We start from the raw sequence: 55,709 nt of genomic DNA on the forward strand, positions 1-55,709 counted from the left end.
TCCTCCCCGCCGGTGCGGATCGCGGGATGCGCCCCCGCGTCCACATCGGGAATCACCCGGATGAGGATCTTCTGCCGCCGCCCGAAGGGAACCAGCGCCGCCAGGTGGCCGATCTCGGCGAGGGTGTCCACCACGATCCGACCCACCCCCGCGTCGAGCGCGGCGGACAGCTCCCGCGGCGTCTTGGCGTTGCCGTGGAAGACGATCCGCTCGGCCGGAAAACCGACGGACAGGGCCACGGCGAGCTCACCCCCGGACGCGACGTCCAGCCCGAGACCCTCCTCCCTGATCCAGCTCGCCATGGCCCGGCACAGGAACGCCTTGGCCGCGTACACCACCTCGGCCCCCGGCAGGGCCGCCCGGTACGCGCGGCACCGCTCGCGCAGGTCGGTCTCGTCGATGACGTACGCGGGAGTGCCGAACCGGGCCGCGATCTCCGTCATGGCCACGCCGCCGACCGTCGCGCCGCCGCCGGGCTCGAACCGGGTGCCCGCCGACCAGGGGCCGGTCCCGGGCGTGGCCAGGGCGCCAGACGCCTGATCCTGCTCGAGAACGCACATCACGCCACCCGCTGAACGGGAGTGACGGTGGGGTCGACCACGACGCCGACGACGCCCAGGTCCTGGAGCAGGCCGCGCAGCCCCGGCTCGCTGATCCGCGTCCACGGCTGCTCGGCGCCCAGCACCTCGGCCAGGCGCGCCGACGACGAGAAGGCGACCGCGGTCCTCGTGCCCGAAGGGGTCCGGAACAGGCGCAGCGACAGGAACGACGCGCCTATCCGGATCGGGACGAATAGCGGGATGTCCGACATGACTTCCTCCAGCTGAGAACTCGTACACCAGCGACGTTAGGCCCGCCATCGGCACATCGACGCGATCACTACGGGAAGCAGACGGCGTACCCGCGCATATTGACGCGACATTGACACGAGCTACCTAACGTCACCAAACGCGTGCGTAACGTTGCTCGGTTACGTTCCGGTCATTCGGGGATGGAGTCAGTACGGCCGTGTGCGGCCAGAGGCGCCTTCGCGCGCCCGGACGGGGGAGCGAGCGGCCGCACATCGCAAGGAGGCATCATGCACGCCGCAATCGGTGACAAGTTGATCGTCGAAGGCACCTACCACGGCGAACACCAGAAGATCGGCATCGTGACGGAGGTCCGTCACGCGGACGGCACGCCGCCCTACATGGTCCGCTGGACGGATTCCAACGAGGAGACCCTGGTGTTCCCCGGGCCGGACGCGCGAGTGGTCGCGAAGGAGGGCTGACCCCAACCGACGTCGAGGCCCTCGGTTCCCCTTGGCCATCCGGCTATACACGCGTATAGTATTCTCCACGGCGGGATAAGAGACTATACGCATGGATAGGAGCCTGGATGGATCCTGAGGACCTCACCGCTCGCGCCCGGATCCGAGACGCCGCGATGTGGCACTTCGGCGACCACGGCTACGAGCGGGCGACGATCCGCGGGATCGCCGAGACCGCCGGAGTGTCCCCCGGGCTCGTGCGCCATCACTTCGGCTCCAAGGAAGGGCTGCGCGAAGCGTGCGACGAGTACCTGATCAAGACCGTGCGCCGCCTCAACGACGAGGCACGGGAATTCCGCAGGCCAGGTAACGCGAGCATTCTGGCCGGCCGGGCGGAGGCGCGCCCGTACATGACGTATCTGGCCCGGGCGCTGGTCGAGGGATCGGCCGCGCCGCTGTTCGACGAGATGGTGCGGCTGAGCGAGGAGTGGCTCGCCGAAGGCGACCGCGCCCGCCCCGACCCGCCCGCCTCCGATCTCCGGACCCGGGCGGCGGTGGGCACCGCGATGGCGCTGTCCATCTCGATCCTGCACCAGCACGTCTCCCGCGCCATCGGCGTGGACGTGTTCAGCCCGGAGGGAGACCTGCTGCTCGCCCGGGCACTGATCGACATCTACTCCCATCCCGTGATGAGCCTGGAGGACGCCGCCCTGGCCAGGGCCGCCCTCGGCATCACCGACGACAAGTCAGGAGAATCACGATGAACGACGCCATATCGGCGGCCGGGCTGGTCAAACGGTTTGGCCGGACCCGGGCGCTGGACGGCTTGAATCTCGCCGTGGCGGCTGGCGAGGTGCACGGTTTCCTGGGTCCCAACGGCGCGGGCAAGCCGAACGATGGATTGTGACGCTACTGCAACGCGTCGAACCCCTTCCCGGAGTGTCCCCGGCTCAAGATCGCTCGCTCAGGGCTTCCTGTGGAGATCGTTTAGCCATTTTGAAACCAGCGAGATACATAGCTCACCATGGCAAGATCGCGCGAAATCCGGCGCGCTGTAGGCCATGCTGACGGCCAATCTCGGACGTCCTAGATAGCAAGTACCGGAGAAGCCCCCAAGGCCGTCAGATTGGCTCTCAGGGCCGTCTAGCCCTTCTGGGGCGTCTACGGCATCCCCGGAAAGACGAAGCCCCTCCGGGGTCCGGAGGGGCTTGCCTGCCCGCCGCACAGTGGGCACGGAGGGCAACGGGGGCTCGCACGGTTCCACGCGTGCAACCCCGAGCCCCCGAGCTGTCAGCGGGGGCTCGGTTTCCCTGGCACGGTTCCACCCGTGCAACCCCGAGCCCCCGAGTCCAGACTAGGCAGTCGTCGGGACGTCCAGCATCCGGAACGCCTGAGGCACCGGCGCGTCACTGCCCGTCCGGAACGTCATGAACATGTGATGCTGAGCGGTCGGCCGTCCGTTCGTGCCGTAGTCCGGAAGGAACTCGACCGTGGTTCCGATCCGGTCCACGATCACGAACTGACCGAAGTCCCCATAGATCATCACGTAGTTGTTCGCCGTGGTGTTCGTCGCGGACAGGACGCCGTCCATGTTCGAGTTCTCGAACCAGGGCTTGCCGAGCAGCATGGGCGGGCTCTGGCGAAGCTCGGGGAACTTGAGCGCGCCGTTCGTGGTCTCCAGTTGGGCATAGCCGTTCTTGATCGCGATGTGCGACGTGAACGACGCGCCAGCGGAGAACCGCGCTGGTAGCGCGTTTTGGAGCTGGAAGGGGTTGGCCGCGTCAAGAACGCCTTCCGCTCCGGTGCTGTTGATCTCGGACGACGTGCCCGCGAGCGCGGTCACGATGCCCCGGGGGGCGGTCGAACCGTTGCCCGTGGTGTAGGCCGTCGCCATCAGGTTGTCCGCCGCGTCCTGAGAGACCCGCTTCAGCTCGTTCGTCAGGTCGATCGCGTCCATCCCGAGTTCGTAGCTGTACAGAACATCGACGTCACCCAGGAACACGGGGATCGGTTCGGGCGCGAGCGCGGGAGTGCCGTCCGCCGCTTCCGCGTGCTCGGTCTTCCACTCGGCGGTTGCCCCCGCCGACGAGACCCCGTTCCACGAGTCGGACACGGTCCGAACCACGCGCGAGATCTGGCGAAGCGGGTTGTTGCTGCCGTCGCCCGTCAGCATGATGGCCGGATCGATCACGAGCGGGATCATGGCCGCGCCGCCGGTCAGACCGAGCGCGGTCCGGACTTCGTCGGCCGCCCGGTAGGCCGCGCTCTCGTCGGCCGTCCACAGCAGGTGACCCCGGACAGGGTCGGCCGCGAGCTTGGCGAAAGCTCGGGTGTAGGCGTCGCTACCGGCCGTCTGGACCCATCGCGCGGCGAGTCTGCGGTCATTGGTCGGCCCGTAGTCGAGAAGCCCCTGAGCGGCTTCCGCCGCACGGGCGGGAAGGGCGCTCTCTCGCACCAGGTCGTCGAGACGCCAGAGCGCGAGGTCTCGTGACTTGCTCGCGGTCCCCCGGGGCCCGCCGGACTGCGGGCGGTCGCCCCTCCCGGGGCGCATGGCGTCCCGCGCGAGCAACTCGCGGCGGCTCTCGGTGCGCATCTCCCGGAGCAAGGCGGACATCCGATCATCCCGCTCTTGCCATTCGGCGTACTCCGGAGTGCCTTCCCGGACGTTCGGGTGATCAGCGTTGAATGCGTCCTGTTCGCGCAAGAGCTCTTCGAGCTCGGCTCGGATCTGGGCGCGTGTCCTCTCGGACATGACGAAACCTCCGTAGAAATGGATCATCTACAGGAGGTGAGTGCGTGAGCCCGGCTTCCCGCTTGGGGAGGTGAGCGACTCGGCGTCCTGATCTTCCGGGTTCAGGGAACAGAGGTGGGGTGGCCTGCCCCGGCTTCCGTCCCCCGATGGACCCACAGAAGGAGCGATCTCAGACTACTCGGGAACGCCGTCCGGCGCGTCCGGCCTGGGGCTGGCGAAGCTGCCCATTCCGCGTTCGGTGTAGATCAGCCCATCTTCGCGAAGCGCGACCAGGACCTTGTGCGCGGTCGTGCCAGCGATCCCGAACTCTTGCTGAAGGTCACGCTCACCCGGCACGCGTTGCCCTGGCTTGTACCGGCCTGAGGAGATCCGCGCCGCGATGATGTCCCGGACCTGCCGCCATCGGGGTTGATCATCCCTGAGTTCCGCCATGTGGATCACGGTAGAAGCCCGTCGTGCAGGGTCCGGCAATGGCGAGAACTGTGGTGCACCACCGTGCACTCATGCTTGACTGTCCGTCATGGAGGTACCCATGAGCGAACCGGACCGGGGTTTGTTCGGCCTACCCGAGTGCACCAGGCCGACGCGAGACGCCGAACGCGGCGTGTGGACCTCGACCCACATCCCCTCAGGCAGAGAGATCGAAGCGACTTCGCTTGAGCGGTTGGAGATCCGGGCGACCGTGGCGCGGATCTCTCACTCACTCAAATCCGCGTGGGGTCGCGGCGTCTGAGGCGTAATTACGGTCACCGGCTCTGAGCTGTGACTATGTGTCAAGCTGAGTACATCTCGCCCTTGATCGTTTCTCGCCCGCGCACGTAGGATCAGGGATGGGCCCTTGCCCTTGCCCTTGCCCTTGAGGTTTCGGTCTGTCCCGCTCTCGGACAAGATCTTGCCGAAAAGCCCGCCGAGATCCCGCGCAGTCGTCACGGCTGATCATGGCTCTGAACTGCGGTTTGCCGTTGATCGTTTCTCGCCCGCGCACGTAGGATCAGGGGCGCGTCATTGCCGTTGCCGTTGCCGCTGACGAGCCGTCACGAGTGCCGACCCCCGTTTGGGCTGCACTCGTGACGGCTCAGGGCTCAGAGGTAGAGACCCGTTCCGGGGTCGCTCTCGGGGCGCGGATCATCAGCGGGCACGGCCGCGAGGCCCGAGCGCGTCACCAGGAAGACGACTTCACCGCGCATCCATTGATCGGCAACCGCCATTGCGTCCGGCCGCTCGAACAACTCGCGGAAGAGATCGCTCACGAAGCCGGTGATCGTGTTCGCGACGTCTTCGCGCGTGATCGGGGCCTGGTTGGTCGAGCTGGTCATGATTCCTCCGTTGCGTCGTGCTCCCTGAGCAGCCGGGCGCGACGTTCCGCGCGCTTCGCCCTCAGGTCGTCAAGGGGTGTTTCGTCGTCGGCCTCTCCCAGATGGGACATGACCGCTTGAAGCTCGCGGACGTTGGACGCAAGCCCTGATTGATGCCCGTCGATCGCGGTGGCCAGAGCGATAGCCGCGCGGGCGAGCACCATCTGTGGTCCCGCGTCGGTCCCCACGGGCAACGTGTCGATGTAGTCGAGCACGGCCGCGAGCACGCCCCCGCTCTCGGGAATCTCGAACACGCGGAACCCCCCGGGAGCGTCCGGGCATCGGTCCGGGCTGCACATCGAGTGATCCCCGCGCCTGTGCGCGTGGTACCGGCGCTGACGGGTCTTGCCGTCATCGGCCATCTGGTGATCCTTTCTGTGATGTCACTGCATCGGCTGACGGTGACAGCGAGGCATGAAGAAGACTGCCGGGGTCCGGGAGCAGGAGGCCAAGACGACGATCCCGACCCCCACCCCCCGGGCCGCGAGAACCGATCTCGAAGCGGTACCGGCCTTGAGATCCCAGGCCGTACCGGGTACGTGAAACCGGAGACGTACCTGATGTACTGCGGTACGTACATCCGGTACTGGCCAGGCGACCAGTACCGGCGCGGTACGCAGTACCGAAAGCGGCCATGTCCCAGTACGCGGTCATCGGTTGGCCGCGACCAGGATCAGGCTCGCGACGCTGACGGCCACGATCAGGAAGACGTGCCACTTCTCGGTGATCACGAGAAACGCGATCGCCAGGAAGCGGAACGGCCACATGATCGCGGACCACCAGAGTTGGATCTTGTAGCCGAACCGGACATCGGTCGATCTCACCTCAGACCACGTCGGCCGCTCGGTGATCATGACGGGCATGCCGTCGTACCCGTGATCTTCCAGCCGGGTCCTGCTAGCCCGCGCTACCTCCTTGCTCATCGTGCCCCTCCCTTCGTCGGCACGGCCCCCGTGAGCGGAGCCCCCGCCTGAACGGGGCACCCCGCTTCATGGGCCAGCTCGAACCGGCCCCCGTCGATGACGACGGCCGGTAGGCACCCCTCACAATGGGGGTGCCGGTCCGGGGCGGTTAGAGTCCGCCCCGGGCTGGTCTTGAACATCTCGGTTCTCCTAACCGATCTTGGTGAAGAAGGACGTGGCCGTGTCCCGGACGGAGACCACGGCGTTGGCCGCGAGGTCGCCCACGGTCCCCGGGAAGCGCACCACCAGGTACGCGAGGATCCCGAAGAACACGAACTTGATCAGGGTCTTGATCATCTGTTGCTCACCTCCTCTCAGTTCGAGCCCGTGAACGGACCACGGCCGGTGATGGTCCACGGGCAGGCATCACGGGGAGCGAAATCACGCGCGGCATGACCAGACGCCACGACCGGGCGAAGGTATGTCGAGTGCCCACAGGAGGTAGGCCGCTCGACCCATCCGATGATCGGAACGAACACCTCGTACACGTCGCCGTCGTGGTCATGGGCCACGCGGACCCACAGCGGGTAGTGCTGAGGGACGATCTTGTCTAGCTCGGACATGTTGATCTCCTTCATCCCGCCCTTGTCAGGGCTCGGGGGGTTGGAAAAGTCAAGGGGGGTTGGAAGGTTGGAAATTTCCAACCCCCCGCCCGATGATCTGTGCTTACGCGAAAGATCCATTTCACTTTTTGTTACTTTCTGCATGTTCATGATCTTCACTTCTCACGCTCCGTAACTCGATCATGAGAATTCAGGGGCGGGGGGTTGGAAACTTCCAACCCCCTTTCCAACCCCCTCATGACTCCTCCAAGATCCGGAACTTGACCGTGTTGTCAGACTCCTGCGACTCGACTTCGCCTTGATCGATCAGCCGGTCAAGAGCCGTCTTCAAGTGCTCCCGGTACGCGCTCCCGGCTTCCGCCGCGAGCTTTCCGGCCGCGAACCACCCCCCGCGCTTGCGGAGCACGGTCAGGGCGCGCTTCTCCGCTTTCTCGATCTTCAGTTCCTCTGTCGCGGTCTCGACTTCCACGGCCGTCTGTACGGCTTCCTTGCGCTTCGCGGCCGACTGCTGGGCGGTCTCGCTCCGCAGTGCGGCCACGATGCCCTTACGGGTCCGTGTGGACGCGTCCATGACCGCGCTAGCAAGCTCCCAGTCCTCTTCATTGACCTCCAAACGGCCCTCAAGCAGGCCAAACGCGGCAGCGATCTTCAAGCGGGTGAACATCGCGTGCGCGTCGAGGTCATCGGAATCGTCCGCGTCCTGACGCGCGAGAAAATCCGCGTCGATCTCCAGGCGGGCCACCTCGCACACGTCGATCACGACGCGATCCCCCGGCAGATCAGGAAGACGCCAGGTCCACGGCTCAGGGCATGCCGGGGGCGCGTCCGGCCGGTCGGGGTCGCGTACCGGGAACCACAGGAACCGTTGCGGTGTCCCGCCGGTCGCGTCGTCGAACAGCGCCTTCGCCTTAACCGGCTGAACACCGACGATCAGGCAGAGCCGGTAAGCGTGCCCGGGAACCTGAACGTTCTTGTCGTTGGCCGCGTAGAGCTGTCCGAGCATCTCGCCACTGAACGCGGATCGAAGCTCAGACATCAGGGTGGCGGCCGTCTGGTTGGCGTGCGCCGTGATGTTGTCGATCTCGCTGTTCGTGAAGAGTGCGCGGTCCCTGACCTGAGTCCACCGCTTCGGACCGCTGGGCTTCTCGGGGTCCACGGGGGTCAACTCCATGAACGCGCGAGTGATCCCCTGACCGGTCCCCAGCTTCGTCATGAACACGTCCGGTCGGCTGTCGTCGTCGCTGAACACGTCCGGCTCAATGATCCGGACCGCGTCACGAGCAACCCCGATCGCGGCACCCTTCCCGGCACCGGAAGGACCGGTCAAGGCCGTGAAGATGTTCAGCGAGCCCACGGAGCCCGTCAGGGGCGGGAGCACGACCGTAGGCGGGACGGCCGCCACCGCGTGAGCCAGCACGGCCCCCAGGACCGCCCACGGGGCGGCGCGCCGCGCCCTGGCGAACTGGTGAACGTGCGCCAGCACCGGCCGCGCACTCCAGAACTCCGGAGCGTCCGGCGCGTCGGGCGTGCAGCACGACCGTTCGACAAGCACAGGGTCTTGCTTGCTCACGGCACCGATCAGAATGCGCTTCCACTCGTCTTCGCGATCTTCACCGGCCGTCGCGTCCTTGAAGCGCGCGTTCAACTCGGCAAGGGCCGTCCGGCCGCCGACGTGCCCGAAGTTGGCCAGGTTCATGATGCTCATGGAGCCCTTGAGCACGGCGTCATGACGGCTTCCGCCCGAACGGAGATCTTCAAGCGCGTCATCAAGCACGCGGCGGATCCTCCGGCAGGGCTCACCCTCCGGGAGTTCGTTCACGAACGCCTCAGCCTGGCTCACGGACACGTCCTGAGCTTCGGTCCGGTCCCGGGACTCCGCGCGAAGCCTCTCGACCCACGCGGCCGGAAGCTCGGGAAGCTCGCTGACCTTGGGCACGCTTCCGCACGACCAGCGGTAGATCCCGCCGGACGGATGCACGGACGGCCAGACCACGGCGTAACGGTGGTGAGGCTGAATGATCTCGATTCCGGGCTCACTGCCGATGAACTCGGTTCCGGCAGGCACGCGGAAGAACCGGATGCCGCTCACGCTGTCGTCACGAGACGTGCTCACGGCCGTCCCGGGGAGTTCCCCCAGCTCTGCCACGAGATCCGCGAGCGTCTGAGCACCCGGCTTGCCGTCGTAGGCGTCCACGTCCAGCCCGATCACGCCGGACGGCATGCGGACCCCGATGTTCCAACCGGCATGCGCGCTCCGCTCCGATTCGAGCGCGTCACGGTCGGGCTCATTGCCGAGACTCGGACGGCCGGTCCGCCCCCAGGGCGGGGGGTTCTTTTCCCCCGCCGGAAGCGGGAGCGGGAACCAACCGGCGTCGAAGTAGTCGAGCGCGTGAGCGCCGTAGGGCTGACTTGCGGTCACGGAACGTCCAGACGTACCCTGAACGTGGACGTTGTTCCGGGAGCCGCCCTTCTTGGCCGTGGGGCGGCTTTCGTTTTCGATCACCTGTCGGCCCCCCGAAGGATCTCGGCGACGGCCTGGATCTGGTCTTCGGTCGGGCGGGGGAACTTCGCGACGATCTCCCGGGCCTTCTTCGCGACGTGGGAGATTCCCAGCTCGCGGTAAAGCTCGGTGGTGTCGGCGTCGGGGGTGTAGCGCTTGACGCGCCCGATGGTTGCGGCGACGGCCGAAGGGGTCGGCATTTTGGCCATGACGGGTGCTCCTGTTGGAGCCTCGCGTTCGTGGGCTCTTACTCCCACCTGGGGCGCGCTACACCCCTCGCCGATGCCCCTTCGGAGCGTGATGTGATGTCGCGCACATCCCCGCCTGCACGAATCCTTCGTGCCGCACTCGGTAAAGCCACGGTATGTGTGCGCTTTGGAAAGCGCAAGTTGAAGGCCGGTGGCTGTCTTCCCAGCTCACCGGCCCTCTTGTATCCCGCCAGATTCACGCCTTGGGCGTGACCGGCTCGATGCTCACGCGCTGATCGATCGTCCCCCGCCAGCCGCGCCCGGTCGGCTTGAGCGTCACAGTCATGATCTTCTTCACGAGTTCCCGCTGACGGGTGATCCCGAGCCCCTTCCACACGCGCCATGCGTCCTCTTCGGTCGCCACGTCCGCGAACTCCGCGAACTCGGACTGTTCGGCCATGTCGGCAAGCTGGCCGTCAAGGTCTTCGATCTGAACGTTGATCCGCTTGACCCGATCGACGTATTCGGCCCGATCGATCAACCGGTCATCGCGGTCACGGCCCACTTCGGCGCGCTGTGCCTTGAGAGTCGAGATCTTCGCCCGGATCGCGCCGACGTCCACCCCGGGGCGGGGGGTGATGTAGTCGCTCGCGTAGGTGGCCAGCCAGACCACGGCCACGCCTTCCACGAGCGCGTCAAGGTCGGCTTGCGGGCAATTCGCGTGCGTCCCTTCGCCCCTGGTCCCGCACGTGTAGACCGGCCGGTCCCGCTTCCCACTCGACCCCGAGACGCGGACCACAGCGCCGCATGGGCACCCGTAGACGCCGGAACCGAGCCACTTCGGCGCGACTCCCGCCGTGTTGGTCCGCCGGTTCGGATCGTTCAGCTTGCCCGCGATGATCCAAAATTCGTCCTCGGGAATGATCGCGGCCCACGGCGCGCGGCCCACCACGTCATCACGGGTGTACTTCTTCCGGCCGGTCCCGCTCTTGTGGACCATGAGCCCGGCGTTCCGGGGGCGAACGAGGATGTCTCGGACGGTCGGAGCCGTCCACGTCTTACCGTCCGCCGTGGGGATGCCCTCGGTCTGGAGTTCCCGAGCGATGCTCGCGAGCGACGGCCCGAGCGGCTTGCCCTTGGCGTCCGTCTCACCGAAGTTCGACAGCAACACCACGTCGCCCATGCGCCGGATGATCGCCGCTTCGCCCTCCCGCACGGTCACGCCGTCGCTCTCGAAGCCGTAGGGCCGACGTCCACCCCCGAACTCTCCGGCCATGGCCTGACGCTCGCGGGCATCGCTCACGCGGCGCGCGGTGTCCCTACTCGACTTGTTGGCCATGGCCACCATGACGCGCGCCATGGTCACGTCAGCGTCGGTGTCCAGCCGTAGGGAACCGCTGATCGATCGGGCCTTGACGCGCCCCTTGCTCGTCTCACAGACGTCGATCAGGTCTTCAAGGTCGCGGGGGTCGCGCATCGCGCGGTCAAGGTCACGCGCAACGAGGATGTCAGCCTTACCGGCCGCCAGCAGTTCGAGCGCCTGACGGAACCCGGGGCGCACGGTGCGAAGCTCGTGACGGCCGTTGGGAAGCTTGATCTTGCGGCGCTTGAAGGCCGACGTGTCGTTTTCGATGATCTCGTGAGCGATGGTCCAGCCGTTCGCCTCAGCGAAGACCCGCAACCGTCGAAGCTGATCGTCAACGCCCGCCGTCTCGCCGTCGTCCGCGTCCGAGATCCGGGGGAGGAGGATTGCCCTGTTCATGGTGTGTGCCCTTCCGTGCTTTGACCGCTGGTCACAGTCTAGGCGTGGGAGCGTCTAATTCCAGCGTTGGGCAAGACCACCACCATCCGGGTGCTGCTCGGCCTGCTGCGCGCCGACGCCGGCCAGGTGCGGGTGCTCGGCGGCGACCCCTGGCAGGACGCGGTACGGCTCCACCACCGCCTGGCGTACGTGCCGGGAGAGGTCAACCTGTGGCCGAACCTGTCCGGCGGCGAGGCCATCGACCTGTTCGGCGACCTGCGCGGCGGCCTGGACAAGACCCGCCGCGCGGACCTGCTCGAGCGGTTCCAGTTGGACCCCACCAAACGCTGCCGCACCTACTCCAAGGGCAACAAGCAGAAGGTGGCGCTGATCGCCGCGTTCGCCTCCCGGGTGGAGCTGTTCATCCTGGACGAGCCCACTTCCGGCCTCGACCCGCTGATGGAGGCGGCCTTCCAGCAGACCGTCCGCGAGGTGAGCGCCGACGGCGCCACCGTGCTGCTGTCCAGCCACATCTTCTCCGAGGTGGAGGCCCTCTGCTCCAAGGTCAGCATCATCAGGGACGGGGTGACCGTCGAATCCGGCACGCTGGCGAGCCTGCGCCACCTGACCAGGACCTCGGTCGCGGTTGAAGCCGCCGGGCCGATCAGCGGGCTGGCCGGGCTGCCCGGCGTGCACGACGTCGTCGCGAACGGCACCCAGACCCGCTTCGACGTGGACTCGCGGGACCTGCCGGGCGTGCTGCGCCACCTGGCCGGTTTCGAGGTGCACGCGCTCACCAGCCATCCCCCGACGCTGGAGGAACTGTTCATGCGCCACTACGGAGCCGAGGCGTCCCGATGAGCGCCTACGCGGGCACCGGGCGGCTGATCCGGCTGGCCGCGCGCCGCGACCGCGTCCAGCTGCCGGTCTGGATCATCGGTGCCGCCGTGCTGGCGGCGGCGGGCGCGGCGGCCGTCGCCGACGAGTTCCCCACCGAGGAGAGCCGGGCCACCGCGCTGCGCGGCGCCGGCGGCAGCCCCGCCGTCCTGCTGATGCGCGGCGCGCCGGTCGGCACCGACCTCGGCGCCATGCTGAACTTCCGCAACCTCGCGTCCCTGCTGGTGATGGCCGCGCTGATGAGCACGTTCGCCGTGGTCCGGCACACCCGGCGGAACGAGGAGACCGGGCGGGCCGAGCTGATCGGCGCGGGCAGCGTGGGCCGCCACGCCGGGCTGACCGCCGCGCTCGCCCTGACGTTCGCGGCGAACCTCCTGTTCGGCCTGGTGCTGACCGGCACCCTGCTGGCGGCCGGACTGCCCGCCGACGGCTCGCTCGCGTTCGGCGCCGCGTGCGCCGTCACCGGCATGGCGTTCGCCGGGCTCGCCGCCGTCGCCGCGCAGCTGTTCCAGGGCGCCCGCGCCGCCAACGCCTTCGCCGCCACCTCCGTCGGGGTGGCCTACCTGCTTCGCGGCGTCGGCGACGCGCTCGGCGAGCGGGCCGCCGACGGCATCCAGGTGACCACCGCCTGGCCGACCTGGCTGTCGCCGATCGGGTGGGGCATGGAGGTGCGCCCCTTCGGCGCGGAACGCTGGTGGGTGCTCGCGCTGCCGGTCGCGCTGCTCGCCGCCACCGCGCGCGGCGCGTTCGTCCTGGTCGACCGGCGGGACCTGGGCGCGGGGCTGATCCCCGACCGGCCGGGACCGGCGGCGGGCTCGCGCGCACTGCTCAGCCCGCTCGGGCTGGCCTGGCGACTGCACCGCGCCTCGATCCTCGGCTGGGTGACGGGCAGTGTGGTCTTCGGCGTCGGGATCGGCTCACTCGGGAAGTCCGTGAACGACGCGATGAGCGAGAACACGGGAGCCACCAAGCTGATCAACCAGCTCGCCGGAAGCGGCGGCCCCGACCTGGTGGACGTGTACTTCGCCGCCATGATGAACGTGTTCGGGGTCCTGGCCGCCGGATTCGTCGTGCAGGCCCTGCTGCGGCTGCACGCGGAGGAGGCCGGGGGACCGGCGGAGGCGGTGCTGGGCACTGCCGTCGGCCGGGTCCGGTGGGCGCTCTCGCACCTGGCCTGCGCGGCCGGGGGAGCGGCGGCCATGCTGGTGCTGGCCGGAGCGGCCGCCGGGATCGCCGACGCGGCCGCCGGCGGAGACGAGGGTGTGGCGACCCTGATCGGCGCCGGGCTGGCCCAGCTGCCCGCGGCGCTGACCGTGGCCGGTTTCGTCGTCCTGGTGTTCGGCGGCCTGCCCCGCCTGGTGGTCACGCTGGCCTGGGCCGCGCTCGGGGTGAGCATCGCCTGCGGTCTCCTCGGCGCCGTGCTCGGCCTGCCCCAGGCGGTCCGCGACTTGTCGCCGTTCAGCCACGTGCCGTCGATCCCGGCGGTGGACCTCACCCCCGGGCCGATCGCGGCGCTGACGGCGGTGGCGGCGGCCCTGGCCGCGGCCGGTCTCGTGCTGTTCCGCCGACGCGACCTGGCCCCCTGATCAAGAGGGGCTGTTTAATGCCGGTATGACCGATCCCCATCCGCTGATCCCCAACATGCGGCTGGATGAGCTGCTGTCCGAACTTCAGACCAGGCTCACCGCCGTCCTCGCCACCCGCGACCGGGTGCACACCCTGCTCGAGGCCGTTGTCTCCATCGGCAGCGACCTGCAACTGGAGGTCGTGCTCCGGCGCATCGTCGAGACCGCCGTCCGGCTGGTGGACGCCGGATACGGCGCGCTCGGCGTCATCGGCGAGGAGAGCACCCTGCTGGAGTTCATCCCCGTCGGCCTGAGCGAGGAGGAGATCGCCAAGATCGAGCACTGGCCGCACGGTCTCGGCCTGCTCGGCCTGCTGATCAAGGAACCGGCGCCGCTGCGGCTCGCCCGCATCTCCGACCACCCCGAGTCCTACGGCTTCCCGCCCGGCCACCCGCCCATGGGAAGCTTCCTCGGCGTGCCCATCCGGGTGCGGGAGGAGGTGTTCGGCAACCTCTACCTGACCGAGAAGCGCGGCGGCGCCGAGTTCGACGAGGAGGACCAGGCCGTCGTCACCGCGCTGGCCACCGCCGCCGGCGTCGCCATCGAGAACGCCCGGCTGTACGAGGAGACCCGCCGCAGGGAGATCTGGCTCCAGGCCTCCACCGAAGTCACCACCAGCCTGCTGTCGGGTGAGGACGTCGACACCGTCCTCACCCAGGTGGCCCGCCGGGTCCGCGAGATGGCCGACGCCGACGTCACCACCATCCTGTTCCCGGCCGGGGACGCCCTCCGCGTGGTGATCGCCGAAGGCGCCGACGGGCTCATCGGCACCCGGGCCGAGCTGACCGGCTCGCTTCCCGGCCAGGCCTATGTCAGCGGGGAACCGCACATGGTCAGCGACCTGGGCACCTCGGACATCGGCGCGGCGGCGGCCGTCCCGCTCGGCGCCGCCGGGTCCGTGCGCGGCGTGCTGTCGCTGGGCAAACGCCCCGGCAGGTTCCCGTTCACCCCGTCGATGCTGCGCATGCTGCACGCCTTCGCCGGTCAGGCCGCCATCGCCCTGGAACTGGCCGAGGTCCGCCAGGACGCCGAACGCCTGAGCCTGCTGGAGGACCGCGACCGCATCGCCAAGGACCTGCACGACGTCGTCATCCAGCGGCTGTTCGCGGTCGCCATGACCCTGATGAGCACGGTCCGGCTGGTCGAACACCCGGAGGCTTCCGGGCGGCTGCGCCACGCGATCGACGAGCTGGACGAGACCATCCGGCAGATCCGCTCCACCATCTTCGCCCTGCAGGTCCCCCGCGACGAGGCCGAGCCGAGCTTGCGGGCCAGGATCGTGGACCTGGTGGAGAGCGCCCGCGGCCACCTCGGCTTCATGCCCGGGCTACGCCTGGAAGGCCCGCTCGACAACGCGGTGCCCGCGCCGGTCGCCGCCCACGTGCTCGCCGTCCTCCAGGAAGCCCTCTCCAACCTGGTACGGCACGCCAAAGCCTCCCGCGCGGACGTCTCCGCCGAGGTGACCGGCGGCCAGATCATCCTGCTGGTCGAGGACAACGGCATCGGCCTGCCCGGCGACGGCCGCAGAAGCGGCCTGCGCAACCTGGAGGAACGCGCGTCGCAGCTCGGCGGCACTTTCCAGGCCGACGCGCCCGACACGGGCGGCACGCGGCTGACCTGGAGCGCCCCGCTTACTCCGTCCGTTCAGCCTTGAGCCGGGCCGCCAGGGCGGCGGCCTGCGTACGGCGCTGCATGCTGAGCTTGCTCAGCAGATTGGACACGTAGTTCTTGACGGTCTTCTCCGCCAGGAACATGCGCTCGCCGATCTGCCGGTTGGTGAGACCCTCGCCGATCAGCTCCAGGATGTGGCGCTCCTGCTCCGAGAGCGCGGCCAGCGGGTCCTTCTTGGTCGCCTGGTCGCGTAACCGCTGCAACATGGTGGCGGTGGTCCGCGGATCCAGCAGCGACTCGCCCCTGGCGACCGTGCGCACCGCGCCCACCAGGTCCGAGCCGTGGATCTGCTTCAGCACGTATCCGGAGGCGCCCGCCATGACGGCGGTGAACAGGGCCTCGTCGTCGGCGTACGAGGTCAGCATCAGGCAGGCCAGCGACGGCACCCGGGACCGCACCTCCCGGCACACGTCCACGCCGCTGCCGTCGGGCAGCCGCACGTCCAGGACCGCCACGTCGGGCATGAGCGCCGGAATGCGGGCCAGCGCGGATTCGGCGGTTCCGGCCTCACCGACGATCTCGATGTCATCCTCGGCGGACAGCAGGGCCGCGACACCGCGGCGGACCACCTCATGGTCGTCGACCAGAAACACGCGAATCATGACTCTGAACTTAAGCCCCCGTTCGACTTTGTGGGTAGGGACAAAGGTCCCTACCCGATCATCTCGGCAGCGGAGAGGCTCAGCGACATGGACACCCTGGAGAGAGTGCACGCCTACTGGCGCGCCGCCAACTACCTGGCGGTCGGGCAGATCTACCTGCTGGACAACCCCCTGCTGGCCGAGCCGCTGCGCCCGGCCCACATCAAGCCGCGCCTGCTCGGCCACTGGGGCACCACACCCGGCCTGAACTTCTGCTTCGCCCACCTCAACCGGGTGATCGCCGAACGCGGCCAGGACATGATCTACATCGCCGGGCCGGGCCACGGCGGTCCAGCCGCGGTCGCGCACTCCTGGCTGGAAGGCTCCTACACCGAGACCTACCCCGCGATCACCCAGGACGCCGAGGGCATGCGGAAGCTCTTCCGCCAGTTCTCCTTCCCCGGCGGCATCCCCAGCCACGTCGCGCCCGAGACACCGGGCTCCATCCACGAGGGCGGCGAGCTCGGCTACTCCCTGGCGCACGCCTACGGCGCCGCCTTCGACAACCCCGCCCTGGTGGTGGCCTGCGTCATCGGCGACGGCGAGGCCGAAACCGGCCCCCTGGCCGCCAGCTGGCACTCCAACAAGTTCCTCGACCCGTCCCGCGACGGCGCCGTCCTGCCCATCCTGCACCTCAACGGCTACAAGATCGCCAACCCCACGATCCTGTCCAGGATCCCCGAACCCGACCTGCTCAACCTCCTGGAGGGGTACGGCTATCGCCCCCACATCGTCGCCGGCCACGACCCCGCCGTCATGCACGGCCTCATGGCCGAAACCCTGGACCGGGTCCTCGATGAGATCGCGGACTACCAGGCCGGCCGCGCCGCGCGGCTGCCGATGATCGTGTTGCGTACCCCCAAGGGCTGGACGGGCCCGCGCGAGGTCGACGGCCGGCCCGTCGAGGGGACCTGGCGCTCCCACCAGGTGCCCCTGGCCGCGGTGCGGGACAACCCCGCGCACCTGGCCTTGCTGGAGGAGTGGATGCGCTCCTACCGGCCCGAGGAGCTGTTCGACGCCGAAGGACGCCCGGTCGCCGAGATCCTGCAGACCGTGCCGGAAGGGCCGCTCCGGATGAGCGCCAGCCCGCACGCCAATGGGGGAGAGTTGCTGCGCCCGCTGGTCCTGCCCGACTTCCGGGATTACGCCGTCGAGGTGCCGGAACCCGGGACCGCGACGACCGAGCCGACCCGCGTGCTCGGCCGGTTCCTGCGCGACGTCATCGCCGCCAATCCGGAGACCTTCCGGCTGATGGGCCCCGACGAGACGGACTCCAACCGCCTCTCGGCCGTCTTCGAGGTCACCAGCCGCGCCTGGAACGCCGAGATCCTCCCCGTCGACGAGAACCTGGCGGCGGGCGGGCGGGTCATGGAGGTCCTGTCCGAGCACCTGTGCCAGGGCTGGCTGGAGGGCTACCTCCTCACCGGCAGGCACGGCCTGTTCAACTGCTACGAGGCTTTCATCCACATCGTCGACGCCATGTTCAACCAGCACGCCAAGTGGCTGGACGCGTCCAGGAAGATCGCCTGGAGGCGCCCGGTCGCCTCGCTCAACTACCTGCTCTCCTCGCACGTCTGGCGCCAGGACCACAACGGCTTCAGCCACCAGGACCCCGGCTTCCTCGACGTCGTCGTCAACAAGAAGGCCTCCGTCGTCCGCGTCTACCTGCCCCCGGACGCCAACACCCTGCTCTCGGTCGGCGACCACTGCCTGCGCTCCCGCGACTACGTCAACGTGATCGTGGCCGGGAAGCAGCCGGTCCTCGACCTGTTCACCATGGAGGAGGCGATCGCCCACTGCACCCGCGGCCTCGGCATCGTCGAATGGGCCTCCAACGACGCGGGCGCCCAGCCCGACGTGGTGCTCGCCTGCGCCGGAGACGTGCCCACCCTGGAAGTCCTCGCCGCCGCCGCCCTGCTCCGCGAACACCTTCCCGAGCTGAAGGTGCGCGTGGTCAACGTCGTCGACCTCATGCGCCTGCAACCGCCGTCCGAGCACCCGCACGGCATGCCCGACGCCGAATTCGACGCCATCTTCACCCCCGGCAAGCCGATCGTCTTCAACTTCCACGGCTACCCGTCACTCATCCACGGCCTCACCTACCGCCGCACCGGCCACGACAACATCCACGTCCGCGGCTACAAGGAGGAGGGCACCACGACCACCCCCTTCGACATGGCCATGCTCAACGACATCGACCGCTACCACCTGGTCATGGACGTCATCGACCGCGTCCCCGGCCTGCGCGTGGAAGCCGCCCACCTCCGCCAGCGCATGTCGGACGCCCGCCTCCACGCCCGCGCCCACACCCGCACCTACGGCGAGGACGCTCCGGAAATCCGCGACTGGACCTGGCCCTGGGACAGGTAGGCCGGTTTCTCACCTGGGGGCCTGGACGGCGAAGCCGCGGGGGAGTTCCAGCCGGTGCCGGCTCAGCAGGCCGGGGTCGGCGAGGATGGTGGCCGTCGGGCCGTCGGCGGCGATGGTTCCGCCGGACAGGATGAGGGAGCGTTCGCACAGTTCGAGGGCGTAGGGCAAGTCGTGGGTGACCATGAGGACGGTGACGTCCAGGTCGCGCAGGATGTCGGCGAGTTCGCGGCGGGCGGCCGAGTCCAGGTTGGAGGACGGTTCGTCCAGGACCAGGATTTCGGGTTCCATGGCCAGCACGGTCGCCACCGCGACGCGGCGGCGCTGGCCGCCGGACAGGTGGTGCGGCGGCCGGTCGATCATGTCGAGCATGCCGACGCGTTCCAGCGCCTCCTGGACGCGCCGATTCAGTTGCGGGCCGCGGATGCCGAAGTTGGCCGGGCCGAACGCCACGTCCTCGCGGACCGTGGGCATGAACAGCTGGTCGTCGGGGTCCTGGAAGACCAGTCCGACCCGGCGGCGGATCTCCCGCAGGTTGTCGCGGGTCACCGGCAGGCCGCCTACCGAGACCGTGCCGAGGCTGGCGGCGAGGATGCCGTTCAGATGCATCACCAGCGTGGTCTTTCCCGCGCCGTTCGGGCCGAGCAGCGCGACCCGTTCCCCCCGCTCGATGGACAGGTCCACGCCGAACAGGGCCTGGGTGCCGTCCGGGTAGGCGTGCATCAGGCCTTGGACCAGCAGCGAGTTCGCAACAGTCCTCCGAGCAGTACGGCGATCGCGGTCATGGGGAGCGTGGCGGCCAGGGCCCACTGCGCCGCGGAGCCCGGCACGTCGTGGATGATCGGCATGGTTCCGGTGTAGCCGCGGCTGAGCATGGCCAGGTGCACGCGTTCACCGCGTTCATAGGAGCGGATGAACAGGGCTCCGGCCGAGCGGGCCACGACGGGCAGGTGCCGGATGTCCTTCGCCACGAAGGCGCGGGACTCGCGGGCGACGCGCATCCGGCGCATCTCGTCCACGATCACATCGACGTAGCGGAGCATGAAAGTGGCGATCTGCGTCAGCATCGCGGGCAGCCGCATCCGCTGGGCGCCGAGCAGGCCACGCCACCACCCACGGCCAGCGAGGCGCCCACCCCGATGAGGCCCGCCGCTCCTGCTGACAGCCGTTCGTTTTCGACACCTTTGACGCCGTAGTCGGCGAGCGCGGAGTCTCCCAGGGGATGGTCTTCAGCCTGGGACAGGAAACCCAGATCGGCGGCGACCCGCTCCAGACCGTCGGGGCTGGCCGAGGCGTAGAAGCTGACCACTCCCGCGAGTACGGCGGCCGCGGCCACCCCGCCAAGCAGGAACGCCCGGGTTCGGGGCGCCGCTGCGCGGGCGGGTGGGTGCTGCGCGACCGGCTCGCCGGATGCCGTGCGCAGCTGGACTTGCCCGGACAGCCCGCGGGCTCCGTAGACCAGGTCGGGGCGCACGGCGAGCACCGCGGTCACCGTCAGCGCCGTGATCGCGCCCTCACCCAGGCCGATGATCACATGCACGCCGCCCATGGCCAGGGCGACCTTCACCGGATCGATTGAGGAGGTCCCGCCGATCGCGTACAGCGCGGTGAAGACCAGCGCGGCCACCGGCACCGAGACCGCGGCTCCGGCGAAGGCGGCCACGCCGACGCCGGTACGGCTGCGCGGGACGATCACGCGGACCGCGCGGAACGTTCCATATCCGGCCAGGACCGTCACGAGCCCCATCAAGGTGATGTTGATCTCCAGCGCGGTCAGACCCCCGTCGGCGAAGAACAGAGCCTGAACCGCGATGACCACCGCGACACACAAGAACCCGGTGTACGGCCCGACCAGGATCGCCGCCAACGCGCCGCCGAGCAGATGGCCGCTGGTCCCGGCGCCGACGGGGAAGTTGAGCATCTGGGCGGCGAAGACGAAGGCGGCCACCAGCCCGGCCATCGGCGCCATCCGCTCATCCAGTTCCTTGCGCGCGCCGCGCAGGCAGACGGCGATGCCGCCCGCGGCCACGGCCGCGCCGGCCACCGATAGGGCGACGGTGAAGAAGCCGTCGGGTACGTGCACCATGTCCTCCGGTTCGCGTCCGCGCCCGAAGGCGGCGGAAGGCGTCTCGGCCGTGCTCGCCCCGGGGGGCAGCGGTCGCGGCGAGTCAGCGCCTCACAACGCTGAGCTGTCAATATGTATGCACCCGTGAATATGTCAGAGACGGCGGAGTCGCGATCCGCAATCGGAGACCGGCTTGGAGACGTCTTGACGATCGGAGGGCTGCCGGGGGGAGCTTGGCCGCGTCGGCGGGCAGACTAGTCATGACGCGGAATGCGGGACACCTCGTGGTCGGCATGATGGACGGCCTCGGCGATCAACGCGCGGATGTGCGAGTCGCGAGCCCGATAGAGCATCCGCCTGCCCTCTCGCCGGCAGGCGACCAGCCCGGCCAGCCGCAGCTTGGCCAGGTGCTGGGAGACCGCGGGACGGCTCGCCCCGACTGCCGCGACCAGGTTTCCGACGTCATGCTCGCCGTGGGCCAGGGCCCACAGCAGGCGGAGCCGAGTGGCGTCGCAGAGCATCCGGAATGCCGCGACCGCCACCTCTACCTGAGCGTCGGTCGGCTGGCCGCCGGTCGACTGGAGGTCTTCTTGCTGCTGCATAGTCGACGCACCTAACACGTAACGCACCTAACATGTAATTGCGTGCGCATATGAATACATATTACGGGGGATAACCCTTCTGTCATCCGCGCTCCGATCAGACAGAGACGAGGAGCAGATGAGCGTGCACAGCCCGAGATCTTCCCACGAGCACGGACACGGCCATGGTCACGGCCAAGGTCATGGTCACGGCCAAGGTCATGGTCATGGTCATGGTCATGGTCATGGTCATGGTCACGGCGAGTCCGGCCACCGATCCCCTCGCCGCACCCTAGGGGAACGCCTTCGTCATGTGGTGACGCCACACAGTCATGACGCGGCGGCTCGGACCGATCACGCGCTGGAAACCAGCCGTCGCGGTATGCGCACGCTGGCGATCTCCTTCGCCGTGCTCACCGTCACCGCCCTGGCCCAGGTGGTGGTCTTCATGATGTCGGGGTCGGTGGCGCTGCTCGGTGACACCCTGCACAACTTCGCCGACGCCCTGACCGCGGTGCCGCTGGCGATCGCCTTCACGGTGGGCCGGCGGATGGCCTCACGCCGCTTCACCTACGGCTACGGCAGAGCCGAGGATCTCGCCGGGATCGTCATCGTCGTCATCATCGCCGCGTCGGTGGGCCTGGCCGGCTACGAGGCCGTCCAGCGCCTGGTCAACCCCCGCGAGGTACAGGCCCTGGGCTGGGTGGCCGCCGCCGGGCTGATCGGGTTCCTCGGCAACGAGCTGGTGGCCCGCTACCGGATCAAGGTCGGCCGCGAGATCGGCTCCGCGGCGCTGGTCGCCGACGGCCTGCACGCCCGCACCGACGGCTTCACCTCACTGGCCGTCCTGGTCGGCGCGGCCGGCGTCTGGGCCGGCTGGCCGTACGCCGACCCGGTCATCGGCCTGCTCATCACCGTGGCGATCCTCTACGTCCTGCGGGACGCCGCCCGCGAGGTCTACCACCGCCTGATGGACGCCGTCGACCCCGCGCTGATCACCCAGGCCGAGCAGGTCGTCGCCGAAACCCCCGGCGTCCACGGCGTCGGCTCCCTGCGCATGCGCTGGATCGGCCACTCCCTGCGCGCCGAGGTCGACCTCCTGGTGGACCACCGGCTCAGCCTCGTGCAAGCCCACGCCATCGCGGCGGAAACCGAACACCGCCTGATCCACCACCTGCCCAGACTCACCGCGGCCACCGTACACGCCGACCCCGACGGGCCCGCCGAACAGGACCACCACGCCAACCTCACCAACCACCGCCTGGCCCTGTCCTGACCCGGGAGACATCGGCCGCGATGGTTACCGGGGATCCCCGTCGAGTTCGTGTTCTCGCAAGGCCGCTCTCAGTGCTGCGGTGACCTCGGGTGAGACTGTGCCGACGAAGCGCATCACCGCCGCCTCGACGTCACCTGCCTGGTCCAGGGCGACGCGCATCGACTCTGCCACGAAGGCGTCTCTGTCTTCGGTGGCCTTGTAGAGGTGGGCGCGTCCTTCGCGGTGCCGTGAGACCAGTTCTTTGTGCGAGAGCCGTACCAGAACGGTCAGTACGGTGGTGACCGCGGGCTTGGACGGGAGGGCGTCGGCGAGTTGCTGGGCGAACATCCCGTCGGGATGCTGCCACAGTGTTTCCATGATCGAGCGTTCCAGGTGGCCGAGTCGCACCGCGCACCCCCTTATGTTCCATCGCCGAAGCTAGAGGGTACGCGATCCGGGTCCCAGATCAAGCCGTTGTCCCGTCCGCTCCGGGTTTGTGGGAGGGGCCGTGGGGGTCGGGGCAGTGGGCGCCGACCGTCAGCAGGGCTTCGGGTGCGTGGTCGACTTGGAGGGTGGTGTGTTCGATGCCGTACTGGTCGTGGACGAGGCGTTCGGCGGCGATGCGGACGGCGTGGCAGTCGGCGCCGGGTTCTACCAGGATGTGGGCCGACATCGCGGCGTAGCCGGAGGTGACCTCCCAGATATGGAGGTCGTGGACTTCTACGACGGAGTCGAGGGCTGCGGCTTTGGTGCCGATTTCGGTGGGGTTCATGCCGACGGGGGCGGCTTCCATGAAGACGCGGCCGGAGTCGCGGACCAGGCCCCAGCCGGCCTTGAGCATGAGGGCGGCGACGACCAGGGCGGCGAGGGCGTCGGCGCGGCCCCAGCCGGTGAGCCAGACGATCGCTCCGGCGATCGTGGTGGCGATGAAGGCGAACAGGTCGTTGAGGACGTGCTGGTAGGCGCCTTCGACGTTGAGGCTGGACCGATTGGCCTTGGACATCAGCCAGGTGGCCGCCAGGTTGATCGCGATGCCGGCCAGGCCGGTCACGACCACGTACAAGCCCTCGACCTCGGGGGGTTCGATGATGCGGCGGACGCCCTCGACGATGAAGTACGCGCTGAGGAGCAGCAGGGTGATGCCGTTGATCTGGGCTGAGATGATCTCGGCGCGTTTGAGCCCGTAGGTGAAGCCACCTTGGGGCGGACGGGCGGAGATGCGCATGGCGATCAGCGCGAAGACGATCGCGATGGCGTCGGTGAGCATGTGCCCGGCGTCGGAGATCAACGCCAGCGATTGGGCGATGAAGCCGATGACGACCTCGATCGCCATGAAACCGACGATCAGGGCGAGCGCGCCGGTCAGGTAACGGCGGTCGGCCTCCCCGCTGACCCCATGCCCATGCCCATGGCCGTGCCCGTGGTCAGACATCGTTTCGCCCCTCTTCGTGGCCGATGTGGGTGATCGCGAGGTCGAACAGCATGCGGACATGGGAGTCGGCCAGCTGGTAGTACGCCATCCGCCCGGAACGCCGCACCTTGACCACGCGGTGGGTGCGCAGCAGGCGCAGCGCGTGCGAGGCGGCGGACATGCTCTGCCCGGTGGCGGCGGCCAGGTCGCACACGCACATCTCACCGCCCTCCAGCAGCGCGGCCATCAAACGCAACCGGCCGGGATCGGCGAGCAACGAAAAAACGTCGGCGAGGTCTTGCACGACCTCCTCGGACGGCAGCGCCTGCCGGACGGCGGTCACCCGCTCGGCATCCACCACCGGGGTCGGACAGGCGTCAGGCGACAGCTCCACTACAACGTTTGAATCATTGTTCATATGACGGAGTGTGAAGGGCGAACCCAAAGGATGTCAACAACTCCCTCAGCAGACTTGAACAGTTGCTCAGATGTGTAAACGTTGAGTAGCTGGATATCAACTCTCTGCAATGATCGCAGGTCAATCCACCCGGAGGAATGTCATGACGCATGCCCATCACCCCCACGCCCACGACGAACACACCGAACACCACCTGGATGAGCCCGCGGAACAGAGCACTGCGGGCACCGGCTCTGACCACTGCGCCGGTGACGCCACTCAGGACGGCTGCTGCGCCGCGGAGTGAATCACCCGGGGGCCGCCGGCCGCGCGCCGGCGGTCCCCGACCGCCACGACCTCGAAGAAGGGACTACGCGATGCTCATGCCCGATTGGGTGTGGTCGATGGGGCCGGCGTCCGAAGAACGACCCGCAGGTATGGCAGTGTGGCTGGCCGTTATCTTGATCACCTTGTCCACCCTGGCGGGCGCCTGGCTGGCCAGGCGGAAATCCCGGCAGGTCACCGCATTGCTGGCCATCGCGTCCGCGCTGATGCTGGTCACCGCGTTGATCGACATGCTCCCGGACGCCTGGCAGGGGGCGGCCGAGAACAGCGTCCCGTTGTGGGCGCTGGGGCTGGCCATCCTGTTCGGATTCCTGGTGATCACCTATTTCACGCGAAAGGGCTGCGGGCACGACCATGAAAGCTCCAAACCGGCCGGTGGCGAGCACCGGCCCGGCCTGCACCGCCGGGTCAAGGAGGTGCTCAGCGCCGCGGTGTTCGGCGGCATGGGCACGGCGGCGGCGCTGTCGGTGCACCGCGCGGTCGAAGGCGCGACACTGGCCCTGACCGCGTCCGCCATCGTGGTGATCGCCCTCATGGTCCATTCCACCAGCGAAGGTCTGGCTCTGACCGCGCTCCTGGACATGGCGAAACAACGGCTGACACCGTGGCTGACGGTCTCGTGCGTCAGTCCGGCGGTCGGCGTCCTGATCGCCACGGTCAGCCCCATTCCGCCTCAGGTCGAGCCCATCCTGATCGGCGTGGTGGCCGGCGTTCTCCTCCGTACGGCCATCGTGGGCATGAAGCTGGCGGCGAGCAGGCAGAAGGACGGGCGGCTGCCCCGGCGGCACATGGTCAGCGCGATCGCCCTGGCCGGGACGATGGCGGTGCTCATCGCCGCCATGCACTGGATGCCCGAGGACGATCAGAGTCAGGCATCTCTGGGGCAGGCCATGGCTCGCCTTCCCGCGCCGGCGCCCTCACCGTCGGCGACGCCTTCTCCTCTCGACAGGAAGCAGTTGCGGGCGGCCTTGACCGAAGGGCGAATCAGCCTGTCCGAGGTGTTCGCCCGTACCGACAAACTGACGAAGAAGACCTACATCGGGTGGCTGTTGCGAGGTCTGTACGGCGATGGCGTGGAGGACCTGCTGAAGGCTGAAGGCATCGAGCCCACCCGCACAGTCGGCGATCTCACGAAACGACAGCGCGCCTCCCTCGTGGAAACCGTCTCCTCGACCCGAATGGTTCGGTGATCCTCTGGCATGTCCTGGCACCGGCGATCGGTGCCAGGCCGATTCTCAGTGACTGCTCAGGTCTTCGATCTGGCCGCCGGTCCGGTCTCGCAGCGTCTCCAGGAGGTCAGGGCTGGCGATGACCGCCCAGCGGGTGCCGACGAGGTAGATTCCGCCGTACATCTGGGCGTAGTCGAGCCAGTCGCGCTTGCCCTTCTCCGTGACGAAGGTCGTTATGGTGTAGCGGCCCTGCGGCGTCTCGCAGATGCCCTGCCGCAGCTCATCGGCGTCGATCTGGATGTGAGAACTCGCGCAGCCGATCGTGGAGACCAGCTGTTCGACGCTGGCGGGAGGGCCCGCGTCAGTTGATCCACAGGCTGCTGCGCCGAAAATCAAGGCGAAGACCACGGCGGCGGAACGGATCGACATCAGCGCGGGCGGGGCATCCGGCAAGTACAGGGGACTCATGGCTGCGAACTCCCGGTCAGGCGTGATTACTCACCCGGAGATACGCCGCCCTCGTTTCTACGGTTCATAGAAACTCAGTCGCTCGGGCGTCGCTTCCGGCCCGTCAGCACGAACACGGTGACGACGACGAGGGCGCCCGCGCCCACGAGGAGCCATACCGTCACCGAGGAGGATCCGCCCGAGGTGGCGGCCACCGGTTCCGCCGAAGGCGTCGCGAGCGGAGGCGCCGATGTCACCGGGGACGGACTCGCCGATTCGCTCGGGCTGGGAGTGGGCGTCGGCGCGGGGGTCACGGTGAAGGGCACTTCTCCGGTACGAGGATGGCCGTCGGAGGAGACCACACGATAGGCGATCGTGTACTTGCCCGGAGGAAGCGGCGCGGCGACGCCCTGCGTCACCGTCTTGCCTTTCAGGTCGGCCTCGCCCTGCTGGAACGCTTTCCCGTCGGCATCGGTCACGATGACCTTGGGGAACCTGACCGAGTTGGTGAATTCCAGGACGACCTGATCGATCGAGGTCACCTTGGCGTTCTTGGCGGGGTTGCTGGACTTCAACGCGTCATGCGCCCACGCCGGCATGGCGGCCCCGAGCAAGGCCGCTGTGGCGGCAAGAAGGATCGCCGATCGGCGCAGGAACATGAGGGCACTCTCCTTCGGAGGACTGAACCACCCGTGCGAGCTTCTACATTATGTCGAAGATGAACGAGCCTATCCCCCGCAGCAGAAGCCAGGTGAGCGAACGCGTGGTCGCGACCCGAGAACCAACGACCGCCCCTGATCAGGTACGGCCGACCCCATCGGTGATCGCCGGTGTGGTCCTGGCGGCGATCGCCGCCGCCATGGTCGCGGGCATCGCCGCCGCTCCGGCCCCGGTCCCCGGCCTGCCCGAACCCGGCCCCATGGTCCGCCTCGGCCTTCCAGCGGTACGGGCGCTGCTGGACGTGGCCGCCGCCACCGTGGTCGGGCTCAGCCTGCTGCCCAAACTGCTGGGATTCGACCGCCCGGACCTCACCGAACCGATCATGCGCCGCGCCCGCCCGTGGACCGTCCACGCCGCCTTCCTCTGGGCGGCCTGCGCCCTCGCGGCGGTCGTCCTTCAGGCCTCGGAGGTGCTCAGCCCGGGGGAGATGCCGACCCTCGGCCAGATCGGGGAGTACATCGACCAGGTCAGCGCCCCCAAGGGCTTACTGATCAGCGCGGGATTCGCCCTGGCCGCGGCGGGAGTGGGACGTCTGGCGGTGCGCTTCGGCGAGAGCGTCCCGGCCGAACTGCGGATCATCGTCGCGCTGTTCGGGCTGTTCCCCCTGCCGGTGACCGGTCATGCCGCGCAATGGTACTGGCACGACCTCAGCATGATCTCGATGGAGTTGCACGTCGGCGGCTCCGCCCTGTGGACCGGCGGCCTGGTGGCGCTCCTCCTCCTGGCCGCGCCCAACCGCGGCCTGCTGGCCGAGGCCCTCCCACGATTCTCACGGCTGGCGACCATCTGCCTCCTTGTAGTCACCGCCACCGGGTTGATCAACGGCCTGACCCAGCTCGCCCTGGACGCGGAACTGCCCGCCGGACTGGTCGCCACACCGTACGGGCAGCTCGTCATCGCCAAGACCGTCTGCCTGCTGGCCGTGGCCGTTCTCGGGGCGAAGATCCGCTGGTGGCTGCTCCCGCGCGTCATCCGCCAGGAACGCACCAGCCTGATCGTGTGGGGGAGCGCCGAGGTGGCGGTCATGGGCCTGGCGTACGGCATCGCCGTGGTCCTGAGCCGGGCTTCGACCCTGATCTAGTTTTGGCAGCATCCATCCGCGCACACGTCGCCGGATGGCTGGAGTGGTGTGCAGCAGGCGTCGCCTCGCCAGGCGTCGCGGCCTTCCTTGACCGCGACGGCGGCGATGACCAGGGCGGCGATCGGGTCCGCCCAGGACCAGCCGAACAGGCTGTTGAGCGCGAGCCCGACCAGCAGGACCGCCGAGAGGTAGGTGCACAGCAGGGTCTGCTTGGAATCGGCGACCGCGCTCGCCGAGCCGAGCTCCCGGCCGGTCCTGCGCTGGGCGTACGACAGGAACGGCATGATCAGCAGGGACAGCGCGGCCAGGATGAGCCCGGGTGTGGAGTGCTCGGCCTCTCCGCCGCCCAGCAAGGCGCGTACGGCGTCGAAGGTGACATAGGCGGCCAGCGCGAAGAAGGACAGCGCGATGACCCGCAACGCGGCCTTCTCCCGCCGCTCGTGATCGGCGACCGAGAACTGCCAGGCGACGGCGGCGGCCGAGGCCACCTCGATCACCGAGTCCAGGCCGAAGCCGATGAGCGCCGCGGAGGAGGCGATGGTCCCTGCGGTGAGCGCGACGGCGGCTTCGATCACGTTGTAGGTGATGGTGGCCGCCACCAGCAGCCGGATCCGGCGCCGCAACCTCGCGCGACGTGCCGGCGCGGGGTCGAGGTTCACCGTGGTCATGACGCGTCTACCAAGCCGGTGACCGGTTCGCCAGGAGAGGGCGGGCGGAGCGTGATGGCGTGACCGGTGGCGCCGAGCAGATGCTCGGCCGCCGCGAGCAAATCCATCAGCTCGGGCCGGGTCAGGGCGTAGAACGACTGGCGGCCCTCGGCCCGATAGTCGACCAGGCCGCAGTCGCGAAGGCAGGCCAGGTGCTTGGACACCGTGGACTGCGCCAGCCCGAGCTCGGCGGTCAGGTCCACGACGCGCACTTCGCCACGGGCCAGCCGGGCCACGATCCGCAGCCGCGTCTCATCGGCCAGCGAATGAAACAGGGCCGCCGCAGGGGAGATACCAGCCGCGATGTCGGCGGTGACGCAGCGCCCACTCTCATTAATCGCCATACCGCGATGATAGCTCATTCCAGCGATAAAATCTGGACGGCTTTTGGCGCCCATGTTCGGTACGGGGATGTCGGCCTTCCAGAGACCGGCGCGGTGGGTTCGTAAACTCCGTCGACACGCCGGCAAACCGGCACAGACGCGATTCCCAGGCGTTCATCGTCTCGGGCGACGACCGGGTTCACCGGCATTGACCGGCTCATTGCTGACTATCTATTCGTAATCGACTAGACATGGATCGACGCTAGGGCCGTATGGGGCGACATGTCAATGACATGCGCCCGTAACGATGCGGTAACGCTTGTCGGGTGGATTCGTGACCCGTGTCGCCTTTGACGGGGTCTTGACGAGCCATTTTGTGCGCTGCTAAAAAGTTAGCGAATCATTCATGTGCGAATAGATATGCATTGTGTGGCGTGCTGTGTTGCACGCTCGTGTCCTCGGGGGCCACTCAGGCGTGACACCTTCCCCCAATCGCCGAACGGCTTTGCCATGCCGTCCATCACCTCCCAGAGGAGAACCATGCGAACTCGTAGGTCAATCGCGGGCCGGATCCTGCCGGTCGCGGCCGCCGGCGCGCTGGCCGCGGCGCTGCTGGCGGTCCCCGCGCACGCGGATCCGGACGACAGGGCGTCCGCGTTCGCCAAGGCATGCCGTCATGCGGGCGAGCACGCGAACAAGGCCAAGCCCCGGGTGATCGTGACGCAGGACGGCGAGGTGGACGACATGGATTCGTTCATCCGGTTCCTGTACTACGCCAACGAGTTCGACATCGCGGGCATCATCTACTCGAGTTCCCGGTTCCACTGGGCCGGTGACGGAGGCGCGGTGGCGCCCTTCCGGTGGACCGGAACCGAGTGGGTCAACCAGTACCTCGACCTGTACGCCCAGCTCTACCCGAATCTCAAGAAGCACGCCGACGGCTATCCGACGCCCGCCAAGCTCCGCTCCCTGTACAAGATCGGCAACATCGAGAACGTCAGCGAGATGGCGAAGGTGACCGAGGGGTCGCAGTGGATCGAGAACGTGATCCTCGACGACAAGCCCGGCCCGCTGTACGCCCAGGCCTGGGGTGGCCTCAACACCATCGCCCGGGCGCTGAAGTCGATCCAGGAGAAGTACGAAGGCACCAGCCAGTGGCCGGCCATCCAGCAGAAGGTCAGCGACAAGCTGGTCATCTACAACATCCTCAACCAGGACGACACGCTCAACGCCTACATCAAGCCGAACTGGCCCCAGGTGAAGGTCATCGACAACCAGAGCCAGTTCTGGAGCTTCGCCTATCTGTGGAAGGCCGCTGTGCCCGAGCCCTTCCAGTACACGCTGCGCGCGCCGTACATGGAAGGCAACTTCCTCAACGGCCACGGCGACTTGCTCAAGCAGTACCGCACCTACCGGGACGGCAACCCCACCCCCGGGGACGACCAGAACAATCGCTGGCGTCCGGACCAGAACCTCACCTACGACGTCCATGACTTCATCTCCGAGGGTGACTCGCCGGCGTACATGTACCTGTTCGACTTCAACGGCCTGCGCTCGTCGGAGAACCCGACGTACGGCGGCTGGGGTGGCAGGTTCGCGCCGAACGCCTCGGGCTGGATCGACACCTCCGACGTCAATCCCTACAGCTCGACCACGGCCAACCAGCGCAGATACCCGCAGACGCGATGGGTGGAGGACCTCCAGAACGACTTCGCGGCACGCGCCGACTGGGGTGTGACGCCGAAGTACTCCCGGGCCAACCACAACCCCGAAGCCAGGGTGAAGGAGGGCGTGGACCTGACCTGCAAGGCCGGATCGACGGTCACCCTGCGCGGCAAGGGCAAGGACCCCGATCACGACCGGCTGTCGTACAAGTGGTGGCAGTACACCGACGCGGACACCTACGCGGGCACTGTGGCGCTAACGGGCGCCGATGGTCCGTCGGTCTCGTTCACCGTCCCGGCCGACGCCGTCCCTGGGGACACCATCCACCTGATCTTGGAGGTCAAGGACGACGGCACCCCGGCGCTGAAGCACTACCAGCGAGTCATCGTCACCGTCGCATAGACCGCTCCGCCATGAACTTTCATATCCGCGTACGCAGCAGAGGAGAAACATGAGCACAGCAGTGCCGAGGCCCGGATCGGGCCGGCGGAAGAGGTACGCACGGCTGGGCCTGTCGATGGCCGTCGTCGTCGGCCTGTCGGCGCCCCTGACCGTAGCGCAGGCCAACGCCGCGCCCGCGAGCTCCACGGCGGGGCACGCCGACAAGGACCGCCGGGACAAGCCGCGCACGATCGTCACCACCGACATCGAGACGGACGACTACAACTCGGTGATCCGGTACCTCATGTACACCAACGAGGTCGACACCGAGGCCATCGTCTACACCAGCTCGAGGTTCCACTTCTCCGGTGACGGCAAGGGCACGACCTTCTTCCTGCCCGGACGCGAGTACAAGGAGCCGGTCACCTCGTGGCGGTGGACCGGCACCCAGCACATCCAGAACCTCATCGGCGAGTACGCCAAGGGATACCGCAACCTGCTCGAGCACGACCGCGACTACCCCAGCCCCGAGCACCTGCTCAGCCTCGTCAAGGTCGGCAACATCAACTTCGAGGGCGACATGGCGGCGCCCACCGAGGGATCCGACGCGATCAAGAAGGTGCTGCTGGACGACGAGGGCGGCCCGGTCTACCTGCAGGTCTGGGGCGGCAGCAACACGATCGCCCGCGCTCTGCTGTCCATCGAGGAGGAGTACGGCAACACGCCGCAGTGGCCGGCGATCTATGACAAGGTCTCCGCGAAGGCCGTCATCACCATGCAGGGCAAGCAGGACACCACGTACGACACCTACATCAGCGTCAAATGGCCGAAGATCCTGACCACCAACGTGGGTTCCGGCGTCTGGGGCTTCTACTGCAAGGCCCGCACCAAGGCCGTCGACCCGGAGGTGCTCAAGTACTTCGACGGCCGGTGGACCGCCGCCAACATCCTGGAGAACGGCCCGCTCGGCGACAAGTACCGGGTCTGGGGCGACAAGAAGGCCCTCGAGGGTGACCCGCTCGACATCTTCGGCGACCTGACCGCCTCCGGCTGGTGCCCGCCCCGCGAGCGGTTCGACTTCGTCTCCGAGGGGGACAACCCCGCTTTCATCTACCTGTTCGACACCGGACTGCGCAGCCTCGAAGACTGGACCTACGGCGGCTGGGGCCACCGTGTCGTCCAGAGGACGGCCACGCCGAACTACTGGGTGAGCGGACCGGCCGAGAAGAACAAGGCGGGCGTCGACGTCGCCGGCTACAGCAGCGGACGGTGGGCCGAGGCGGAACAGCTCGACTTCGCCGCCCGGCTGGGCTGGATGAGCGCGTCGGACTACGACGACGCCAACCATCACCCCGTCGTCAGCGTCAAGACCGGCCTGGACGTTGACGCCAAGCCCGGCAGCAAGATCACCATCCGCGGCGACGTGCGCGACCCCGACAACGACGAGGTCACCACGAAGTGGTGGCAGTACCGCGAAGCCGACACCTACGCGGGCGAGGTCAGCATCGCCGGCAGCTCGAAGCTCAGGACAAGCGTCACCATCCCCGCCGACGCGAAGCCGGGCGACACCGTCCACCTCATCCTCGAAGTGACCGACGACGGCAAGCCGGCACTCACCCGCTACCAGCGGGTGATCGTGCACATCAAGTAGCACCCACACGGGTGTTGGCGTCTCCGCGGTCGGCAGTGCCGGGGGAGACGCCAACGCCCCATCTCTTCGTCAGCGTCACCTGGCCAACCACAGGCGAGGCCCAGCTGAGATTCCAGCCTGCGTCATGTGGGGCCCGCGACGAAGGCCATTCCGGGCTGCGGCCACGTGCGGACGGGCGGCGACGGTGCGGTCTTCGACCCGCCTGTCCGGTGAACGTCGCCCGGTGTGGATGAGGCCCGCCTCGGTGCGACGAGGTCGAGTCCATCACTCTTTGCGATCAACTCAAGAGAGCACACAAGCCCCGGCCCATGACAATCGAGCTCTTTGGGCACGTAGGGTGACGAAGATGTGGTAGTTCCCACTCGGATCCTTGACACTCCCTTTAATCCTCCCGTAACTTTCACGCATGTCTGATCGAGAGCGCATAAACATTCACACGGACACTGAGCCGGTCTTCGGGGCCGGTATCTGGCACTTCGCGACATACGTCGACCGGTACGCGACCGACGGGTACGGCAACCCCCAGACGGTGCTCGACGCGATCGAGCTAGCCGGCTCGGTCGGGGACCTGTCGGTAGTCGACCTCAACTGGCCCTTCCCCCCTGGCGGGATCAGCACCGCCGAGGTGAAGGACGCGCTCGACGCGCAGGGCCTGAGCGCCATCGCCGTCACGCCGGAGATCTACACCGGCAAGTTCGCCAAGGGCGGGTTCACCAACCCCGACCCCGCCGTTCGCCGCGACGCCATCGACCTGGTGGCGGCCTCGGCCGAGGTCGGCCGCGAACTCGGGATCGATTACGTGAAGTTGTGGCCCGGCCAGGATGGTTACGACTACCCCTTCCAGGCTGACTACAACGACCTGTGGGACAAGTCGATCGGCGCCGTTCGGGAGCTGGCGCGGACGTTCCCCGACCTGAAGTTCGCGATCGAGTACAAGCCGCGCGAGCCGCGCAACCGGATGGTCTTCTCCTCCGTCGCGCGCACGCTGCTCGCGATCGAGGACATGGGGGTGGACAACGTCGGCGTTCTCCTCGACTTCGGTCACTCCCTGTACGGCGGGGAGACCCCAGCCGAGTCGGCACGGATGGCGATCGCCCGGAACAAGCTGTTCGCGATCGACGTCAACGACAACTTCCGCGGCTGGGACGACGACATGGTCGTCGGGTCGGTGCACCTGCTGGAGACCTTCGAGTTCTTCTTCGCCCTGCGCGACGCGGGCTGGCAGGGCGTCTGGCAGCTCGACCAGTTCCCGTTCCGCGAGAACTCCGTCGAGGCGGCCCGCGCCGGAATCCGCACCATGCGCGCCTTCCACCACGCGCTCGGCTACCTCGACCGCGCGGAGCTCGCCGAAGCTCAGGCCGCGCAGGACGCCCTCGGCGCCCAGCGCATCGCGAAGCGGGCCCTCTACCGGGCGCTGGCGGAAAGCGAGTCGGAGTGACCACCCTGGAAATCGCGTCGCCGCCGCTCCAGCTCGACGAGGACGCCGCCGCGGTGTACGTCGAGCAGAGCGCTCGCCTTCGTGCCCTCTCTCCCGCGCAGGCGGCGCCCGAGCTGGCGAAGATCTCCACCCGGATCCGGCGTGACGTTCTCACCACCATCCAGGCGGCTCAGATGGGGCATGTCGGCGGTGACCTGTCGGTGACGGATCTGCTCGTGACCGCGATGTGGGGTACCCTCCAGCTCGACCCGTACGCGCCGGACAACCCGCTGCGCGACCGGTTCGTGCTGAGCAAGGGGCACTGCGCGGCGGCCCTGTATTCGACGCTGGCGTCCTGCGGGTTCTTCCCGCAGGAACGGCTGACCGAGTTCATGGCGCCGCTGTCGCCGCTGAACGGCCACCCGAACCGGGTCAAGGTGCCCGGCGTGGAGACCAACACCGGCCCGCTCGGGCACGGTTTCCCCGTCGCCACGGGCTGCGCGCTCGGCGCTCAGCTCCGCGGCGAAGCCTGGCGCACCATCGTCGTGCTGGGTGACGGGGAGATGCAGGAAGGCAGCAACTGGGAGGCGGCGATGACGGCCGCTCACTACGGCCTCGCCAATCTGACGGCCGTCGTGGACCGGAACCGGCTGCAGCAGGGCGCCCGTACCGAGGACACCAAGTCGCTGGAGCCGCTGGACGCCAAGTGGGCGAGCTTCGGCTGGGAGGTCCGGGTGATCGACGGCCACGACCACGCCGCGATCAAGCAGGCGTTCGCGCCGTCGTCGACGGGCCGGCCCGTCGCCGTCGTCGCCAACACCATCAAGGGGAAGGGAGTGTCGTTCATGGAAGATCGGGTCGAGTGGCACCACAAGGTGCCCACCGACGAGCAGGTCCGCCTCGCGCTCGAGGAGCTGAGCCGATGACCGCCGTGGCCGAGCGGACTCCCACCTTCGACTGCCGGGTCGACTTCGCCGACGAGCTCGCCAGGCTCGCCCGCGCCGACGAACGGATCGTGGCCGTGTGCAACGACTCCGTCGGGTCGAGCAACCTGGTCAAGTTCCGGGAGGAGTTCCCCGACCGGCTCATCAACGTCGGCATCGCGGAACAGGATCTCGTCGGCGTCGCGGCCGGTCTGGCGAACGCCGGCTTCGTCCCGTTCGTGTCGGCCGCCGCGCCGTTCCTCACCGCACGCGCCCTGGAGCAGATCAAGGCGGACGTCGCCTACAGCGACCGGCACGTGGTCCTGTGCGGGCAGAGCCCGGGCATGGCGTACGGCGAGCTCGGGCCCACCCATCACTCCATCGAGGACCTGTCCTGGATGCGGGCCGTCGCCGGGATGCAGATCGTCGTCCCCGCCGACCCGCTGGAGACGCGAAGCGCGGTCCGCTGGGCCGTCGAGTGCGGCCGTCCCTCATATATACGTATCCCTCGTTTCAAAGTGCCGGCGGTCACTCCCGAGGACACGCCGTTCGAGACGGGCCGGGCGACCCGGCTCGTCGACGGCGGCGACGTGACCCTGATCGCGATCGGGACGATGGTCTCCCGAGCCCTCGACGCCGCGACTTTGCTGCGCGAGCAGGGTCTGTCGGCACGGGTGGTCAACATGACGTTCGTCGAACCGCTGGACGTGGCGGAGGTCCTCGCCGCGGCCCACGACACCCGGGCGATCGTCACGGTGGAGGAGGGACTGCTCTCCGGCGGTCTGGGCGCCGCGGTCGCCAGGGTCGTCGCGGAGCACCGGCCCGTCCCGGTCCGCATGCTGGGCGTGCCCACGTTCGCGCCGACGGGAAGCACGTCCTTCCTGCTCGACCATTTCGGTCTCAACGCCGCCGGCATCGCCGCGGCCGCCCGTGAGGCCCTGGGACGAGTCTGATGGAATCGCTCATCCTCGCCATCGACCAGGGCACCAGTTCCACCAAGGCCCTGCTGATCAACACCGCTGGAGAAGTCGTCGCACGGGCGAGCGCGCCGGTGTCCCAGCGCCATCCGGCGCCTGGCCTGGCGGAGCAGGACGCCGGGGAGTTGCTCGGCAGCGTCCGCGACGCGGTCGCCGCCTGTCTGCGCGGCTTCGACGCCCAGGCCGTGGCGGGGATCGGGCTGAGCACCCAGCGTGAGTCGGTGGTGTTGTGGGACGCGGCGACGGGCAGGCCGGTCGCGCCGCTGATCAGCTGGCAGGACCAACGCGGGGCGGTCCGGGCGGCTGAGCTCGTCGACAAGGGATACGGGGACCTGGTCCGGCGCCGGACCGGGCTCCCGCTCGACCCGATGTTCTCGGCGCTGAAGATGGCGGCCCTGCTCGACCGGCACGACCCGGCACGCGAACGCAGCAAGCGCGGCGAGCTACGGCTCGGCACCGTGGACGCATGGCTGCTCACCTCGCTCACCGGCGGCTTCGTCACCGAGATCGGCAACGCCTCCCGGACCCAGCTGCTGGACCTCGGAACCGGGGACTGGGATGAGGAACTGCTGGAGATCTTCGGTGTCCCCCGTGCGGCGCTGGGCCGCGTGGTGCCCTCGACCGGGCCCTTCGGCGAGGCCGGTGATCTCGCTCCGCTCCCCGCGGGGGTGCCGGTGCTGGCGGTGCTGGGAGATTCGCACGCCGCGCTGTTCGCGCACGCGGGCTGGCGACCAGGCGTGGTCAAGGCGACGTACGGCACCGGATCGTCGGTGATGACCGTCGCCGGGACCTGCGGCTCCGCGGGCGCCGTGTGCGACACGATCGCCTGGTCCACCGGGCGGCCGACCTTCGCCCAGGAGGCCAACATCCGCTCCAGCGGACGAACGCTGACCTGGCTCGCCGACCTGCTCGGCATCTCCATGGACGTGCTCGTCGACCTGGCGGCGGACGCGGACGCCGGTGGCGTCACGCTCGTGCCCGCCTTCGGCGGCCTCGGCGCCCCGTGGTGGGACTCCCGGGCGGTGCCGGTCCTGGCCGGCTTCGATTTCGGCACCGGGCGGGCCCAGCTCGCCCGCGCCGCGCTGGAATCGGTGGCGCATCAGGTCGACGACGTGCTGGCGGCCATGCCCGCTGTCGATCGGGTCTTCGCCGATGGCGGCCTGACCCGCAGCGGCGCGCTCATGCAGCTGCAAGCCGACCTCAGCGTGGTCGAGGTGGCCCGGCCCCGGCACCACGAACTGTCCGCCGCCGGTGTCGCCGACCTCGCCGGTCTGGGCCTGGGGCTCTGGACCACCGGCGACCTGGAAGAGCGGGCCGACACCGGCCTGGAGGTCTTCACTCCGGCCTGGAGCGACGAGCGGCGCGGCGCCGCCCTCGCGCGCTGGCATGAGGGCCTGAGGACCGCCCGCGAGCTCGGCGGACGTGTAATTGAGAGGATGTCATGACAACAGCGCAGGAACCGCAGCCCGGCTGGGACACTCCGAGCCGCCATCCCTGGCTCACTCTCGGCCGCGGCAGCCTGATCGCGCTCGCGCTCCTGATCATCGCGATTGTGGCCGCCACGACGTACCGCTCGGACAGCGCCCCGCGAGCCGAGGAGGCCGAGAAGTTCAACCCGGCCGGCTACGGCGCGGAGACCTACGAGCCGAAGGTCGTGCCGGCGATCCAGCAGAAGGCCGTCGACCTCGTCACGCTGCAGAAGGCGATCGCCGCCGACCCCGACGCGGCCGGCCAGCAGTACGGCAACCGCGAAGGCACCGGACCCTACAGCTACGCGGTCACCGTGACCGGAACCGCCGGCGCCGCCGAGAGCGGCCTCCTCCCGGTGACGGTGCCCGACGTCGGCAAGACCCGCGTCTCTGTGCAGATCGGTCCCGCCATCAACGGCACGGCCCTGCGTGACGCCGTCGGATTCATCGAGTTCGGCCAGTTCACCAACCAGGTCGAGTACGCCGACGCGGGCACCGCCCTGAACGACCAGGTGAAGTCCAAGGTCCTGGCGTCCCTCGACGTCGCCTCGCTCAAGGACAAGAAGATCACGGTCGTGGGAGCGATGACCCCGCTGACCGCCGACGTGCTCACGATCACGCCGATCTCCATCGAGGCCGCGCCATGACCACGACGACGCACCGCCCAGGCACCACCACGGCCCCGGTCGCGCCCGTCCTGCGGGCCGTCGACGTCACCAAGGTGTACGGCGGCACGCAGGCGCTCAAGGGCGTTTCCCTCGACATCGCGCCGGGACGCGTGACGGTGCTGTTCGGCGAGAACGGCGCGGGAAAGTCGACGCTGATGAAGATCCTCAGCGCGGTGGAATCGCCCACGACCGGGTACGTCGAGCTGGACGGGCAGGTGGTCGAGTTCGGCAGCGCGCGAGACGCGGCCGACCGCGGCATCTCGATCATCCACCAGGAACTCAGCCTGTGCCCGAACCTGAGCATCCAGGACAACCTGTTCCTGGGGCGCGAGCGCACCCGCGGCGGCGTCCTGGTCGACGGGTCCGCCCAGCGCGCGCTGGCCACGACCGTGCTCCGGCGCCTGGACGAGACCCTCAACCCTGATCAGCCGGTCGGGGAGTTGCGGCTGGGCCAGCAGCAGCTGGTCGAGATCGCCCGCGCGCTGCTGCAGAAGGCCCGGATCCTGATCATGGATGAGCCGACGTCGGCGCTCAGCGCGCCGGAGGTGGAGATCCTCTTCCAGGTCATCCGCGAACTGACCGGCCAGGGTGTGGCGATCGTCTACATCTCCCACCATCTCGAAGAGGCGCTCGACATCGCCGACGACGTCGCCGTGCTGCGCGACGGCTCCATGGTCGCGGTCGCCGCGGCGGCCGACGTCGACCTCGCCTGGGTCGTGCGGAAGATGGTCGGACGAGAGCAGGACGAGCTCTTCCCCGTCCGCGATCCCCACCTCGGGCCGGTCGTCCTGGAGACGATCGAGCTGTCGGTCGCCGACGCCGCCAACCCCGACCGTCTCGCCGTCGACGGCGTTTCGCTGAGTGTCCGCGCCAGCGAGACGGTCGGCATCTACGGGCTCATGGGCAGTGGCCGTACCGAACTGCTGGAATGCCTGGCCGGTCGGCTGCACGCCGAATCCGGGCAGGTGCTCCTGCGCGGTGGCGTGGTCACCGGCAACGTCCGCCAGCGGATCCGGGCCGGGCTGGCCCTGGTCCCCGAGGACCGCCAGCGCGACGGCCTGATCCAGACCATGAGCGTCGGGCAGAACCTTTCCCTGGCCGCCCTGACCAGGTTCGTCCGGCGGCTGTTCGTGAGCCGCGGCCGGGAACGCGCCGCGGTCGAGTCGATGATCTCGGATGTCACCGTCAAGACCGCGGGCCCCGACGCCCCGATCGGCTCGCTCAGCGGCGGCAACCAGCAGAAAGTCGTCATCGGCAAGGCGCTGATGACAGGACCGCGCGTGCTGCTGCTCGATGAGCCGTCCCGGGGCGTCGACGTCGCCGCCAAGGCCGATGTCTTCAGCCTGATGGCCAAGCAGGCCGAACGCGGCCTGGCCGTCCTGTTCACCACATCAGAGACCGAAGAGGCGCTGCACATCCCCGACCGCCTGCTCGTCATGGCCCGCGGCCGTCTGGTCGCCGACGTGCGCGCGGGTGAGATCACCCGCGACCGGCTGATGCGCCTGGCCGACGGCGCCGACACCACTGAAGAGGCGTGAAAATGACCGACACCATGACCCATGATCACGCGACCGTCCTGGAGCAGCGTCGTCAGGCCGCCGCGCAGGCCCGTCGGCTCAAGACGCTCACCTCGATCTTCGAGCTGCGGGCGTTCATCGCGCTCGGCGTCCTGATCGTCGTTTTCAGCCTCCTGTCCGACTCGTTCCTCACCGTCGACAACCTGATCACCATGACCAAGCACGTGGCCATCAACGGCATCCTCGCGCTCGGCATGCTGCTGGTCATCCTCAAGGGCGGCATCGACCTGTCGGTGGGCTCCATCGTGGGCCTGTCGGGCGTGATCGCCGGAGAGCTCCTCGGCGGGGTGCACCTGAGCCTCTTCGGCGTCATCGCCTACCCGCCGGTGTGGGCCGTGATCATCCTGTGCATCGCGGTCGGCACCCTGGTCGGCACGGTCAACGGGATCCTGGTCACCAAGCTGAACGTCGCGCCGTTCATCGCCACCCTCGGCATGTTGTACGTCGCGCGCGGAGCCGCCCTCCTGATCTCCGGAGGCACGACCTACCCCAACCTGGCGGGCCACCCCAGCACGAACAACACCGGCTTCGACTGGATCGGCGGCGGCCGCCCCCTCGGTCTCCCCGTCGCCATCTGGATCATGATCATCCTCGGGGTCGTCGTGGCCGTCCTGCTCCGCTCGACGCCCTTCGGCCGCTGGTTGTACGCCACCGGCGGCAACGAGCGGGCGACCGAACTCACCGGCGTCCCCGTCCAGCGCGTCAAGACGATCGTCTACATGATCTCGGGCGCCTGCGCCGCGATGGCCGGCATCATCATCGCCTCCGAGCTGACCTCCGCCGCCCCGCAGGCCGGAGACAGCTTCGAGCTCAACGCGATCGCGGCCGTCGTCATCGGCGGCGCCGCCCTGTCCGGCGGCCGCGGCAACGTGCGAGGCACGCTCGTGGGCGCCTTCGTGATCGGCTTCCTCGCCGACGGCCTGGTCCTTCTCGGGGTCTCGACCTTCTGGCAGATCTTCATCAAGGGCACCGTCATCATCGTCGCGGTCATCCTCGACCAGAGCCAGCAGCGTTTCCAGCGCCGCGGCGCCGCGGCGTCGGCCGTCGCCGTCGCCACCACGAACGAGCCGACCGACCTCGGCGCCACCAAGGTCAGGCCCGAAGACGCGGCTCCCTGACCATCACTTTCTCCCGCTAACGCTTTCCCCGCCGACCGGCGCGATCCCGTGTCCGGTTCACCCCCGATCCCCGTCTTGCGTCGATGTCGACGTGCCCAACAGGAGGAAATCATGTCCCACCCCAGCCGCCGCCTGGTCGTTCAGGCGGCCGCGGCACTGACCGCGGGCCTGCTGATGCTGACCGCGTGCGGATCGTCCGACGAGCCCGAGGAGGCGGGGGCCGCCAGCGCCTCCGCGCCCAAGAGCAACTTGATCGCGATCATCACCCCGTCGCCCGACAACCCGTTCTTCAAGGCCGAGGCGGACGCCGCCAAGGCCAAGGCGGAAGGTCTCGGCTACCAGACCTCGGTCGCCTCGCACGACGACGACCCCAACAAGCAGAGCGAGCTGATCGACGCCGCCATCTCCCGCAAGGCCGAGGCGATCATCCTCGACAACGCGGGCGCCGACGCCTCGATCGGCCCCGTCCAGAAGGCCACCGACGCCGGGATCCCCGTCTTCCTGATCGACCGGGAGATCAACAAGACCGGCATCGCCAAGGCCCAGATCGTGTCGAACAACGCCCAGGGAGCCCAGCTCGCCGCCCAGGCGTTCGTCGCGGCGATGAAGGAGAAGGGCAACTACGTCGAACTCACCGGCAAGGAATCCGACACCAACGCAGGTGTCCGCTCCAAGGGCTTCGCCGACGTCATCTCCCAGTACCCCGGCATGAAGCGCGTGGCGCAGCAGACCGCGAACTGGGACCAGCAGGAGGCCTTCAGCAAGATGGAGACCATCCTCCAGCAGAACCCCGACATCCAGGGCGTCATCGCCGGCAACGACACCATGGCCCTGGGCGCGGTGGCGGCGCTGAAGTCCGCCAAGAAGTCCGACGTCATCGTCGTCGGCTTCGACGGCAGCCCGGACGCCATCGCGCAGATCAAGTCCGGGGCCATGCTCGCCACGGCGCTGCAGCCGGCCGCGCTCGGCGCCGAGACCGCAGTCGAGCAGGCCGACAAGTTCATCAAGACCGGCTCGACCGGAGCGCAGGAGAAGCAGTCGATCGACTGCGAGCTCATCACCAAGGAGAATGCCGACCAGTACGGTGTCTTCGCCAAGCTCTGAGCCGTCGACGGCCAGGGGCGTGGCACGGCGCCTCGCCCCTGGCCCGCGCAGCGTTTAACATACAGATCGGATGTTTCGGCTGACACGCCGCCTGAACGAGAGGAAACAGGACACCCCGTGGTGATCGCTTCGACTCCTAGCCCTGACCACCTGCGGTTGCTGGTCAAGGTGGCGCGCATGTACCACGAGCGCGGGCTACGTCAACCGGAGATCGCCGCTCTGCTCCACATGTCCCAGCCGCGCGTGTCCCGCCTGCTCAAAGAAGCGACCGACCGCAACGTCGTCCGCACCGTGGTCGTCTCGCCCGACGGCGTGCACGCCGAACTCGAGGACGCCCTGGTGCAGGAGTTCGGACTCCGCGACGCCGTCGTCGTCGACGCCGAAGGCGGCGGGACCGACGTCATTCCCGCGCTCGCCGCCGCGACCGCCATCTACCTCGACGCCACCCTCAAAGGTGGCGACATCATCGGGATCTCCTCCTGGAGCGCCACGCTCCTGGAATCGGTCAACGTCATGCGCGCCAAGACCACTCCCGTCGCGGAGGAGGTCGTGCAGATCGTCGGCGGCTCTGGAAGCCCGGAAGTCCAGCTGCACGCGACCCGCCTCACCAGCCGCCTCGCCGAACTCACCGGAGCACGACCGGTCTTCGCCCCCTCGGCCGCGCTGGTCGGCAGCCGCGAGCTCCGCGACCTGCTGTCCAAGGAACCCACCGTCGCCCAGGTCATGCAGGCCTGGTCACGCCTCACCCTCGCGGTCGTCGGCATCGGCACCCTGGAACCCTCCCCCCTGCTCCGCCGCTCCGGCAACGCGATCACTCCCGAGGACCAGCGCCAGCTCCAGGAACTCGGCGCGGTCGGCGACGTCTGCACGCGCTACTTCGACGCCGAGGGACGAGCCGTCGAAGCCGATTTCGACGACCGCATCATCGGCATCACCCCAGACCAGCTCCGTGCCGTGGACCGCCGCATCGGCGTCGCCGGAGGCGCCTCCAAGCTCGCCGCGATCCGCGGCGCGGCCCGCGGCGGCTGGATCAACATCCTCATCACCGACGTCGACGTCGCCCGAGCCCTCCTGAACCGCGGCTGAACCGAGAACCCCGCGTTCTCCACTCCACCGGTCGACTAATTGCCTACTAAATGGGTAGGTATTGACGGAAAAATGGAATCATGCTGAGGTTGTGGGTGTTGCCAAGGACGTCTGCGAGGTAGCGGCCGTCTGCGGAGGTGGATGTGGTCACGACGTGGCCCTTACGCCGGGTGGGCTTGGCCGCACGAGGGGGGAGCGATCGAGGCGCCGGAGTGCGCGGCGTGCCGGAGTGCGCGGCGTGCCGGAGTGCGTGCGGCGTTGGTGTGATCGAGGTGCTGGTGTGAGTGGGGCAAGTGTGATGAGTGAGGTATTGGCGTGACTGAAGTGCTGGACAACCCCGCGTGGGCGGCCTTGACGGGGCCACATGCGCGCTTCGCCGAGCGGCATGGGGGCGCGTTGCGGTATCCGCTCGACGTCTCCCCGTTCCTGGCTCTGCCGGATCGGCCGTCCCCGTCGGACTGGGACGACGTGGCCGCGCTGGCGGGGCGGGGAGGGACGGTGTCGGTGGCGGGGCTGGCCGTCGTTCCCCCGGAGGGATGGGAGGTGGTGTTCAGCATGGCGGGGGTGCAGATGACCGGCGACGAGGTGACCGGCGCGCCCGACGATGAGGCGGTCCGATTGGGGCCCGAGGACGTGCCGGAGATGCTGGACCTCGCCGAGAGGACCCAGCCGGGGCCGTTCCTGCCGCGGACCATCGAGCTCGGCTCGTACCTGGGGATCAGGCGGGACGGCGCGCTGGTCGCGATGGCGGGGGAGCGGCTGCGGCCGCCCGGGTGGACGGAGATCAGCGCCGTCTGCACCGATGAGGCGTTCCGGGGGAGGGGCCTGGCGGGGCGGCTGGTGTTGGCGGTCGCGGCCGGGGTGCGGGAACGGGGAGACGTCCCCTTCCTGCACACCGTGGCCGACAACGTCGGCGCGATCCGTCTCTACCGGTCACTCGGCTTCCGGCTCCGCCGCACCACGACCTTCCAAATGCTGCGGGTGCCGATCCTGGTGGGCTGACCGAGCCCGGCGGTCCGGCCGAAGACGCGGCCCCTGCTGTTGGCGAGCATGGCGGGCCGACCTCGTCACTGGCGGGTCGGCCTGCGAATCCTGGCGGCTATCCCTGGGCTCGGCCTGCGGTGATCGTGTCGAAGTCGGGGATGCGGGAGGCGATGGGGTCGCCGGTGAAGTCGCCGACCCAGCCGTCGTCGTCGTGGAAGAAGCGGATGGCGGTGAAGTCGGGGCGGGTGCCCATGTCGAACCAGTGGGTCGTGCCCGCGGGGACGCTGAGCAGGTCGCCCGCCTCGCACAGGACCGCGTGCACCTTGCCGTCGATGTGCAGGTAGAAGATGCCGGAGCCGCCGGCGAAGAAGCGCACCTCGTCGTCGTCGTGGGTGTGCTCGGCCAGGAACTTGGCGCGGGCCGCGCGGGAGCGCTCCGGCCAGTCGGGGCTGTCGTCGGGGCGCAGCTGGGCGACGTCGACGAAGGTGTAGCCCTCCTCGGCGACGACGCGGGCCACCTCCTCGCGGTAGGCGTTCAAGATCTCCTCCGGCCCGGCGTCGTCGAGTCCTTCGACGGTCGGCCAGTGGCGCAGCCGGACGCCGACCTCCTTGAGCGCGGTGGCGATCTCCGCGCCGTCCTCGGTCCGCAGGAGGGCGTCCGGCGCGTCGCCGTCGGTGTACACGGTGAGGTATGTCATGACCTATTCCCTACTAAACCCGCTATTTTGCATAAACCCTACATGAAAAGTAGACAATTTGCCCGGGGTGTGTCTAGCATCCCTCTGTGATCCACGCACGACTTGTCGGAGCCCTGGTCAGCATCCTGGCGCTCACCGCCTGCTCCCAGGGAACCACCGCCACCGCCCCCGCGTCATCGGCGCCCAGCGTCGCCGCGGTGTCGCCCACCGCCTCTGTCCCCCCGAAGTTCGCGGAAGGGGTCCGGGTGGCCCTGGTCCGCCAGCTCTCCTCGGGCGACTACTTCGAGCAGTGGCTGGCCGGCGCGCAGGCCGAGGCCACGGGCCTCAACGTGACGCTGGAGGTCTCCAGCGGGGACGGCAACAACGACAAGCAGGCGCTCAACCTGGAGCAGGCGGTCAACCAGCAGGTCGACGCGATCATCGTGGACCACGGCTTCGCGCAGACGGTGCAGCCCGCCATCAAGAAGGCGGCCGACGCCGGCATCCCGCTCGTGGCCTTCGACGTCGACCCGGGCACTCCGAAGGCGGTCGCCCTCTCCCAGGACGACCACCAGATCGCCGAGCTGGCGCTGGGCGCGCTCAAGGACGGCACCGGCGGCAGCGGTGACGTGATCTACGTCTACGTGGCCGGATTCGCCCCGCTGGACCGCCGGAACGAGGTCTGGACCCAGTTCAAGAAGGACAATCCGGGCATCAAGGAGGTCGCTCAGATCGGCGTGGTCAACAACTCGACCGCGTCGGCCGTCGCCGACCAGGCCAAGGCCGCGCTGCAGGCCAACCCGGGCGTGAAGGCGATCTTCGCGCCGTACGACGAGTTCGCCAAGGGGGCGGCGCTCGCGGTCAAGGAGCTCGGGCTGCGGGACCAGGTCAAGATCTACGGCGCGGACATCTCCACCGCCGACATCGGCGTCATCACCGAGCCCGACAGCCCGTGGGTGGCCACCGCCACCACCGACCCCTCCAACGTGGGCCGGATCGCGGTCCGGGCCGCCGCGCTGCTGGTCGCCGGGGAGCAGGTCGGGCCCGAGCTGAAGGTCCCGCCCGCCTTGGTCACCCAGCAGCGGCTGCGCGACGGCGGCATCGCCAACATCGAGCAGCTCACCGCCGCGATCCCCGCCCTGACCACCCCTGACGTCGCCCGGGTGCCCTGGGCCACGCCGTGACCGACGCGCTCTACCGGTACGGCCTGCTGGCCGTCCTGGCCGCCATGCTGGCGATCTTCGCGGTGCTCCGCCCGGCCTTCGGCACGTACGGCAACGCCATGATCGTGCTCCAGTCGGTGGCCGTGGTCGGCGTGGTCGCGCTGGGCGTCACCGTCTCGATGACGACCGGCGGGTTCGACCTGTCGGCGGGGGCCTGCGTCGGCGCGGTGGTCATGGTGACCGCGCTGGCCATGGTCAGGTTCAACCTCACCGGCGGCACCGCGATCGTCGCCGGGCTGCTCACCGGGCTGCTGGTGGCGGGCGTGAACGCGCTGCTCACCGTGGTGGCCCGGATTCCCGACCTGGTGGCCACGCTGGGCACGATGTTCCTCTTCCAAGGGCTCGCCCTGATCATCACGTCAGGGCGGTCGGTGGCGGCCGGGATGACGGTGAACGGCGCGCCCGCTCCCGGCCGCTACACCGAGGGCTTCGCCTGGCTGGGCGGCGGCACGGTCGGCTCGGTTCCGGTGCCGGTCCTGGTGTTCGGCCTGATGGCGGTCGCGGTCTACCTGTTCCTCGAGCGCACCCGCTGGGGCCTGGCCCTGTACGCGATCGGCGGCAACGCCGAGGCGGCCCGGCTGGCGGGCATCCGGGTGGCCAGGTACCGCGCCCTCGCCTACGCCGTGTCCGGCCTGTGCGCCGCGACCGCCGGGATCATGCTGTCGGCCCGGCTCGGCCGCGGCGACGTGGGCGCGGGGGACGCCTACCTGCTGCAGTCGGTGGCGGCGGCGCTCATCGGCTACGCGGTGCTCGGCGCCAACCGCCCGAACACGCTGGGCACCGTGGTCGGCGCGCTGTTCATCGGCGTGGTCATCAACGGCATGACCATGCTCAACGCCCCCTACTACACGCAGACCTTCGTCCAGGGCGCGCTGCTGGCCGGCGCGCTCGTCGTCAGCTACACGCGCAGGAGAGTCCGTTGACCGCCTACGAGCTGCTTACCGTCGAGACGGTGCCCGCCTATCTGGCCGGGCGGCCGGCGCTGGCCTGGTGGGCCGACCCTGCCCGGGTGCGGGAGATCGGCGACGGGAACATGAACACCGTCTTCGCCGTCGAGGTGGACGGCGGGCCTGGTGTGGTGCTCAAGCAGGCCATGCCGTACGTGCGGGTGGATCCGGACTGGCCGATCACGCCGGACCGGAACCGGATCGAGGCCACCGTGCTGGCCGAGCACGGCCGGGTGGCGCCTGGGCTGGTGCCGGAGTTGCTCGACGTGGACGAGGCCCGGCATGTGGTGGCTTTGGAGGATCTGTCCGACCATCGGGTGTGGCGCGGCCTGCTCAACGAGGGGTCGCGGGACGAGGGGGTGGCGGCCGATCTCGGGCGGTATGTGGCCAAGGTGGGGTTCGGGACCTCGGTGTTCGGGCTCGGCGCGGAGCGCCACAAGGCCGCCGTGGCCAGGTCGGTCAACCCGGAACTCTGCGAGATCACCGAGGATCTGGTCTTCACCGAGCCGTACGTCGAGCACGAGCACAACAAGATCCTTCCGGCCAACAAGGCGGACGTGGCCGCCTACATCGGCGATCCCGCCGTGCGCACCGCGATCGGCCTGGCCAAGCTGGCGTTCATGACGCGCGCCGAGGCGCTCATCCACGGCGACCTGCACACCGGCTCGGTGCTGGTCCGGCCGGGGTCGACGCGCGCCTTCGACGTCGAGTTCGCCTTCTACGGCCCGGTCGGGTTCGACATCGGCGCGCTGTGGGGCAACTACGTGCTGGCGGCGGCGCGCGGCTTCGCGCTCGGCGACGCCGCGCACGCGGGGTGGGCGCTCGGGCTGGCCGAGCAGACCTGGGACGCCTTCGAGGCGGAGTTCACCGCGCTCTGGCCGGACCGCGCCGATCCCCGCGTGTACGGCGACGGCGTGCTCGCCGCCTATCTGGCCAGGACGCGCGCCGACGCGGCGGCCTTCGGGGCGGCGAAGGCGGCGCGACGGGTGATCGGCTTCTCCCGGGTCACCGACATCGAGACCCTCCCTGAGGAGGCGCGGGTGACCGCCATCCGGGGCGTGCTTCGCGCCGCACGCTACCTCCTGACCACCGGCCCGGTCGTGTTCGACCGGATAGGCGACCTGCTGGTCAGCGAGTAGCGATCTTGTACGCCAGCAGCCACTCCACGCACTCGGTCACATGCCGGGCCCGCAGCAGGGTCGCCCCCCAGGTGTAGAGGCCGTGCGAGGCGACGATCACGGCCGGGGTCGCCGGGTCGTACGCGGCCTCGAAGCGGTCGCCGAGCTCGGCCATGTCCTGGCTGTTGGCGATCACCGGGATGACCACCTCGTCGTCGTGGGCCCGGCGGCCGATGCCCTTGAGGGTTTCGAGGTCGCGGAGCCGTACCCCGCCGGGCCAGTGCAGACCGGCCACGACGGCGCTCAGCGTGTGCACGTGCACCACGGCGTCCGCGCCGGTCAGGGCGGCCACTCTGGCGTGCAGCCCGGCTTCTGCGGAGGGTTTCAGCGGCGTGATCCCGTCGATGTCGACCGGTTCCCCGTGCGGCCCCACGACGGCCATGTCGGCGGCCGACAGCTCGCCCTTGTCCAGGCCGCTGGCGGTCACCGCCAGGCGGAGCGGGTCGCGGGCCACCACCTCGGACAGGTTGCCCGAGGTGCCGCGCATCCAGCCGAGCGCGGTGAACCTGGCGGCTTCGGCCGCGAGCCGCGCGCCGGCGCCCAGCACGTCGGCGGCGGTGGGACTCATGCGATCTCCTCGAAACTCGCGACCACGAAGTGCGCGCCGAAGCGGGCCTGCTCGCTGGGCTCACCTGGACGGCGTACCCCGATCACGCGCCATCCGGCCGCCGCCGCGGCGTCCAGTTCGGCGGGGACGTCCGACAGGAACAGCAACTCGCCCGGCGGCGCGTCCAGGGCCGCCGCGATCCGCTCGTAGGACGCGGGCTCCCGCTTGGGACCGGCGTTGACCGTGTCGAAATACCGCTCGACCAGCGCCGACAGGTCGCCCTCGGCGCTGTGCGCGAACCACGGCCGCTGGCTGGACACCGCCCCGGAGGAGAAGACCGCCAGCCGCCGTCCCCGCTCCCGCCAGCCGCGCAGCGCGGGCGGCACGTCGGGAAAGAAGTGCGCGGTCAGCTCGCCACCGGCGAAGCCCGCCGCCCAGATCTGCCCCTGCAGCGTCTTCAGCGGGGTGGCTTTGACGTCGCCGTCCATCCAGGCGTGCAGGATCGCCACGCTCTCCTCGGTGGTGCCGCCGCCGATCTCCCGGACGGCGGCGGCCACCTCGGGGTCGTCGCGGTGCGTGTCGATCCAGGGGCCGAGCCGGGGGCGGGCGTAGGAGTAGAGGCCCCTGTGCACCGACTCGGTCGAGCTGGTGGTGCCCTCGATGTCCAGCACAATCCAGCTCATCGCGTCAGCACTCCTACGAAATCGGCGACGAAGCGCGGCGCGTCCACGGAGGTGATCACTCGGGTGTCCGGCGCCGCCTCGTACGGGAAGGCCGGGGGCAGGCCGTCGTGGGTGCGCATCAGCCGGGCCCGCGACAGGAAGCCGTCGGTCCTGACGTTGACCGGGCCGTCGATCCACCCGGTCGCGAACCCCGGGTCCAGCAGGATCCCGGCCGCCAGCGGGTCGTGCAGCGGGATGATCCGGCGTCCCCACTCGTTCTGGTAGAAGTCCAGGTACGCGTCCAGGATCTCGGTGGCGAATGTGGCCCTGGGCGAGGCCCGCAGTGCCGCGATGGCGCGTTCGTCCAGGATCGTGGTGCCGGTCACGTTGACGCCCACCATCACCAGCCTGTGGCGCGGCGCGGCGAACACCGCCCGCGCCGCCTCCGGGTCGTTGTTCACGTTCGCGTCGATCATCAGCAGCGTGCCCGGCGGCGCGTACGGACCCGACCCGCCCATCAGCACCACCGACCGGTAGCGGGTGAACAGGTCAGGGTCGAGCCGGAGCGCCGCCGCCAGGTTGGTCAGCGGGCCCAGGGCCAGCAGGTCGAGCTCGCCCGGGTGCTCGGCGGCCAGCCGTACCAGCAGTTCGGCGGCGGTTTCCGAAGCCACCTCGGGCATGGGCCGGTCGTAGCCGAGGTCGCCGAGGCCGTCCTTGCCGTGCACGTGCCCGGCGATGCTCGCCACCCCCGCCAGCGGTCGCGCCGCGCCGCGCGCGATCGGCACGTCCAGGCCGAGGAGCCGGGTGACGTAGCCGATGTTGCGCGCCGCGTCCGGTTCCTCGCAGTTGCCGTACACGGAGGTGACCGCGACGATCTCGGCGTCCGGGCGGCCCGCCAGGTAGAGCAGGGTGTGGGCGTCGTCGATGCCCGTGTCGGTGTCCACGACGATCCGCCGTGTCATGAGGCCTCCTTCGGGCGCCGCCTGGCCGCCACCGCGGCCAGGACCAGCGCGAACAGCGTGATCACATACGGCGCGGCGTCGGCCGCCTGCTGCGGCAGCCCCGCACCCTGAAGCCGGAAGCCGACCGCCTCCGCGACACCGAACAGCAGGCAGGCCAGCAGCAGCCGGTAGGGCAACACCCCGCTCACCATGACCGCCACCACCGCGATCCAGCCGCGGCCCGCGCTCATGCCCTCGCTGAACAGCGTCACGTTGCCCAGCGCCAGCTGCGCCCCGGCCAGCCCGCACAGCGCGCCCGCCACCAGCACCACCCCATGCCGGTACGCCCCGACCCGCAGCCCGGCCGCCTCCGCCGCCTCCCGGTGCTGGCCCACGGCGCGCACCCGCAGCCCCGACCTGGTACGTCCTAACCACCAGGCCGCCACAACGACGAGGGCGAGCGCGAGCGGCACCAGCGGCGACTGCGGCCCCAGCACGGGCACGTCCAGCCCGAGCTCGGCCAGCGTCGGCAGCCCGGCCAGTTCCGGCGAGCTGTAGGTGCCGCCGCTGCCGAAGATCCGCCGCATCAGGAACCCGGTCAGCCCCAGCGCCAGCAGGTTCAACCCCACCGCCACCACGATCGGGTCGGCGCGCAGGCCCACGGAGGCACCCGACAACATCCCGGAGAACAGCACGGTGGCGACGATCGCGCCCGCGACACCCGTCCAGGCGCTGCCGGTCACGTCGCTGACCACCACGGCGGTGAACGCGCCCCACAGCAGCTGGCCTTCGAGCGCGATGTTGAACACCCCCGCGACCTGGCAGATCAGCCCGCCGAGCGCGGCCAGCAGCACCGGCGCGGTCGCGGTGAGCACGCCGGACAGGAAGGAGAGCTCGAAAATGTTCATTCCGCCGCCCGCCGCCGGACGGTCGCCACCACAGCGACGATCACGATGATCAGGCCCTGCACGATCTGGGTGAGCTGGCTCGGCACCCCGGCCTCCCGTTCCATGCCCTGGCCGCCCACCTGGAGCACGGTCAGCAGGGCCACCGCGAGCGGTACTGCCAGCGGCCGCGCCGCCGCCAGCAGTACCGCGGCTATCGCGGTGAAGGTGTATCCGGGCGCGGTGAGCGCGCCGTCCACGAACCGGTACGGCGGGCCCAGCACGATCAGCCCGCCCACCAGCCCGGCGAACGCCCCGCCTCCGGCCAGCGCGTATCCGGCGAGCCGGTCGACGCGGACGCCGCCGTACCGGGCGAACTCGGGATTGTGTCCTCTGGCTCGCATCTCGTAGCCGAGGACGGTGCGGCTGTCGGCGTACAACCAGATCCCGGTCAGCACCACGACCAGCGGCAGGCCCAGCGTGACGTAGCCGCTGCCGCCCAGCGCGGGCAGGTGGGCGGCAGCGGGCAGCACGGGCGTCTGCGCGATCCCGGAGCCCTGCTCGGCCAGCGGGAAGCGGACCAGGTAGGAGGCCAGCGAGACGGCCGGGGCGCTGATCAGCAGCGTGCCGACGATGGCGGGCACGCGCAGCCTGGTGCTCAGCGGCGCGGCCAGCGCCGCCACCAGGCCGCCCGCCAGGGCCGCCACCAGCAGCGGCAGCACCACCGCCAGCACCGGCGGCAGCGGCGCCGAAAGCGCGAGCGCCGCCGCCGCGATGCCCCCGGCCGCCATCTGGCCGTCGCCGCCGAGGTTGAACTCGCCCGCCCGCAGGGGGAGCGAGAACGCCAGCGCCATGCCGAGAGTCGGCACGAACGCGGCGATCGTGTACTCCAGGTTGCCGTCGAGGATGGCTCCCCGGATCAGCGCCGGATAGGCGTCCGCCGGGTTGACGCCCACCGCGAGCAGCACCAGCGTGGTCAGCGCGAGCGCGCCGCCGATCGCGGGAACCGCCGCGGGCAGGGCAACCCGCCGGATCGTCATGGGAGCACTCCGGTCATGGCCTGGCCCAGACGCTCCTCGGCGACGTCGGCGTCGAATTCGGCGACCAGGCGGCCCTCGAACAAGACCAGGATCCGGTCGGACAACTCGCGCAGTTCGGACAGCTCGCTGGACTGCAGGAGGATCGCGCCGCCCTGGTCGCGGGCCGCGGTCAGGAGCGCGTGGACACGTTCGCGCACGCCCACGTCCACGCCCTGAGTCGGCTCCTCGACCACGATCACCCGGGACTCGCGGGTCAGCTCACGGGCGAGCACTGCCTTCTGCGCGTTGCCGCCGGACAGGGCGGTGATCGGGACGTCCACCGACGCCGCGCTGATGGCGAACCGCTCGGTCAACTGCTCGGCTCTCGCGCGGACGGTCTTCCTGGGCAGGCCGAACCTGGTCGCCAGCCGGTGCTGCTCGCCCATCAGGAGGTTCTCCGCGAGCGACATCTCCGGCGCGGTGGCGCGGCCGTGGCGGTCCTCCGGCACGTACGCGACGCGCGGGTCGCGGCCCTGGACGACCGGGGCGCCGTCCAGCAGCACCTGCCCGGTCCGGCCGGGGGAGCGCAGGCCGGTGACGGTGTCGAGGAGCTCGCGCTGGCCGCTGCCGGCCACGCCCGCGATGCCGACGATCTCCCCCGGCCGGACCGCGAACGAGACGCCGGACAGGCGGGGCACACCGTCGGTGTCGTGGACGGTGAGATCGCGGACGTCGAGCGCGGGTTCGCCGTCCGGCCTAGACCGCCGGCGAGTTTCCGGCGCGGCCAGGGAGCGGCCGATCATGGCGTGGATCAGCTCGCCGGCGCTGGTGTCCGCCGTGGCGAATCGGCCGGTCACGCGGCCCTGGCGGAGCACCGTGACCTGGTCGGAGGCGGCGAGGACCTCGGTGAGCTTGTGCGTGACCAGCAGGATGGCGACTCCGGTGGCGGCCACCGTGCGGAGCACCTCGAACAGGCGGTCGGCTTCGGCGGGGGTGAGCACGGCGGTCGGCTCGTCCAGGATCAGCACCTCGGCCTGGCGGTAGAGGGCTCGGAGGATCTCCACGCGCTGGCGTACCCCGACCGGGAGGCCGCCCACCTGGGCCGCGGGGTCGGCGCGCAGGCCGTACTTCGCGGAGAGGTCCGCCACGGCGCGGTGCGCGCTCTCCCGGTCGACGCGGCCGCGGGAGACGGGTTCCGCGCCGATCACGATGTTCTCCGCCACCGTCAGGCCGGGGAAGAGGCGGAAACGCTGGTGGACCATGCCGAGGCCGTGCCGGATCGCGTCGGCGGGGGAGCGCAGCCTGATCCGCTCGCCCGCGCGCAGCACGTGGCCGGAGTCGGGGCGGTGCAGGCCGTACAGGATGGACATCAGGGTGGACTTGCCGGCCCCGTTCTCGCCGATGACGGCGTGCACCTCGCCCCTGGCGACCGCCAGGTCGATGCCGTCGTTGGCGAGAACGGGCCCGAACCGCTTGCTCACGCCGACCAGTTCGGCGGCGGGTACGGACACCGTCAGCCCTGCAGCGGATCCGCGACGGTGATCTTTCCGGCCACGATGTCGTCGCGCACCTGCTTCAGCTTGGCGATCACGTCAGGGCTGGCGGCCACCGTGCAGCCCGAGGAGGCCACCCCGGCGTCCAGGGCGTTCACGCCCACGCCGCCCTCGGCCAGGCCGTAGACCTTGACGCCGCCGGTCTTCCCGGCCGCGATCTCCTTGATCGCCGCGCTCTCCGCCACGTCCACGTGCTTGAGCACGTTGTCGATGACGTTGCCCGCGCTCTGGGCGCACTGGTTGACGTCCACGCCGAACGCCTTCGCCCCCGAGGACGCGACCGCCTCGAACACGCCCTGGTTGCCCGCGGACGCCGCCGCGGCGACGATGTCCGCGCCGCGCCCGGTGAGCGTCTGCGCCTGGGACTTGGCCCTGGCCGGGTCGCTGAACGGGTTGGCGCCGCCCACGTAGAGGGGAGTGCCGGTGACATCCGCCCGGACCGAGGCGGCCCCGGCGAAGAACGGCTCGATCCAGCGGTGCACGAACGGCGTGTCCAGCGCCGCGACCACCCCGATCTGGCCGCTCTTGGTCAGCAGGCCCGCCTCGACCCCGGCCAGGTAGGCCGCCTCGTGCTCCTTGAACGACACGCAGGCCAGGTTGGCGGCCTGCTCCTTCGCGCACGAGTCGACCTGCAGGAACTGCTGGGCGGGGTGCTGCTTGGGGACCGTGTTGAACACGTCGTCGAAGGAGAAGCTGATGCCCACGATGACGGTCGGCTTGGCCCGCACCGCCGCGTCGACGTTCTGCGCGATGCTCGTGGGGTCCTTGCTCTCGTACAGCTTGAAGGAGGCGCCGAGCTCCTTGGCGGCGGCCTCCGCGCCCTTGACGCCGAGCTGCAGGAAGCTGTTGGAGCCGACGGGGTTCGGGGTGATCAGGATGATCGATTTCGCCGGGGCGGCGGGGGCGGCGCCGGTCTCGCCGCCGCCGCACGCGGCGAGGGCGAGGAGCGCGGCGATCCCCGCGAGGGCTGGGGTGATTCTCATGGGTCCTGGTTCTGAGGTGCTCGAATGGTGCGTCAGCGAGCATATCCACATATTTCCTACCAGAACAACCTGTAATGCTGTGATCGCGGCCGGTCGCCGCCTTGACGTCCTGCCTATTGTATGGTTACTTAGTAGGAAATATAGGTAATAGGCACCGGCGGGGGGCTGGTGCGGATCCCGGCCCGCGGGCGACGGCGGCGGCAGAGCCGGAGAAAGGGCGTCGATTCTTTGCGGCCGGATGCGGGCGCGAATAGCGCGCCGATGACCACTGCTGTTTCTTCCGGCGGAGCGTCGTATGGAATTGATGGGCCATCGGGCCAGAATCGATCGGGTGAACGCGGAATCATCCCTGGAATTACTCCGCAGACTTTTCGCGGACGCGTCCTCGGACGAACAGATCTCGGCGAAAGTCGCCAATCTCGTCGATGAATGGCTCGGCCGGGGATCGGCCGCCACCGGGTCGGTACGGCGACTGCTGCTGGCCGGCCGTACCGGCGAGGCGTTACGGATCATGCGGGATTCTGACGGGACCGTTGGAGCGTTCCCGGAGCTGGTCCGCTGCTGGTATCCGGGCCTGCGTGGCGATCTCCCGGCGGAAGCCGGGCCCATCGAGGTGACCACCGGGCTCGAAGGGGTGCGCGTGCTCGCGGCCTTTCTGGCCGACCACGACGCCGACGTGGCGGTGTGCCGCGCCGAGACGGTCCTGCGGCTCTGCCCGATGGGGGAACCGGCCCTGGAGTCGCTCATCGCCGCGCTCGCCACCCTCGTCTACGCCGACCGCGCCGACCTGGCCGGACGCTGGTGCGCGCCGCTGCTGGAACAGACCACCACCCACTGCGATCCGCACTGGCAGGGCATGTTCGCGGCGATCCGGGCCGAGACCGCGATCCGCCAGGGCCGGCTCAGGGACGCCGAGCGGTGCGCCCGCGACGCGCTCGGCCACCTGCCGATGGCCGCCTGGGGGGTGGCGCTCGGGCTGCCGCTGGCCAGCATGGTGACCGCCAAGACCCTCCTGGGCAAACCCGAGGACGCCGCGCGCTACCTGGCCGTGCCCGTGCCTGAGG

Annotated in this window: 58 protein-coding genes and 1 pseudogene (2 of these 59 running past the window's edge); 27 read left to right on the forward strand and 32 right to left on the reverse strand. The window is 69.3% G+C overall.

Features of this window, described 5'->3' with window-relative positions; all coding sequences use genetic code 11:
* Together lysA and Aple_RS16905 are read right to left on the reverse strand one after the other, a co-directional pair.
* Positions 1-560, reverse strand: the beginning of a protein-coding gene (gene lysA, locus Aple_RS16900; RefSeq protein ID WP_155345565.1) for a diaminopimelate decarboxylase. The gene continues 781 nt to the left of window position 1, outside the view; 560 of the gene's 1,341 nt are visible here — the first part of the coding sequence; the start codon lies at positions 558-560; the stop codon falls past the left edge of the window.
* Positions 560-811 (reverse strand): SAV_915 family protein, encoded by a 252-nt coding sequence (locus Aple_RS16905; protein ID WP_155345566.1) that lies wholly within the window; start codon positions 809-811, stop codon positions 560-562. The genes lysA and Aple_RS16905 overlap by 1 nt, the downstream gene beginning before the upstream one ends.
* Before the next feature lie 267 nt (positions 812-1,078).
* Here Aple_RS16905 and Aple_RS16910 point away from each other — a divergent pair, with 267 nt between their 5' ends.
* From Aple_RS16910 to Aple_RS16920, 3 genes and pseudogenes are all read left to right on the forward strand, one after another.
* Positions 1,079-1,270, forward strand: coding sequence for a DUF1918 domain-containing protein (locus Aple_RS16910; protein ID WP_155345567.1), 192 nt, complete (start codon positions 1,079-1,081; stop codon positions 1,268-1,270).
* A 107-nt stretch (positions 1,271-1,377) separates the two neighbouring features.
* A complete protein-coding gene (locus tag Aple_RS16915) occupies positions 1,378-2,013 on the forward strand; it encodes a TetR/AcrR family transcriptional regulator (protein WP_155345568.1) in 636 nt (211 codons plus the stop codon).
* Positions 2,010-2,138 (forward strand): annotated as a pseudogene (locus Aple_RS16920) (ABC transporter ATP-binding protein); the annotation flags it as partial. The gene Aple_RS16915 and the pseudogene Aple_RS16920, both read left to right, overlap by 4 nt.
* 465 nt (positions 2,139-2,603) lie before the next feature.
* Here Aple_RS16920 and Aple_RS16925 read toward each other — a convergent pair.
* From Aple_RS16925 to Aple_RS16970, 10 genes are all read right to left on the reverse strand, one after another.
* Positions 2,604-4,001: a phage major capsid protein gene (locus Aple_RS16925; RefSeq protein WP_170321520.1), complete on the reverse strand. Its 1,398-nt coding sequence runs from the start codon at positions 3,999-4,001 to the stop codon at positions 2,604-2,606.
* A 174-nt stretch (positions 4,002-4,175) separates the two neighbouring features.
* Entirely contained in the window at positions 4,176-4,433 is a 258-nt protein-coding gene (locus tag Aple_RS16930) for a GntR family transcriptional regulator (RefSeq protein ID WP_174889842.1), read from the reverse strand.
* Positions 4,434-5,083: 650 nt separating this feature from the next.
* A complete protein-coding gene (locus tag Aple_RS16935; protein WP_155345571.1) occupies positions 5,084-5,317 on the reverse strand; it encodes a hypothetical protein in 234 nt (77 codons plus the stop codon).
* Positions 5,314-5,610, reverse strand: coding sequence for a hypothetical protein (locus tag Aple_RS16940; RefSeq protein ID WP_155345572.1), 297 nt, complete (start codon positions 5,608-5,610; stop codon positions 5,314-5,316). The genes Aple_RS16935 and Aple_RS16940 overlap by 4 nt, the downstream gene beginning before the upstream one ends.
* Positions 5,611-6,006: 396 nt before the next feature.
* On the reverse strand, positions 6,007-6,279 hold the full coding sequence (locus tag Aple_RS16945; protein ID WP_155345573.1) for a hypothetical protein: 273 nt from the start codon (positions 6,277-6,279) through the stop codon (positions 6,007-6,009).
* 189 nt (positions 6,280-6,468) lie between these two features.
* Positions 6,469-6,615 (reverse strand): hypothetical protein, encoded by a 147-nt coding sequence (locus Aple_RS16950; protein ID WP_155345574.1) that lies wholly within the window; start codon positions 6,613-6,615, stop codon positions 6,469-6,471.
* Between the two features lie 17 nt (positions 6,616-6,632).
* The gene (locus Aple_RS16955) at positions 6,633-7,040 is read right to left on the reverse strand and encodes a hypothetical protein (RefSeq protein WP_155345575.1); all 408 of its coding nucleotides are present in this window, start codon (positions 7,038-7,040) and stop codon (positions 6,633-6,635) included.
* Between the two features lie 76 nt (positions 7,041-7,116).
* Positions 7,117-9,300 carry a bifunctional DNA primase/polymerase gene (locus tag Aple_RS16960; protein ID WP_170321521.1) on the reverse strand — a complete coding sequence of 728 codons (2,184 nt, stop codon included), beginning with the start codon at positions 9,298-9,300 and terminating at the stop codon, positions 7,117-7,119.
* An 80-nt stretch (positions 9,301-9,380) separates the two neighbouring features.
* Complete coding sequence (locus Aple_RS16965; RefSeq protein WP_155345577.1) at positions 9,381-9,590, reverse strand: hypothetical protein; 210 nt, start codon at positions 9,588-9,590, stop codon at positions 9,381-9,383.
* A gap of 235 nt (positions 9,591-9,825) precedes the next feature.
* Positions 9,826-11,331 carry a recombinase family protein gene (locus tag Aple_RS16970; protein ID WP_155345578.1) on the reverse strand — a complete coding sequence of 502 codons (1,506 nt, stop codon included), beginning with the start codon at positions 11,329-11,331 and terminating at the stop codon, positions 9,826-9,828.
* Between the two features lie 66 nt (positions 11,332-11,397).
* Between Aple_RS16970 and Aple_RS16975 the strand changes: the two genes are divergently transcribed.
* From Aple_RS16975 to Aple_RS16985, 3 genes are read left to right on the forward strand one after another with little or no spacing between them, the layout of a single operon-like run.
* Positions 11,398-12,171 (forward strand): ABC transporter ATP-binding protein, encoded by a 774-nt coding sequence (locus tag Aple_RS16975; RefSeq protein ID WP_246264524.1) that lies wholly within the window; start codon positions 11,398-11,400, stop codon positions 12,169-12,171.
* Positions 12,168-13,793, forward strand: coding sequence for an ABC transporter permease (locus tag Aple_RS16980; protein ID WP_155345580.1), 1,626 nt, complete (start codon positions 12,168-12,170; stop codon positions 13,791-13,793). The genes Aple_RS16975 and Aple_RS16980 overlap by 4 nt, the downstream gene beginning before the upstream one ends.
* Before the next feature lie 25 nt (positions 13,794-13,818).
* Entirely contained in the window at positions 13,819-15,486 is a 1,668-nt protein-coding gene (locus Aple_RS16985) for a sensor histidine kinase (protein WP_155345581.1), read from the forward strand.
* Here Aple_RS16985 and Aple_RS16990 read toward each other — a convergent pair.
* Positions 15,464-16,105 (reverse strand): response regulator transcription factor, encoded by a 642-nt coding sequence (locus Aple_RS16990; RefSeq protein ID WP_155345582.1) that lies wholly within the window; start codon positions 16,103-16,105, stop codon positions 15,464-15,466. The two genes, Aple_RS16985 and Aple_RS16990, sit on opposite strands and share 23 nt — an antisense overlap.
* Positions 16,106-16,165: 60 nt before the next feature.
* Between Aple_RS16990 and Aple_RS16995 the strand changes: the two genes are divergently transcribed.
* Positions 16,166-18,514 carry a phosphoketolase family protein gene (locus tag Aple_RS16995; protein ID WP_373869593.1) on the forward strand — a complete coding sequence of 783 codons (2,349 nt, stop codon included), beginning with the start codon at positions 16,166-16,168 and terminating at the stop codon, positions 18,512-18,514.
* A gap of 9 nt (positions 18,515-18,523) precedes the next feature.
* Here Aple_RS16995 and Aple_RS17000 read toward each other — a convergent pair whose 3' ends face one another.
* From Aple_RS17000 to Aple_RS17015, 4 genes are all read right to left on the reverse strand, one after another.
* Positions 18,524-19,234, reverse strand: a complete 711-nt coding sequence (locus tag Aple_RS17000) for an energy-coupling factor ABC transporter ATP-binding protein (RefSeq protein WP_155345584.1) — start codon at positions 19,232-19,234, stop codon at positions 18,524-18,526.
* A complete protein-coding gene (locus Aple_RS17005) occupies positions 19,234-19,578 on the reverse strand; it encodes an energy-coupling factor transporter transmembrane component T family protein (RefSeq protein WP_246264526.1) in 345 nt (114 codons plus the stop codon). The genes Aple_RS17000 and Aple_RS17005 overlap by 1 nt, the downstream gene beginning before the upstream one ends.
* Entirely contained in the window at positions 19,572-20,597 is a 1,026-nt protein-coding gene (locus tag Aple_RS17010) for an energy-coupling factor ABC transporter permease (RefSeq protein WP_218038365.1), read from the reverse strand. Before Aple_RS17010 ends, Aple_RS17005 begins: the two co-directional genes overlap by 7 nt.
* A 233-nt stretch (positions 20,598-20,830) precedes the next feature.
* On the reverse strand, positions 20,831-21,178 hold the full coding sequence (locus tag Aple_RS17015) for an ArsR/SmtB family transcription factor (RefSeq protein ID WP_155345586.1): 348 nt from the start codon (positions 21,176-21,178) through the stop codon (positions 20,831-20,833).
* Positions 21,179-21,539: 361 nt separating this feature from the next.
* Between Aple_RS17015 and Aple_RS17020 the strand changes: the two genes are divergently transcribed.
* Positions 21,540-22,433, forward strand: coding sequence for a cation diffusion facilitator family transporter (locus Aple_RS17020; protein WP_246264528.1), 894 nt, complete (start codon positions 21,540-21,542; stop codon positions 22,431-22,433).
* Positions 22,434-22,457: 24 nt separating this feature from the next.
* Here Aple_RS17020 and Aple_RS17025 read toward each other — a convergent pair whose 3' ends face one another.
* From Aple_RS17025 to Aple_RS17035, 3 genes are read right to left on the reverse strand one after another with little or no spacing between them, the layout of a single operon-like run.
* Positions 22,458-22,820: a BlaI/MecI/CopY family transcriptional regulator gene (locus Aple_RS17025; protein ID WP_155345588.1), complete on the reverse strand. Its 363-nt coding sequence runs from the start codon at positions 22,818-22,820 to the stop codon at positions 22,458-22,460.
* Positions 22,821-22,878: 58 nt separating this feature from the next.
* The gene (locus tag Aple_RS17030; RefSeq protein ID WP_155345589.1) at positions 22,879-23,844 is read right to left on the reverse strand and encodes a cation diffusion facilitator family transporter; all 966 of its coding nucleotides are present in this window, start codon (positions 23,842-23,844) and stop codon (positions 22,879-22,881) included.
* A complete protein-coding gene (locus Aple_RS17035) occupies positions 23,837-24,241 on the reverse strand; it encodes an ArsR/SmtB family transcription factor (RefSeq protein WP_155345590.1) in 405 nt (134 codons plus the stop codon). The genes Aple_RS17030 and Aple_RS17035 overlap by 8 nt, the downstream gene beginning before the upstream one ends.
* Positions 24,242-24,383: 142 nt before the next feature.
* Here Aple_RS17035 and Aple_RS17040 point away from each other — a divergent pair, with 142 nt between their 5' ends.
* Both Aple_RS17040 and Aple_RS17045 read left to right on the forward strand, forming a co-directional pair.
* Complete coding sequence (locus tag Aple_RS17040; protein WP_155345591.1) at positions 24,384-24,527, forward strand: hypothetical protein; 144 nt, start codon at positions 24,384-24,386, stop codon at positions 24,525-24,527.
* Between the two features lie 163 nt (positions 24,528-24,690).
* Positions 24,691-25,755, forward strand: a complete 1,065-nt coding sequence (locus tag Aple_RS17045; RefSeq protein ID WP_155345592.1) for a ZIP family transporter — start codon at positions 24,691-24,693, stop codon at positions 25,753-25,755.
* Positions 25,756-25,800: 45 nt separating this feature from the next.
* On the opposite strand, the gene Aple_RS17050 is transcribed toward Aple_RS17045, so the two are convergent.
* Together Aple_RS17050 and Aple_RS17055 are read right to left on the reverse strand one after the other, a co-directional pair.
* Complete coding sequence (locus Aple_RS17050) at positions 25,801-26,202, reverse strand: hypothetical protein (RefSeq protein WP_155345593.1); 402 nt, start codon at positions 26,200-26,202, stop codon at positions 25,801-25,803.
* Positions 26,203-26,276: 74 nt separating this feature from the next.
* The gene (locus Aple_RS17055; protein ID WP_155345594.1) at positions 26,277-26,840 is read right to left on the reverse strand and encodes a copper resistance CopC family protein; all 564 of its coding nucleotides are present in this window, start codon (positions 26,838-26,840) and stop codon (positions 26,277-26,279) included.
* A gap of 59 nt (positions 26,841-26,899) precedes the next feature.
* Here Aple_RS17055 and Aple_RS17060 point away from each other — a divergent pair, with 59 nt between their 5' ends.
* Complete coding sequence (locus tag Aple_RS17060; RefSeq protein WP_155345595.1) at positions 26,900-27,982, forward strand: CopD family protein; 1,083 nt, start codon at positions 26,900-26,902, stop codon at positions 27,980-27,982.
* Here the strand turns inward: Aple_RS17060 and Aple_RS17065 are convergent.
* Positions 27,979-28,650, reverse strand: a complete 672-nt coding sequence (locus Aple_RS17065; protein WP_155345596.1) for a cation efflux transmembrane domain-containing protein — start codon at positions 28,648-28,650, stop codon at positions 27,979-27,981. The two genes, Aple_RS17060 and Aple_RS17065, sit on opposite strands and share 4 nt — an antisense overlap.
* Positions 28,647-29,033 (reverse strand): ArsR/SmtB family transcription factor, encoded by a 387-nt coding sequence (locus Aple_RS17070; protein ID WP_155345597.1) that lies wholly within the window; start codon positions 29,031-29,033, stop codon positions 28,647-28,649. The genes Aple_RS17065 and Aple_RS17070 overlap by 4 nt, the downstream gene beginning before the upstream one ends.
* Before the next feature lie 519 nt (positions 29,034-29,552).
* On the opposite strand from Aple_RS17070, the gene Aple_RS17075 reads away from it, so the two are divergent.
* The 12 genes from Aple_RS17075 to Aple_RS17130 all read left to right on the forward strand — a co-directional run bounded on the left by Aple_RS17075 (position 29,553) and on the right by Aple_RS17130 (position 44,050).
* Positions 29,553-31,079: a DUF1593 domain-containing protein gene (locus Aple_RS17075; RefSeq protein ID WP_170321522.1), complete on the forward strand. Its 1,527-nt coding sequence runs from the start codon at positions 29,553-29,555 to the stop codon at positions 31,077-31,079.
* A 49-nt stretch (positions 31,080-31,128) separates the two neighbouring features.
* Positions 31,129-32,709: a DUF1593 domain-containing protein gene (locus Aple_RS17080; protein ID WP_155345599.1), complete on the forward strand. Its 1,581-nt coding sequence runs from the start codon at positions 31,129-31,131 to the stop codon at positions 32,707-32,709.
* Positions 32,710-33,115: 406 nt separating this feature from the next.
* Positions 33,116-34,147, forward strand: coding sequence for a sugar phosphate isomerase/epimerase family protein (locus Aple_RS17085; protein WP_155345600.1), 1,032 nt, complete (start codon positions 33,116-33,118; stop codon positions 34,145-34,147).
* Positions 34,144-35,052 (forward strand): transketolase, encoded by a 909-nt coding sequence (locus tag Aple_RS17090; protein WP_155345601.1) that lies wholly within the window; start codon positions 34,144-34,146, stop codon positions 35,050-35,052. The genes Aple_RS17085 and Aple_RS17090 overlap by 4 nt, the downstream gene beginning before the upstream one ends.
* Complete coding sequence (locus Aple_RS17095; RefSeq protein ID WP_155345602.1) at positions 35,049-36,002, forward strand: transketolase family protein; 954 nt, start codon at positions 35,049-35,051, stop codon at positions 36,000-36,002. The genes Aple_RS17090 and Aple_RS17095 overlap by 4 nt, the downstream gene beginning before the upstream one ends.
* A complete protein-coding gene (locus tag Aple_RS17100; RefSeq protein ID WP_155345603.1) occupies positions 36,002-37,471 on the forward strand; it encodes an FGGY family carbohydrate kinase in 1,470 nt (489 codons plus the stop codon). Before Aple_RS17095 ends, Aple_RS17100 begins: the two co-directional genes overlap by 1 nt.
* Positions 37,468-38,142 (forward strand): DUF2291 family protein, encoded by a 675-nt coding sequence (locus tag Aple_RS17105; RefSeq protein ID WP_155345604.1) that lies wholly within the window; start codon positions 37,468-37,470, stop codon positions 38,140-38,142. Before Aple_RS17100 ends, Aple_RS17105 begins: the two co-directional genes overlap by 4 nt.
* Positions 38,139-39,701, forward strand: coding sequence for a sugar ABC transporter ATP-binding protein (locus Aple_RS17110; RefSeq protein WP_155345605.1), 1,563 nt, complete (start codon positions 38,139-38,141; stop codon positions 39,699-39,701). Before Aple_RS17105 ends, Aple_RS17110 begins: the two co-directional genes overlap by 4 nt.
* A gap of 2 nt (positions 39,702-39,703) precedes the next feature.
* Positions 39,704-40,858 carry an ABC transporter permease gene (locus tag Aple_RS17115; protein WP_218038366.1) on the forward strand — a complete coding sequence of 385 codons (1,155 nt, stop codon included), beginning with the start codon at positions 39,704-39,706 and terminating at the stop codon, positions 40,856-40,858.
* A gap of 111 nt (positions 40,859-40,969) precedes the next feature.
* Positions 40,970-41,962, forward strand: coding sequence for a D-ribose ABC transporter substrate-binding protein (locus Aple_RS17120; protein ID WP_218038367.1), 993 nt, complete (start codon positions 40,970-40,972; stop codon positions 41,960-41,962).
* Between the two features lie 117 nt (positions 41,963-42,079).
* The gene (locus Aple_RS17125; RefSeq protein WP_218038368.1) at positions 42,080-43,048 is read left to right on the forward strand and encodes a sugar-binding transcriptional regulator; all 969 of its coding nucleotides are present in this window, start codon (positions 42,080-42,082) and stop codon (positions 43,046-43,048) included.
* A 315-nt stretch (positions 43,049-43,363) separates the two neighbouring features.
* Entirely contained in the window at positions 43,364-44,050 is a 687-nt protein-coding gene (locus Aple_RS17130) for a GNAT family N-acetyltransferase (RefSeq protein ID WP_246264530.1), read from the forward strand.
* Between the two features lie 97 nt (positions 44,051-44,147).
* Here Aple_RS17130 and Aple_RS17135 read toward each other — a convergent pair whose 3' ends face one another.
* Complete coding sequence (locus Aple_RS17135) at positions 44,148-44,729, reverse strand: 1,2-dihydroxy-3-keto-5-methylthiopentene dioxygenase (RefSeq protein WP_155345607.1); 582 nt, start codon at positions 44,727-44,729, stop codon at positions 44,148-44,150.
* 86 nt (positions 44,730-44,815) lie between these two features.
* Here Aple_RS17135 and Aple_RS17140 point away from each other — a divergent pair, with 86 nt between their 5' ends.
* Genes Aple_RS17140 through mtnK form a run of 3 tightly spaced genes read left to right on the forward strand, consistent with a single transcriptional unit; the run spans position 44,816 to position 48,017 of the window.
* On the forward strand, positions 44,816-45,892 hold the full coding sequence (locus Aple_RS17140) for a substrate-binding domain-containing protein (RefSeq protein ID WP_218038369.1): 1,077 nt from the start codon (positions 44,816-44,818) through the stop codon (positions 45,890-45,892).
* Positions 45,889-46,854, forward strand: coding sequence for an ABC transporter permease (locus Aple_RS17145; protein WP_218038370.1), 966 nt, complete (start codon positions 45,889-45,891; stop codon positions 46,852-46,854). Before Aple_RS17140 ends, Aple_RS17145 begins: the two co-directional genes overlap by 4 nt.
* Complete coding sequence (gene mtnK / locus Aple_RS17150; protein WP_155345608.1) at positions 46,851-48,017, forward strand: S-methyl-5-thioribose kinase; 1,167 nt, start codon at positions 46,851-46,853, stop codon at positions 48,015-48,017. Before Aple_RS17145 ends, mtnK begins: the two co-directional genes overlap by 4 nt.
* On the opposite strand, the gene mtnB is transcribed toward mtnK, so the two are convergent.
* The 7 genes from mtnB to Aple_RS52035 are packed head-to-tail and all read right to left on the reverse strand — an operon-like array spanning position 48,007 to position 54,645.
* The gene (gene mtnB, locus Aple_RS17155; RefSeq protein WP_155345609.1) at positions 48,007-48,624 is read right to left on the reverse strand and encodes a methylthioribulose 1-phosphate dehydratase; all 618 of its coding nucleotides are present in this window, start codon (positions 48,622-48,624) and stop codon (positions 48,007-48,009) included. The genes mtnK and mtnB overlap by 11 nt on opposite strands.
* Complete coding sequence (gene mtnC, locus Aple_RS17160) at positions 48,621-49,286, reverse strand: acireductone synthase (protein WP_155345610.1); 666 nt, start codon at positions 49,284-49,286, stop codon at positions 48,621-48,623. Before mtnC ends, mtnB begins: the two co-directional genes overlap by 4 nt.
* A complete protein-coding gene (locus Aple_RS17165) occupies positions 49,283-50,227 on the reverse strand; it encodes a nucleoside hydrolase (RefSeq protein WP_155345611.1) in 945 nt (314 codons plus the stop codon). The genes mtnC and Aple_RS17165 overlap by 4 nt, the downstream gene beginning before the upstream one ends.
* Positions 50,224-51,114 (reverse strand): ABC transporter permease, encoded by an 891-nt coding sequence (locus tag Aple_RS17170; RefSeq protein ID WP_155345612.1) that lies wholly within the window; start codon positions 51,112-51,114, stop codon positions 50,224-50,226. Before Aple_RS17170 ends, Aple_RS17165 begins: the two co-directional genes overlap by 4 nt.
* Complete coding sequence (locus tag Aple_RS17175; RefSeq protein WP_155345613.1) at positions 51,111-52,130, reverse strand: ABC transporter permease subunit; 1,020 nt, start codon at positions 52,128-52,130, stop codon at positions 51,111-51,113. Before Aple_RS17175 ends, Aple_RS17170 begins: the two co-directional genes overlap by 4 nt.
* Entirely contained in the window at positions 52,127-53,620 is a 1,494-nt protein-coding gene (locus tag Aple_RS17180) for an ABC transporter ATP-binding protein (RefSeq protein WP_218038371.1), read from the reverse strand. The genes Aple_RS17175 and Aple_RS17180 overlap by 4 nt, the downstream gene beginning before the upstream one ends.
* Positions 53,621-53,622: 2 nt before the next feature.
* Positions 53,623-54,645 carry a BMP family ABC transporter substrate-binding protein gene (locus Aple_RS52035; RefSeq protein ID WP_170321523.1) on the reverse strand — a complete coding sequence of 341 codons (1,023 nt, stop codon included), beginning with the start codon at positions 54,643-54,645 and terminating at the stop codon, positions 53,623-53,625.
* A 331-nt stretch (positions 54,646-54,976) separates the two neighbouring features.
* On the opposite strand from Aple_RS52035, the gene Aple_RS17190 reads away from it, so the two are divergent.
* Positions 54,977-55,709 carry the 5' portion of a helix-turn-helix transcriptional regulator gene (locus tag Aple_RS17190; RefSeq protein WP_170321524.1) on the forward strand. It continues 728 nt past the right edge of the window, so the window shows 733 of its 1,461 coding nt (coding positions 1-733); it begins with the start codon at positions 54,977-54,979; its stop codon lies beyond the right edge, outside the window.

Source organism: Acrocarpospora pleiomorpha (assembly GCF_009687885.1).
Classification (GTDB): Bacteria; Actinomycetota; Actinomycetes; order Streptosporangiales; family Streptosporangiaceae; genus Acrocarpospora; species Acrocarpospora pleiomorpha.

Coding starts and splice junctions, on each gene's coding strand:
- Aple_RS16915 (WP_155345568.1), top strand. CDS start 1,378: ATGGATCCTGAGGACCTCACCGCTCGCGCCCGGATCCGAGACGCCGCG.
- Aple_RS16970 (WP_155345578.1), bottom strand. CDS start 11,331: ATGAACAGGGCAATCCTCCTCCCCCGGATCTCGGACGCGGACGACGGC.
- Aple_RS17000 (WP_155345584.1), bottom strand. CDS start 19,234: ATGCACGCCTACCCGGACGGCACCCAGGCCCTGTTCGGCGTGGACCTG.
- Aple_RS17005 (WP_246264526.1), bottom strand. CDS start 19,578: ATGCTGACGCAGATCGCCACTTTCATGCTCCGCTACGTCGATGTGATC.
- Aple_RS17095 (WP_155345602.1), top strand. CDS start 35,049: ATGACCGCCGTGGCCGAGCGGACTCCCACCTTCGACTGCCGGGTCGAC.
- Aple_RS16985 (WP_155345581.1), top strand. CDS start 13,819: ATGACCGATCCCCATCCGCTGATCCCCAACATGCGGCTGGATGAGCTG.
- Aple_RS16935 (WP_155345571.1), bottom strand. CDS start 5,317: ATGACCAGCTCGACCAACCAGGCCCCGATCACGCGCGAAGACGTCGCG.
- Aple_RS17055 (WP_155345594.1), bottom strand. CDS start 26,840: ATGTTCCTGCGCCGATCGGCGATCCTTCTTGCCGCCACAGCGGCCTTG.
- Aple_RS17035 (WP_155345590.1), bottom strand. CDS start 24,241: ATGAACAATGATTCAAACGTTGTAGTGGAGCTGTCGCCTGACGCCTGT.
- Aple_RS16990 (WP_155345582.1), bottom strand. CDS start 16,105: ATGATTCGCGTGTTTCTGGTCGACGACCATGAGGTGGTCCGCCGCGGT.
- Aple_RS17065 (WP_155345596.1), bottom strand. CDS start 28,650: ATGACCACGGTGAACCTCGACCCCGCGCCGGCACGTCGCGCGAGGTTG.
- Aple_RS17165 (WP_155345611.1), bottom strand. CDS start 50,227: ATGACACGGCGGATCGTCGTGGACACCGACACGGGCATCGACGACGCC.
- Aple_RS17110 (WP_155345605.1), top strand. CDS start 38,139: ATGACCACGACGACGCACCGCCCAGGCACCACCACGGCCCCGGTCGCG.
- Aple_RS17075 (WP_170321522.1), top strand. CDS start 29,553: ATGCGAACTCGTAGGTCAATCGCGGGCCGGATCCTGCCGGTCGCGGCC.
- Aple_RS17080 (WP_155345599.1), top strand. CDS start 31,129: ATGAGCACAGCAGTGCCGAGGCCCGGATCGGGCCGGCGGAAGAGGTAC.
- Aple_RS17010 (WP_218038365.1), bottom strand. CDS start 20,597: ATGGTGCACGTACCCGACGGCTTCTTCACCGTCGCCCTATCGGTGGCC.
- Aple_RS17100 (WP_155345603.1), top strand. CDS start 36,002: ATGGAATCGCTCATCCTCGCCATCGACCAGGGCACCAGTTCCACCAAG.
- Aple_RS16945 (WP_155345573.1), bottom strand. CDS start 6,279: ATGAGCAAGGAGGTAGCGCGGGCTAGCAGGACCCGGCTGGAAGATCAC.
- Aple_RS17050 (WP_155345593.1), bottom strand. CDS start 26,202: ATGAGTCCCCTGTACTTGCCGGATGCCCCGCCCGCGCTGATGTCGATC.
- Aple_RS17015 (WP_155345586.1), bottom strand. CDS start 21,178: ATGCAGCAGCAAGAAGACCTCCAGTCGACCGGCGGCCAGCCGACCGAC.
- Aple_RS16930 (WP_174889842.1), bottom strand. CDS start 4,433: ATGGCGGAACTCAGGGATGATCAACCCCGATGGCGGCAGGTCCGGGAC.
- Aple_RS17115 (WP_218038366.1), top strand. CDS start 39,704: ATGACCGACACCATGACCCATGATCACGCGACCGTCCTGGAGCAGCGT.
- Aple_RS16910 (WP_155345567.1), top strand. CDS start 1,079: ATGCACGCCGCAATCGGTGACAAGTTGATCGTCGAAGGCACCTACCAC.
- Aple_RS17170 (WP_155345612.1), bottom strand. CDS start 51,114: ATGAACATTTTCGAGCTCTCCTTCCTGTCCGGCGTGCTCACCGCGACC.
- Aple_RS52035 (WP_170321523.1), bottom strand. CDS start 54,645: ATGAGAATCACCCCAGCCCTCGCGGGGATCGCCGCGCTCCTCGCCCTC.
- Aple_RS17105 (WP_155345604.1), top strand. CDS start 37,468: ATGACAACAGCGCAGGAACCGCAGCCCGGCTGGGACACTCCGAGCCGC.
- mtnB (WP_155345609.1), bottom strand. CDS start 48,624: ATGAGTCCCACCGCCGCCGACGTGCTGGGCGCCGGCGCGCGGCTCGCG.
- Aple_RS16905 (WP_155345566.1), bottom strand. CDS start 811: ATGTCGGACATCCCGCTATTCGTCCCGATCCGGATAGGCGCGTCGTTC.
- Aple_RS17135 (WP_155345607.1), bottom strand. CDS start 44,729: ATGACATACCTCACCGTGTACACCGACGGCGACGCGCCGGACGCCCTC.
- Aple_RS17120 (WP_218038367.1), top strand. CDS start 40,970: ATGTCCCACCCCAGCCGCCGCCTGGTCGTTCAGGCGGCCGCGGCACTG.
- Aple_RS17085 (WP_155345600.1), top strand. CDS start 33,116: ATGTCTGATCGAGAGCGCATAAACATTCACACGGACACTGAGCCGGTC.
- Aple_RS16950 (WP_155345574.1), bottom strand. CDS start 6,615: ATGATCAAGACCCTGATCAAGTTCGTGTTCTTCGGGATCCTCGCGTAC.
- Aple_RS17060 (WP_155345595.1), top strand. CDS start 26,900: ATGAACGAGCCTATCCCCCGCAGCAGAAGCCAGGTGAGCGAACGCGTG.
- Aple_RS17020 (WP_246264528.1), top strand. CDS start 21,540: ATGCGCACGCTGGCGATCTCCTTCGCCGTGCTCACCGTCACCGCCCTG.
- Aple_RS16980 (WP_155345580.1), top strand. CDS start 12,168: ATGAGCGCCTACGCGGGCACCGGGCGGCTGATCCGGCTGGCCGCGCGC.
- Aple_RS16965 (WP_155345577.1), bottom strand. CDS start 9,590: ATGGCCAAAATGCCGACCCCTTCGGCCGTCGCCGCAACCATCGGGCGC.
- Aple_RS17175 (WP_155345613.1), bottom strand. CDS start 52,130: ATGACGATCCGGCGGGTTGCCCTGCCCGCGGCGGTTCCCGCGATCGGC.
- Aple_RS17030 (WP_155345589.1), bottom strand. CDS start 23,844: ATGTCTGACCACGGGCACGGCCATGGGCATGGGCATGGGGTCAGCGGG.
- Aple_RS17040 (WP_155345591.1), top strand. CDS start 24,384: ATGACGCATGCCCATCACCCCCACGCCCACGACGAACACACCGAACAC.
- Aple_RS17070 (WP_155345597.1), bottom strand. CDS start 29,033: ATGGCGATTAATGAGAGTGGGCGCTGCGTCACCGCCGACATCGCGGCT.
- Aple_RS16925 (WP_170321520.1), bottom strand. CDS start 4,001: ATGTCCGAGAGGACACGCGCCCAGATCCGAGCCGAGCTCGAAGAGCTC.
- mtnC (WP_155345610.1), bottom strand. CDS start 49,286: ATGAGCTGGATTGTGCTGGACATCGAGGGCACCACCAGCTCGACCGAG.